The following is a 56,382-nucleotide window of genomic DNA, read 5'->3' as shown; positions in this document are numbered from 1 at the left end:
TGGATGGGGAACGGCCGGTCCACGCCGCTCGCGGCCAGTACGCGGGTCAGCGCGTCGGGCACGCCGAGGTCGGCGAAGGTGGGCGAGTCAGATGAGGTGTTCTGGTGTGGGCGGCGTGCCGCCATGAAGGCTCCGAACGTCGAAGGGACGTCCCGCCCGGCGCTGACCGTGCGGCCGCGGCGCGTGGCGTGGGACATCGAACCCGGCCGCCATGGTGGGCCGGCCGTGCTGCCAGTCTACTCGAAGCCGCCGCAGGGGCCTCCTGGCCGCCGGGAAGCGGCCAGGAGTAACCCGGTGCCGCTCAGGGGGAGACCACCTGCCAGCGGCTCTGCTCGTCCATCCAGGCGCGGGCCAGGATCTCCGCCGACTGTCGCCCGGGACACTGGTGGATCTTCGACCGGCCGGCTTCGCCGCCGGCTCGGGCCTCCACCTCCCATGACTGACCGTCAGTGCGGATGTACACATCGCGACGTCCGCGCACGGTGCGGTTGCCGTTCCACCAGTGACGCTCGGTTTTCACCCCTCGACCGTATAGCAGAACTTCCGAGGATGGAATGTTGACGATCTTGGTGAGGGGTGGGTGTGCGGTGACGGGGTGTATCGGCGGGCATCACGCGGGAATTGCCTGATCAGAGGGTGACCGGTTACGCACGGTGCGTGTCCTCGGTCACGGCATGGAGACCCGCAACTCCTGCGGTCGGTGGTCGGAGGCCCCGCCCGCCGAACCGAAGCGGTAGTCGTGCACCCGCACCTGGGGTGAGACGAAGGCCCAGTCCAACCGCCACCAGTGCGGCCATCCGGGACGCAAGCCCCAACTGGCCGGATACGGCGAGGACATGGCGTACTTGGCGTCCCGCAGGCCCTCGGGCACCTTGCGCAGGTCACCCATCGCCGGGGTGGTGTTCAGATCACCGGCGAGCAGCACCGGGTGGGGATTGGCGCGGACGTCACGGGCCAGGGCCCGCCACTGCGGCTCCCGCTGGGCGCGCTGTTCTCGCATGATCCGGTAGAAGTCGCCGTCGAACGGGCCATGCTCGGGGGAGATCTGCACCGGCAGGTGCACGTTGTACGTCGACAGCACCCGACCCGTACCGAGGTCCAGATCGGTACGCAGGGCCTTGTACCGCCACTCGTCGCCGGCCTCGGCCATCGCTGCGGGCAGGTCGGGGGCCTCCACCGGCACCTGCCGCAGCACCGGCACCCGGGAGAGGGTCACCAGTTCACCCAGGACCACCACCTGGTGTTCGGGGAACTCGGCCCGCAGCCGGGCGAGGGTCTCCTCCGTCGGGTGGCCCTGCTCGTACCAGTACTCCTGCAACAGGTAGACGTCGGCGTCGGCCTCGCGCAGCACCCGGTACAGCGCCTCGGTCTGGCCCCACTCGTCCCAGTAGCCGGTGTTCCAGGAGAAGACCCGCAGGACGTCCGGCGGGGCGGGGCCGTCACCGCCCTGCCACCACCGCAGGTTCACCCCGCTGAGTCCCGCCCCGAGCAGCAGCCCGGCGGCGGCCAGCAGCGCCACCGCCCGGCGGTGTCGGCTCACGATCGCGCCGAGGCCCAGCACCAGGGGCATCAGGAGGAAGGCCGGTGGTGGCACGGTGTCCACCGCCAGCCAGAGCCAGGACCGCCCGCTGATCATCACATGCGCGAGGGTGAACACCAGCCAGAGCGCCGCGGCGCCGACCAGGACCCGCCCCGCCCACCGCCGCCGGGGCGGGTGGAGGGACGGGGCCTGGTCGGCTACGGTCTCGGCGGGAGCCGCTGTGGTCACGCCGACTTCCACTGGCGGTTGCCGTCGATCGGGAACGAGGCGTCGTACAGTTCGCGGAAGGGCCGGGACAGCAGCCACTGCACGGCGCCGCTGGCCACCCCGGCCGTGATCGTCACGTTGACCATGAACTGCAACACGACGAAGCCGAGCAGGAACAGGGGCCCCTGCCGACGCAGGACGAAGCGGTACATCCCGGCGTCGCAGACCAGGGAGGCGCCGAACAGCAGGGCCGGCAGCAGGGCCCACCAGCCACCCAGCAGCAGGGGCGCGGCCAGGGCCGGCAGGCTGAGGAAGGCGACCAGGGAGCCCCAGGCGCGGGAGGCCGTCTCGAAGCCCTTGCCGAAGCGTCGGGCCCGCGCGTACAGCGGGATGCGCAACCGTCCCCGGTGGAACAGCTTGCGCAGCAGCCCCCGCAGCTCGTGGTCGTGATCGTGCCGGCCGCGTACCTCGGAGGTCAGCCGCATCCGGTGCCGACGGGTCAGCCGGTAGCCGTAGTCGACCTCCTCGGTCTGCCGCAGCGCGGGGTTGAACGGCCCGATCTCGTCGTACACGGAGCGCCGGATCATGCACACGGCGGGGAAGAGGAACGACACGTCACCCTCGGAACTGATCGACCAGTAGTGATACTGGAGGCCACGGTAGCGGGAGACGATGGTGTCGTGCAGCAGCGGCTCGGGGTCCTGGATGCCGCAGACCGCCCCGACGGTCGGCTCCGCCCGCAGGATGCTCACCGCGGTCGCGATCGCCTCCGGGGCCAGCGCCAGGTCGGAGTCGACGTAGCAGATCAGCTCGCCGCTGGTGTGGGCGGCGCCGACGTTGCGGGCGGTGCCGCAGCCGCCGTTGGTGCCCGTGCTGAGCACCCGGACCCCCAGGGCCTCGGCCACCGCGACGGACTGGTCGGTACTGCAGTCGTCGACCATCACCAGCTCGATGTTCGGGTAGGTCTGGTCGAGGATGGACCGCAGGCAGAGATCCAGGGACTCGGCGTAGTTGTAGTTCGGCACGATCACCGAGACCAGCGGAAACGCGTTCATCGGGTGGCGACCTCCGGACGATCGTAGAGCCGGCGGAAGCGGGGTGAGGACAACCAGGCGATCACGCCGGAGGCCGCAGCGACCGCGATGACCAGATTAAGGAAGAAGTGCATCGCTACGAAGTAGCAGAGGAACAACCAGCCCCGCTCGGCCAGGACGAACCGGTGCATCGGCAGGTCACCGGCGACGAAGGCGGCGAAGGCGGCCAGCGGCACCAGCAGGAAGGCCGGGCCCAGCAGCACCGGCAGCACCAGGGTGAGGACGGCCAGCGGGGCGGCGATGCTGACCCAGGCGCGGGGGCCGCTGCGCAGTCCGCCGGGGAACTCCGGCTTGCGGGCGTACATCGGGATGTGCAGTGCCGTGCGGGTGAAGACCTTGCGGACCAGCACCCCCAGTTCGTGGTCGTGGTCGTGCACACCGCGCACCCTGGGCGTGAGCAGGATCCCGTAGCGCTCCGCCAGCCGCAGGCCGTAGTCGGCGTTCTCGGTCTCCCGCAACCGGGGGTTGAAGGGGCCGATTTCCTCGAACACCCGGGTCGGAATGGCCAGCAGGGCGGTGTAGAGGGTGCTGATGCGACCCTCGTCGGCGATCAGCCAGTAGGACTGCTGGAGACAGCGGTACTCCTCCAGGAGGCTGTCCCGGATCAGCGGGACCGGGTCGTAGTTGCCGCAGACCGCGCCGATGGTCGGGTCCTCGGTGAGCAGCTCGACCGCGTTGGCTACCGCGTCGGGACGGGCGGCCACATCGGAGTCGATGAAGAACAGGATCTCACCGGCGGCCACCGCGGCACCGAGGTTGCGGGCCGCGGCGGGCCCGCTGTTGCTGGGCGTACGCACGACCCGGGCCCCGTGGGCCTCGGCGACCGCCACCGAGTCGTCGGTGCTGCAGTCGTCCACCACGATGATCTCAAGCTGCGGGTATGTCTGGGCCCGCAGGGAGTCGAGGCACAGGTGCAGTGCGCGGGCGTAGTTGTAGTTCGGCACGATGACCGACACCAGAGGAGGGCTCATCTTTCCGTCCAGGTCAGCAGGTGTGGATAGCGGGCGTTGAGCTGTGCTACGGCGAGAACGACACCGACCAGTACGGCGCAACCGACGATCGTCCGATCGCGCAGCAGGATCCGGATCGGATCGCCGCCGGTGCGCTGCACGAGTACCGCCTGCAGGTACCGGAAGGCGGCCAGCAGCCCCAGGGGTACGACGAGGGCCAGCACGGCCGGCGGGTAGGCGTCGATCGGTGTGTCGAGGTGCAGGTACAGCAGGAAGGAGACCCCGGCCAGGGTGGTGGTCAGGCCGAGCAGGTGGTCGGCGAGCAGCAGGTTGTAGCCGTCCAGGGCGGGCCGGTGCCCGGCGCCCAGGACCGCCAGTTCGTGTCGGCGTTTGCCGAGGATCAGCACCAGGCAGCCGCTGAACACCGCGGTCAGCAGCAGGCTGGACGGCGGCGTCTCGACCGCGGCGTAGCCCTGCAGCACCCGCAGCACGAAGCCGGTGGCGACCACACAGACGTCCAGCAGTGGCTGGTGTTTGAGCCACCTGCTGTAGGCGGCGCTCAGCAGCAGGTAGCCGACCAGGGGCCACCAGGCCATCGGGGGAGCGGTGACGGTCAGGGTGATCAGTCCGGCGGCGAGCAGGCCCGCGTACCCCCAGGCCACCGGGACCGGGACGTGCCCGGCGGCGATCGGCCGGTGCCGCTTCTCCGGGTGTGCCCCGTCCCGGTGCCGGTCGGCGATGTCGTTGAGGACATAGATGACCGAGGAGGCGAGGGTGAAGGCGGCCACCGCCCAGACGCACCGCCACAGCGCCGTGAGGGTCCAGACCGGGGTGTCGATCAGGGCTAGCGGAACGGCGAACAGGTTCTTGACGACATGACCCGGCCGGGCCAGGGCGAGCAGGTGGCGGGGCAGCGGTCGGAGGCGGGTGTCGCGGTTGGCGGCGACCGGGGCGACCGGCTCCACGACGGTGTCGGCGGCTGTCATCATGGCCCCGTCAGAAGAAGATCCTGGTGGCGGCCAGCAGACCCTGCCGCCAGGGATCACGGCTGGTCCGGCCCTCGCCCCTGGGCTGCTCACGGTGCCGCTCGGCCCGCCACCACTCGTAGGTGCGCAGGATGGCGTCCTGGTTGGACAGCTTCGGATGGAAACCCAGCCGCTGCCGGGCCTTGTCGATGCTGACGTACGAGTCGGCCATCAGCTTGTGCAGCAGCCGACCGTAGACCGGTGACAGGCGGCTGCGTTCCAGCAGGCTGAGGGTGAACAGGGCCGGCCGCGCGGGCAGGGAGACCACCCGCCGGCCGTGACCGGCGGCGTCCAGGACGGCCTGGAAGTCCTCCCGGAGGGTGCCGAACCGCTCGGCGGCGAGGTTGTAGGTGTCGTTGGCCAGGTCGTCGTCGGCGGTGAGCACGGTGAGCACCGCCTCCACCAGGTCCTCCGCGGCGAACATCTGGATCCGCACGTCGCCACGGCCCAGGACCGGGAAGTTGCGGCCCTCCTCGGCCCACTCGAAGAGCATGGCGAACAGCCCCATCCGCCCGGGGCCCAGGAAGGTCTTGGGGCGTAGCACCGCCACCGGCAGGCCCTCGGCCCGGTGCCGCTCGGCGATCTCCTCGGCGGCGGCCTTGGCCGCGGAGTAGGTGTCGACCGGCATCCGGGGATGCTCCTCCGGGGTGGGCACCTGCTTGGGCAGCCCGTAGACCGCGGTCGAGGAGATGTGCAGCACCCGCCCCACCTCGGCCCGACGGGCGGCCTCGAAGACGGTGCGGGTCCCGTCGATGATGATCGACCGGATCTGGTCGGCCGGGTAGCTGGGCAGGGCGGCGGCACAGTGGATCACCGCGGTGGCTCCGGTGAAGGCGCGGGCCAACAGCTCGGGGTCGCGGATGTCCCCGACGTGACTGACCGTGGGCTCGGACCGCAGGTCGACCCCGTGGACCTGGTGGCCGTCGGCGATCAGACGTTCGGCCAGCCGGGAGCCGAGCATGCCGGCCGCGCCGGTGATCGCGATCACCACAGCGAACCCACCTTCTGCGCGACGAACCGGGTGACCAGTCGGGTCAACCCCTGGCCGAGCACCTCGTCCAGGGCCTCCACCGCGCGTTGGGCATCGGCCGGCTCGGTGACCAGGGAGGGGCCGATGATCAGGGGGTTCAGCCCGTTGAGGGTGTAGTAGGTGAAGATGTCGTGGTCCCGGTAGAGCGCGTTGATCACGGCGCAGGTCACCAGCTTGGCCTTGAACCGGGGGTCGCGGGCCATGCCCGCGGGGGCCAGCCGGGAGACCAGGTCGAGGATCTTGGGGCCGCCGTCGATGTGTACGCCCCAGAGCGCCCCGGCGCCCGCCACCCGGCCCACCGCCTCCGGGTGTTCCTTGGCCAGCCGGTGCAGGGCGGGTTCCAGGACCCGCTCCAGTGCGCGGGCCCGGGCCGGATAGTCGTCCTCCACCGCGATGTTGATCGCCTCCAGGGCGGTCACACACTCCTCGCCCATGCCGTAGTAGGTGGTGCTGGTGCTCTGCAGCAGGGCGTCCGTCAGGTTGTCGTACGCCTTACGGAACACCGGTTTGCGGGCCACGAAGGCCGATATGGACGATTTGCCGCCGCCGAACGATTTGCTGGTGGTTAGCACGTCCGGGATCAGACCGGGATAGCGCATGAAATAGAACAAGCTGCCCGTCTTGCCCCAACCGGTGTAGATCTCATCGAAGATGAGCACGATGTCGTGTCGGTCGCACAGTTCCCGTACCCCGCGAAGGAAATCCTCGTCGCACCACTGAATGGTGGAGGCGCTGAAGGGTTCCACGATCAGGGCATAGACATCGCCGGCGTGCTGCTCGATAGCCGACCGAACAGAATCCAGATCGCCGTAGCTAAATGTGGCGATTCCCGGAATTGTCGGGAAGTTGAAGTGCGGCTGGCCGGTGAGTCCGCCGGAGCCGAGCAACTTTCCGTGGAAGGCGCAGTCTGCCCGAAGGATGGTACCCCGATGGCCCCCGTGGTATTTATAGGCTAGCTTCACGGCCCCTTCCACCGCCTCGGCACCGGAGTTCGGCAGGAACGACATGGAGAGGTCGCCGGGCAGCAGCTGCGCCAGATTGTGCCCCAGCGCAGCCAGGTAGGGGGAGAAGTACGTCTTGTGCACCTCCATCCGGCGACGCTCGGCGAACCGCTGTCGGGCCGCCAGGATCCGTGGATGGTTGTGGCCGTGGTTGAGCACCCCCACTCCGCCAGTGAGGTCAAGGATGCGCCGGCCGTCACCTAAGGTCAGGTAGGCGCCCTCGGCGCTGTCCACCAAATCCCGGCCGAACCCGAACGACGTCATCAGATTGACCTGGCTGGCGTTCACGTACTGCCGATAGAGATCGTGCACCTCACGAACGGTGAGCCGCTCGCATTCCTCGATACTGACGAGATTGGGCATGGTGCGACGCTAACTATTGCCCCGCGATCTTTCCTGGACCCTCGCTGGATGCAACCTTGACTACGCAAGGCAACCCTTGCGTGGTCGGTGGCCGCTCGATAACTTGGGTCAGGGCCTGATCCAATTACCGACGATCAATTCTCGCGCATTATCCAAACCCCATTGAGGTGTTCGTCATGCCGCCGACGGTGTCGGTCGTCGTTCCGACCCACAACAGCTCGAAGACCCTGACTGCGTGCCTTGCCGCGATCCATCGGCAGCGACACCCGGTGACCGAGGTGATCGTCGTCGACGACGCCAGCACCGACGACACCCGGGAGATCGCGCGGCGGTTCCCCTGCCGACTGCTGGTCACCGACCGCAATGTGGGACCGGCTGCCGCCCGTAACCGTGGCATCCAGGCCAGCTCCGGCGACCTGATCTTCTTCCTGGACTCCGACTGCGCACCGGAACCGGACGCCCTCGGCAACGCCCTGGCCATCCTCCGCGATCAGCCCGACGTGGCCTGCGTACACGGCATCTACTCGCTCGAACCCTTGATCGACGACGGCCCGGTCGAGGCGTACCGGCTGCTGCACGGGCACTACTGGCGACTGCGCAATGTCGGTAGGGTCCGCACCACCCTCTTCGCCATCTGTCTCATCAGGCGGGAGGTTTTCACCTCGGTCGGTCTGTTCGACGAGAAGCTGCGCGCCTCCGAGGACGTGGAGATCGGCGACCGGATGGGGGACCGGTACGGCATCGTCCTGACCGACACGATGGTCTGCCGCCACGACGACGACGATCGGCTCGGGGCACTGCTGCACAAACAGTTCCGCCGTTCGCAGATGCTGATCCCGGTCGCCCGGGCCGAACGCGGACCGGCCGGCATCCGCGCCAACACCCGGGCCGGTCTGCTGACCGCGACCCTGGTACCGGCCACCCTGCCGACCGCGCTGCTGACCGGTGGCTGGCCGGTGCTGTCCCTGCTGTTCCTCGTATTGTTCACCGTCGCCGAGCCGGCTCTGCTGCGCTTCGTACTGCGCCAGCGTGGGCCCGCCTTCACGGCCTTCTTCTTCGGGGTGCACCTGCTGGTCCAACTGGCCGTCGTCAGTGGAGCACTGGTGGGCGGGGTACGCCACCTACTTGATCGCGACTTCGGACCGACCCGGGCCAGCCTCGCGGCGAAGACCTCCCGATGAGTACCGGTCGTGGGCCCCTCACCCGGTTCTGTGCCCACCTGCACGCCCAGACGTTGCACTATCTGCTCTTCGCCTACCGCGGGCAGCAGGCGTTGCGCCGTCGTCCCACCACCGGTGGCCGCCACTGGCCGGCCTTCGGGCTGGCCGGAGAGGAGATCGCCCTAACCATCGACGACGGTCCGCATCCGCAGTGGACCCCTGCGCTGCTGGACCTGCTGCACCAGCACGGGATACGGGCCACCTTCTTCCTGATCGGGGACCGGGTACGGGAACGACCGGACCTGGCCCGCCTGGTGCATGAGGCCGGTCATCTGATCGGCAACCACTCGATGTCCCACCCGCAGCCCTTCGCCGCCCTCACCCGGCAGGAGCTGCGGGCCCAGATCGTGCACACCCAACGCGAGATCGAGGACGCCGTCGGGGTCACCCCCGCGCTGTTTCGGGCACCGGGCGGTAACTGGTCGCCGAGGGTCCTGCGGACCACCGCGGCGCTCGGCCTCACCCCGGTCGACTGGACGGTGAACCCCAGTGACTGGCGTACTCCGGGGGTCGCCCGGATCGCCCGGTCGCTGTCGCGTACCAGACCGGGGCAGATCATGCTCTGCCACGACGGCGGTGGCGACCGGTCACAGACCGTCGCGGCCCTGGCCGAGGTGCTGCCGCGCCTGGCCGACCAGGGGCTCCGCTTCGTCACCGTCCCGGACCAGCGGTAGCTGCCGTGGACCTTGCCATGGCCTGCCCGTGCATGGGGCCGGATAGTCACACGTCAATCAGTCGGCTCACTGGTCAGACCGGGCCGCCCTCAGTGTCGTGGGCGTCCGCTGCCAGGACGGAGCCGCCGAAGATCGCCGATCCGGGTCATGACGCCCCGGTCCGGCGGGGTGGGGGAGACACTGATGTCGCAAGATGAACTGTCCATACAGCTCCTGGGGCCGGTGCGGGCCTGTCGGGGCGACACCCAGCTGTATCTGGGCACGCCCCGGCAACGGGAGGTCCTGGCGGTGTTGGCGATCCGCAGCGGCACGGTGATGTCGGTCGCTCAGATCGTCGAGGCGATCTGGGTGGGCCGGCGGCCCGACTCGGTCGAGAACATGGTGCACACCTACATCGGTCGGCTGCGCCGTGCCCTGGAACCCCCCGGCAACCGGCCCGCCCTGGCCCGGGTGCTGCGCTCCACCCGACCCGGCTACACCCTGGACATCCCGGCTGACGCGGTGGACATCGTCCGCTTCGAGCAGGATGTCCGCAGCGCCCGTGCCGCCCGCTCCCAGCAGGATCTGCCCCGGACCCTCTACCTGTTCCAGCGGGCCCTCGACCGATGGTCCGGGCGGGCCCTGCACGAGGCCACCGGCCCGCTGGCCGAGGCGGAACGGATCCGGCTGGCCGAGCTTCGCCAGGATGTGCTGGAGGAGATGACCGGGGTCCGGCTGCTGGTCGGCGACATCGAGAACGTCGTCGCCGAGCTGCGCTGGATGCTGGCCGAGCATCCGATGCGGGAACGGCTGTGGGAACTGCTGCTGGTCGCACTCGGGCAGACCTCCCGAAGGGCGGAGGCTCTCACCGCCTTCCAGGACGCCCGGACCACCCTCGCCGACCGGCTGGGGGTGGAACCCGGCCACCGGCTCCAGGACCTGCATCGCCGGCTGCTGCGCAGCGAGCCGGTCACGGTCTTCCCGTGGTGGGAGCGGCGAGTGCGGGTCTGACCGCCCGGGTGGCCCGGGGCGGACCACCCGGCAACTGGTTCAGGCTTCGACCCCGGCGGTCAGAATCCGATCCCGGGTCTGGATTCGATCCCGACGGGTCAGGATTCGACCGTGGCGGGGGTCAGCACGAAGAAGGCGTCCGGGCAGTCCTCGCCGGACCCCGGGGCCTGCCAGGTGGTCACGTCGAGCCCGCAGTCCTGGATCACCTGCACGAACTGCCGGGACCGCTGCACGTCGTAGATCTGCACGAGGATCCGGCCGCGTGGGGTGAGCAGCCCCGGCAACCGACCCAGCAGTTCGGCCGCCTCGTCCACGGACAGGTAGTAGATCACCTCGCGCAGCAGGATGGCGTCGTACCGGTCCGGTGGGAGGTACCCCCGGATGTCGGCCACCGCGTACGAGGCGTCCGCGCGATTCAGCGACCGGGCCGTCCGGATCGCTCGCCGACTGATGTCCACCCCGTGGTAGTGCCGGTAGCGGCCGGGGGAGAGGGTCAGGTTGGCGCTGGTGCCGCAGCCCAGGTCGAGAATCGTCGGGTGCGGTGCCCATTCCTCGATCAGGGACAGCGGCACACTGCCACCCCCGGCCTCGTCCAGGTAGCCCCAGAAACCCAGGGCGTACTGGGCGTCCCAGAGTGCCGCGTTCAACCGTGGGCTGCGTCGTACCAGCGCCCGGACCGGTGCACCCATCCGCCCCACGATCATCCTCAGCTTCGACACCGTCGTCACCGACCCCTCTCCGCCGGGCTCATGCCGGACAGTTGCGTGTGCACCGGGCCGCCGACCGGCCCCTCGACGGAACTCTGCTGCGGCCCGGCCTCGGTGGGCTGGCTGAGCCGCAGCCGCCGCCGATGCAGGTACTGCGCCAGCGCCAGTCCGCCCCCGCCGACGGCCACCTCACTGAGCGCGCAGACCAGTCGGCTGATCAGCACCACCGGAGTGGCCACGGTCACCGGCAGTACGGTGGCCAGCCCGAGCATCAGCACCGCCTCCCGTACCCCCAGCCCGTCCGGGGCCACGACCACCGCCAGACCGGCCACCGCGGCGGCGGCGAACCCCGCCACACAGATCAGGTACGACCGCACCGGTGGGGCACCGGCGGCCACCGCCAGCAGCCACAGGTGATGCCCGGAGATGAACCAGGACAGGGTCTGCGCGGCCACGGCGCGACGCAGGCCGGAGGCGGAGGCGGCGACCTGCGGAGGCGGCCGGCGCAGCAGCCGGGCGGCCAGCCCGATCCCCCGGTTGAGCAGATCCGGGCGGACCACGAGGGCGACCAGGGGGACCGTGGCGAGCACCAGCCACCAGGTGGCGCCGGAGAGCACCGCCGGCCCGGCCGCCAGGGCGACCGTCATCCCGGTCATCGCCACCACCGCCCAGCTGAGCAGGAACACCCCGGCCAGCCGGATCGGTCCCACCTCGATCTCCTTGCCCATCCGCAGCAGGACCGGCAGGGCGACGAAGCGGCCCGGTACGAACTTGGTCAGGAAACCCACGAAGAACAGCCGGTACGCCGTCCACTGGTCCACGGGGGCCCCCAGGTCGACGAAGATCGCCCGCCAGGAGACGATCCCCAGCAGCAGACCGGCGGCGTTGATCAGCAGGGCCCCGGTCACGGCCACCGCCACCCGCCACGGGTCCAGTTGACCGGCCAGGGCGGCCACCGGGGTCCAGTCCTGGGAGCGGACGAACAGCACCAGACCGACGCTCAGGGCCACCACGAAGGCGACCGTGAACGCCCGGTTGACCAACCGCCACCAGCGGCCCTTCATCGGCGCGACTCCACCGTGGCCGGTCGGGCCCCCAGCGCCCGGATCCGCCGCAGCAGGGCACCGGACACCCCGATCCCCATGCCGAAGAACTCCGTCAGGTGGGTCAGCCACCGCAGACCGGCGGCGTAGAGCAGGAACCGGGGGCCGCGGTGCCGCAGGGCGAAGGCCAGCAGGTGCCGGTCCGCCACCACGGCGGCGCCGATCAGGGCCACCGGCAGGGCGGCCCACCAGGGTGACAGCAGGATCAGCGGGACACTGGCCACCGTCAGGCCGCTGGAGACCATGCCGACCACCGAGCCGAGGTCGACCTGGTGTGGCGCCCGGTCGGCACGGTCGTCGCCCGCAGTGGCGGCCGGGCGCTCCCACCGGGTGGCGACGACCGCCCCGGCGTAGGTCACCGCGCGGCGGAACAGCTCCGACAGGTACGGCCGCAGCCGATCCACGTCGTCGTGCCGGCCGACGATCTCGTCGCTGACCCGGATGGTGTACCGCTGCGGCAGCCGGGTGCCGAACTCCACGTCCTCGGCGTCGCGCAGCCGCTCGTCGAAGCCCCCGACCAGGTCGAAGACCTCCTTGGGTACGGCGGTGAGGGCGAACATGGTGGTGCTGGTCAGCCCGGTGGCCCGGCGTCGCCAGAAGTGCTCGAACAGGGTCTTGTACGCCTCGACCGGCCCGTCGTCGTAGAGCGGACGCAGATCGTAGATGCCCTGCACGACACCGCAGTCCGGGTACGCCGTCAGGGTGCGTACGGCCGCGGCCAGGGCCCCGGGTGCCAGGGCGATGTCCGAGTCGACGAAGAACAGCACCTCACCGCCGGCCCGTACGGCACCGGCGTTACGGGCCGCCGAGACCCCCCGGTTGGCGTCGAAGGCCAGCAGGGTGCAGGGGAACTCGGCCGCGATCTGCCGGGACCGGTCGGTGCTCGCGTCGTCGACGACGATCACCTCTGCCGGCGGTGGGGTCTGGGCGTAGACCGCCGACAGACAGTCCCGCAGGGTCCGTTCCTTGTTGTAGTTGGGTACCACCACGGACACCCTCACCGGGCCCACCTCTCGAGGTCGTCATGGTCGGCCCGTCCGCCTCGGGGGCGCAGCGCCAGCCAGCCCAGCGCCAGCAGACCGACGAACACGTACAGGTTGGTGTGCAGCAACTCCAGGCCCCGGAAGTGCAGATCCGTGCCGCGTAACCCGATCAGGGTCCAGGCCGCGCTGGCCACGAGGGCGGCCCAGAGCAGCGCGCCGGCAGCCACCGCTACCCGGTCACCCGCGCGCCGGCCGCGCACCGCCAGCAGCACCAGGGCGGGTACGCACCACACCCAGTGGTGGTGCCAGGCGATCGGCGAGACGAGCAGACCGGTCGTCGCGCAGGCCAGCACGCCGATGAACTCATCGCCGGCGCGGACACACCGCACCGCGACCACCAGCCCGGCCGCCCCGGTGAGGATCGCCAGCGGCAGCCAGACGGCGGTGACCTCGGCGGTGTCACCGAGGCGGGCCAGCGCACCGTGCAGGGACTGGTTGAGCACCGTCCGGGGGTCGGCGGTGACCCGGGCGGTGTCGAAGAGACCGCCGCCCCAGAACCGGAGCGAGTCGGCCGGCCGCCAGGCGAAACCGAGCCCGAGGGTGGCACCGAAGGCCAGGGTCGCCACCCCGGCCGCCCGCCACCGGCGCAGGCAGAGCAGGTACGCCACGAAGATCAGCGGAGTCAGCTTGAGGCCGGCGGCGACACCCACCCCCCACCCCCGCCAGCGGCTGCCCGGGTCACCGGTCAGGTCCAGCAGGACGAGCAGCATCAGAAACAGGCCCACCTGACCGACCTGGAGGTGACCGGCCACCGGGAAGACCGGCAGCAGCGCTACCGTGCCCAGCAACACGGCACCGGGGTCGGCAGCCGTACCGGCGGCCCGCAGCGCGATGCGGACCACGGCGGCCAGGGCGAGCACGGTGACCGCCGACCAGATGCCGATCCCGGTCGCGGCGCCGAGGTAGGCCAGGGGTTGCAGGACCAGTGCGGCGAACGGGGGGTACGTGAAGCCCAGCACGATGCCGTCGGCGCCCGGGTGGGTGGCGTCGTAGAGCCTGCCGTCCCCACCGGCGGCGGCGATCGCGGCCGTCCGGTAGACGGCCAGGTCCCCCCAGAACCGGCCGGTGCTCCGATGCACCACCACTGCCGCGGCGGCCACCGCACCGGCCAGCAGCAGCAGCGCGGTGACCGACAGCGCCCTGCGAATCCGGTCAGCCCGAGGGGCCGCCGGCGGCGCGAGGATCGTCACGGCAGCCCCCCTTCGAAGGTCAGTTGGCAGACGGTAACAATCGACACGTCAACGCTTCCTGTAACTGATCTGGATTACTGACGGCAGGCGGGCTGGACAGCGGGCGGGCGCACGGCCTGGCGCCGGTCGTGGCGGGAACCGCCCTCCCCGCAAGGGGGTGATCCGGCGAATGGCGATCTCCTCAACTAGCCCGGGTCGCAATTATCGGCTGTGGATCACACCAATTGCGACAAAGTCGTGACAGCTTCACGCCACTGCGCTGGTACGTGGTCGATTTCGATTGCGAATGCTGTCGCTTTCTAGTCCGCTACACGTCACTTCCTGTTCATTGCGATCAATGTCTGTCAATCAATACGCTGTGCCTGCTCCCAATAGGGAGTACGAAGGACAAGGGAGGTCCTCTTTGAAATCGACCCTGCGCTGGACCGCGATCACCGGAATGTCGATCGCGTTGGTCCTGGGGGGCGCACCGGCCGTCAGTGCAAATCCCACCACCACCGAGAGCAACGGCAACACCAGCGCCGTGGCCCGCACCCTGGACGGTCGCGCGATCACCAACGACAAGATCGCCAAGGAGGTAGCGGAGTTCTGGACGCCGGAGCGGATGGCCTCGGCGGTCGACCTGACCTTCGCCCGGCCCGGCGGCGCCGTCGAGTCACCGGCCCGCGCACCCAAGCCCACCGGGCCGGCGGGCGCGGTGGCGCCCATGGCGCCGAGGATCGCCGGCACGGACGACGTCCGGACCATGGTCAACGAGTCGCTGGCCGTCGGGAAGGTCTACTTCACCGTCCCCGGCGGTGGCACCGCCTCCTGTTCGGCCAGCACGGTCGCCAGCGGCAAGCGGCGGCTGGTGGTGACCGCGGGCCACTGCGTGCACGGAGGCGCCGGCGGGCAGTGGTACAGCAACTGGCAGTTCGTCCCGCGATATCGCGACGGGGCCCGTCCGTTCGGCACCTTCGTGGCGTCCAGCCTCAACACCCGCACCGCGTGGATCAACAGCAGCAGCTACGCCGAGGACATGGGCATCGCCGTCATGAACAACGGCGGCTCCTACGGGCTCAAGGTCGTCGACACCGTCGGTGGTCACGGCCTGCGCTGGAACTACGGCTACAGCGTCTCGGTGACCGCCCTCGGTTACCCGTCCAACCTGGGCGGCGGCGAAAGCCAGTACTTCTGCCAAGGCACCACCTGGAACGCCGGCGGTCAGCAGATCCGGATGTGGTGCAACATGACCTACGGTTCCAGCGGCGGACCCTGGCTTCAGGAATACAACGACAGCACCGGGTACGGATTCATCAACAGTGTCGTGAGCCACGGTGACAATCCCGGCAACGGCCAATTCGACGGCCCCTACTTCGACGACGACATCAAGAGCCTCTACGACTTCGCCGAAGGAATTTCTCCGGCATAGGGGTCCGTGAAATCATCGGCCCCGGCCAGCTGGCCGGGGCCGATGCGGCGTCGAATGGCGTACGGATGCCGATGCCTGACGGACGGCGGTCAGAGCCCGGCCGCGGCGTCGTACCGGCGGCGCAGGTCGGCCATCTCCGCCGGGGCCAGGGCCTCCTTCTGCGCCGGCTCGGCGTACTTCGGCGGGAACATCTGCCGCAGCCGGTCGATGAACATGACGTCCTCGGTCGCCTCGACCACCTGGATGCCCGGCGGATCGGTCGACAAGTCCATGATCACCGGACCGGCCAGTTTGACCGCCCAGTCCCAGGTGCGCTTCTGCTCGGCGACCCCGCACAGGTGGAAGCCGTAGACCGTCTGCACGTCGGTGAGTCTGCTCGCCTCGGAGGGTTCGAAGCCGTAGACGTGGACCCCGCAGATCACGGCCGGCTTCGCCTGCTCACCATCGGCCGCCTGCTGGGGGTAGTGCCCCGCGTGGTTGTGCTGTTCCGGGTCTGCCTGTTCGAGGATGGTCCGCATCCGGGTCATGATCTGTGCACGCAGATCCGTCGGCCTCGCCTCCGAGCCGGCCGTCCTGACCAGAACGACCGCGCCGGTCGACACCGTCAGCAGGATCACCGCGACCAACACGTAACGGTTGCGGTACCACCCCGCGAAACTTGCTCGGGAAACCATGACTGCTTCTCACCTCGTCGCCGGTACTGCCGAGTCGGCAGGACGTGCCCAGGGATGGATGTGCCCGGTGTCGGGGAGCGGCCCGGCGCTGTGGCGCGCAGCGTCCGCCCACCGGCGCGCTGCCCCACGCGATGCTCCCGTGCTGGCCGTTCCCAGCGTGGTTGCCCCCACGCTGCGGCGATGTGAGCCATTCCAGCACGCTTTCACCTACTCCGGCAACTGTGTCAGCGCCGGCTGATGCCCACCCAGCATTGACACACGCCCTCGTGCATCTCATGGTCAATAGATCTAGCTCTCCGTCGAAAGGGCCATACGATGGTCGGGAACGAGCACAGGTACGTCATCGTCGGGGCGGGTCCCGCCGGTGTTCAGCTGAGCTACTACCTCCAGCAGCACGGCGCCGATTACCTGACGCTCGAAAGTGAAGACTCACCGGGCGGGTTCTTCCGCCGGTTCCCCCGCCACCGCCGGCTGATCTCCCTGAACAAGGTGCACACCGACAGCACCGATCCCGAGATCCGGCTGCGCTGGGACTGGAACTCGCTGCTCAACGACTCCCCGGACCTGCTGTTCCCGAACTTCAGCAAGGAGTACCTGCCGGCCGCCGACGACCTGGTGCGCTACCTGGCCGAGTTCCAGCGGCACTACCAGCTCAACATCCGCTTCGGCACCCGGGTCGAAGGGATCACCCGGACCGAAAACGGGTTCACCCTGGACACCGACCAGGGTCAGGTGCGGGCGCGCTGCCTGATCGTGGCCACCGGCTGGGGCAGGCCGTTCGTGCCGGCCATCCCCGGCATCGAGCACGCGACCGGGTACGAGGACATGGTCATCGACCCCGAGGAGTACGAGGGCCAGCGGGTCCTGATCATCGGCAAGGGCAACTCCGCCTTCGAGACCGCCTCGGCCATCCTCGGCCGGGCCTCGATGGTGCACCTGGCCAGCCGGCACCCCCTGAAGTTGGCCTGGAACACCAAACACCCCGGCGACGTACGCGGCCAGTACGGCGCGATCCTGGACAGCTACCAGTTCAAGACCCTGCACTCCGTGCTGGACTGCACCATCGACGAGATCCGGCCGGTCGACGGCCGCTTCCAGGTGTCGATCACCTACACCCACGCCGACGGCGAGACCGCGGTGCTCGACTACCACAAGGTGCTGCGGTGCACCGGCTTCCAGATGGACACCGCCCTGTTCGACGAGACCTGCCGCCCGGACATGGTGCGCGAGGGCCGGATGCCCGACCTGCGTCCGGACTGGCAGTCCACGAACGTCGACGACCTGTACTTCGCCGGCACCATCGCCCAGGCCCGCGACGTCAAGCACGCCTCCTCACCCTTCATCGACGGATTCCGGTACAACCTGCGTACCTTCACCCGACTGCTGCGGGAGCGCTACGAGCAGGTGCCGTTGTCGTACGCGACCACCCCGGCCGACCCGGCCTCCCTGACCAAGCTGATGCTGGACCGGGTCAACTGGAGTTCGGCACTGTGGACCCAGTTCGAGTACCTGTGCGACGTGTTCGTCCGCGACGAGGCCACCGGCGACTTCCGGCACTACGAGGACCTGCCGGAGGACTACGCCGTGGAACGCTTCGCCGAGGCCACCCACTGGTACACCCTGGCGCTGCGGTGGGGTCGTGACGAGTACGGCGACGTCTTCGCCATCGAGCGTCATCCGACTCCCGACCGGGCCCGGGAGAGCGCCTTCATCCACCCGGTGATCCGGCGCTACCGGGGCGGGGAACTGATCGCCGAGCAGCATCTGCTGGAGGACCTGCTGGCCGAGTGGCGCCGACCGGACCGGCATGTCGAGCCGTTGACCGAGTTCCTCACCGGGCACCTCAACGGCGGATCATGACCTCGTCCAGCGGTTTACGGGCCAACTCCGGGACCAGGGCGTCCGGCGCGGGATAGCCGACCGGCATCACCACGTACGGGCGCTCCTCCCGGGGTCGCTCGCACACCTCGTTGAGGAACCGCATCGGGTTGGGGGTGTGGGTCAGGGTGACCAGACCGGCGTGATGCAGGGCGGTGATCAGCACCCCGACCGCGATGCCGACGGACTCCTTGACGTAGTACGGCTTGGGGCTGTGCGGCCCCTGGTGCACCTCGAACACGACGATGACGGCCGGGGCGGTCTCCAGGAAGGGTTTGCGCCAGTCCGTGCCGAGCCCGGAGATCGCATCCAGCCACTGGTCTGAGGCCCGGTGGTCGTAGAAGGCGCGTTCCTCGGCCTCGGCGGCCTCGCGCAGCCGACGCTTGCGGGTCGGGTCGGTCAACACCACGAACCGCCACGGCTGCACGTTGGCACCGCTGGGCGCGGTCGAGGCCGCCCGGATCGCGGCCTCGATCACTCCCTCGGGCACCGGATCGGCAGCGAAGTCACGCACGGATCGGCGCTGCGCCATCCGGTCCGCGAAGGCCTCCGCCTCGCGGACCATGTCCGCCGGTCGGCGACGGCTGTGCTGGATCGGAACCCTCGGTAACAGCTTCGTGTGGGTCACCTGTGGCCTCCCTGAACCAGGTGGACCGGCGTCACCGACAGGCCGGGCCGGCCGTGCGACGTTCGGTTCATCCAGCATTGCCCAGGGGGGTGCGTGTCGTCGTTACGTAAGTGTGCCCTGTTGCTCCGCCAGTACCCCGGGGGCGGTGTGAGCAGCCATCTCGTCGACCACATCGGAAAGTCGTCCGTGTCGCGCCGCGACGGCCCGCTGCCGGGTCGCCCCGTCGCCCTCCGTGCCGAGCCAGGCCAGCCACTGCTGTACCCGCTGCCGGTCGCCGGCCTCCTCCAGGGCCGGTCCGGCCAGCTCTACCAGCCGCTGCGCCAGGGTGGCCGCGGGCAGCAGCCGCCCGGTCGCCACCTCGACCCCCTGGCCGCCCATCCCGTCGCGGGCCGCCCGCCAGTAGGCCAGCCGCAACAGCTCAGCTGCCGGCTGCGGCCCCTCGTCGCCGGTGTCGACCGCCTGCCCGGCGACGACCACCAGCGCCCGCACCAGAGCGGCCAGGGCCTCGGATTCGCCGGCGGTGACCGGCATGTCGGCCACCCGCACCTCCAGGGTGGGCTGGTTCACCGACAGGCGCAGGTCCCAGAAGATCGTGCCGTGGTCGACCAGGGCGCCCGCCTCCAGCAGCATGTCGATGTGGCGGTCGTACTGCTGGGCGGAGGTCAGGTACGGCGGGGGCCCGGCCACCGGCCACCGGCCCCAGGTCAGGCTGCGCCAGCTCGCGTACCCGGTGTCCCGCTCGCACCAGTACGGCGAGTTGGCCGTCAGGGCCAGCAGCACCGGCAGGTGGGGGCGCAGGTGGTTGCCGATCAGCACGGCCCGGTCCCGGTCGGGCTCCTCCACGTGCACATGCACCGCGCAGATCGCCAGGTCGTCGTGCAGGCCCCGGAAGGTGGCGTTGCCCCGGTCCTGGCGGGGTCCCTCGGTGATCGGCGGTGGTACGACATCACCGAGCACCGGGGAACCGCTGGCGATCACCCGCAGCCCCGCCGACCGGGCGGCGCTCTGCACGGCCCACCGCCCCTCGGCAAGCTGGGCTCCCAGGTCCGCCAGGCGCAGACAGGGGTCGGTGCGGGTCTCGACGTGCAGTTTGGTGATCTCGCCGCCCACCCGGGTGCCCAGCACCGGCCGGGCGCGATCGATGACGGTGGCCGCCTCCGGGACGACCGCACCCCGGTCGGCGTCCACGACGAAGAACTCCTCTTCGACCCCGAACCGGGGAATGGCCGATCCTGGACCCTGTCCCGTAGTCATGCCACCGCCGACCTCTCACTGTCGGCCGTGCGCCGACGCTGAGCAGGTTACGGGATTCCGCCGACCAGTTGTGGGTTCGCAACCTCCATTGAGGACACTTCTTGCACCAGCCCGGCCAGCAGCGCCGTCCGCTCCGGCATCCGGTCCAGATACACGTACTCCTCGGCGGAGTGTGCCCCACCCCCGACCGCACCCAGACCGTCCAGGGTGGGTACGCCGAGCGCGGCGGTGAAGTTGCCGTCGGAGGCCCCCGCGGCGTACGCCCCGACGACCTTCGGCAGTTCCAGTGCCTCAGCGGTCGACTGGGCCAGCTCCAGCAGGGGCTGGGCGAGTTCGGCCGGCATGGGGTAGCGGTTGATGCCCCCGCGTACGACCAGGGCCGCCTCGGGCAGGTGCGGCTCCAGCTTGCGGATGGCCTGGTCGACGCGCTCCAGCTCGGCCCTGGTCCAGGCCCGCACGTCCACGGCCAGGCTGGCGATCTCCGGCACGGTGTTCGTCGTCGTTCCGGCGGAGAGCAGGGTGGGGGTGACGGAGGTGCCCGCGCTGTCCGCCGTTCCCAGGGCACCCAGGGCGAGCACCTGGTGGGCCACCTCGACGGTGGCGTTGACGCCACGCTGCGGCTCCACCCCGGCATGGGCGGCACGGCCCTGGACGGTCAGGCGGTACACCGACCCGCCCTTGCGGGCCACCTTCACCTGGCCCTCCGGGGTGGCCGCCTCGCAGACCAGCACCGCGCCGGAACGCCGGGCCTCCCGTTCGATCAACGGTCGGGAGGTTACCGATCCGCTCTCCTCGTCGCACGTGAGCAGCACCCCCACCGTGGAGGTGTCCTCGACCAGGCGCAGGGCGGTGAACATCTGCACGATGCCGGCCTTCATGTCGCACACCCCGGGGCCGGTGGCCACGTTCCCCCGTACGGTGAAGGGTCTGATCCGGGTCGTGCCGACCGGGAAGACGGTGTCGAAGTGGCCGAGGAGCAGCACCCGCTGGTCCACCGCCGGCCACAGCAGGTGCGGCAGACCATCGAGCACGACCCGCTCGGCCGGGCGGCCGAGCACCTGCTCGCCCCATTCGGCGAGCAGGTCGGCACAGGACTCCAGGTGGGGCAGCGAGCCCGGTGCCGACTCGTGCCCGACCAGGGTGGCCAACTGGTCGACCATGTCTGCCTGGAGCTTGTCAGCGGCATCGCGCAGACGACGTGCGTGGTCCATCGATCCCTCCGAACTCGGGTGAGGGGCCTGGCCAGGCGTGTTCCTCGACCCTCGCAGAGGGAACCGGGTGGGGTCACCCTTGTCCGTGCTGCATGCTCATTCAGCCGGAATCGCGGCGCCGTACCCGTGCTCGACGATCCGGCGCGCCGACTCGGCGTAGGCCTCCCGACCAGGGGGAGCGAAGGTGCCCAGCCCGTCGACGTACCGGTTGAACATGCAGAAGGCGGCGGCGATCAGCACGGTGTCGTGGATCTCCATGTCGGTGGCGCCCTGGGCGCGCGCGGCGTCCACCAGCTCACTGGTGACCTCACGGCCGCTGATCTGCACCGCACCGGCGATGCGCAGCAGGGCCCGCAGCTTGGCCGAGATCGGGGCGCTGTCCAGGTCCGCGCGCACCTGGTCCACCAGGTCGTACCCCTCGTCGAGCTGCGCGGCCGCGAACGCCGAGTGCGAGGCGCAGCAGAAGTCGCAGTCGTTGCGCCCGGACACGTACGCCGCGATCAGCTCCCGCTCACCGGCCGGGAGGGTGTTGGGGGCCCGCAGCAGCACCTCGGCCAACTCGCTGAGCGGCTTGGCCGTCTCCCGGCGGTAACGCATCAGGCCGCTGATGCCGGGGAAATTCTTCTCATCGGCTCCGAGATCGATGTGCGCCATGCTCGTCCTGCCCTTCACCACTGTGGCCCGGACGGGGTGACGCTCACCTGAGGGGCGCGGGCCCCTGTCGAGGATGGCTGCCCGTGCGGGACGGCGTGAGCGACGCCGCGCAGCCACGATCACATCCGATCTCCGGCCGCGCTTCTTCATACGTGCGCTGTCCGGGCCGGCACGGCCCGGCCACCGGAGCGGCGGTACCGGCCGGGAGCGACGGCGTGATGGCGCTTGACGGCGTTGGCGGAGGCGAACCCGACTGGATGACCGGCGCGGACGCGGCCAGCGCCTGTTCGTCCTGCCCGAGTCGGCGTTCACTGTGGCCGTAGCCGCCGGCAACTACGACGACCCGGAGCACTGGCGTACCCCGGCGATGCTGCTGGAACAGGTGATCCTTCCCGCATTGGCGTGACGGGCCGCCGGCCAGTCAGGTCAGCGCTGGACCCGGGCTCCCGCGCCGCGCATCAGCGCCTCGACCTCCTTGCGGTTGGCCATCGAGGTGTCGCCCGGGGTGGTCATGGCCAGGGCGCCGTGCGCCGCGCCGTACTCCACCGCGGTGGCCAGGTCGTGCTGCTCCAGCAGGCCGTAGATCAGCCCGGAGGCGAAGCTGTCCCCGCCGCCCACCCGGTCCATGATCTCCAGGCCAGGGCGGTGGGTGGCCTCGACGAACCGGCCGCCGGCCCAGGCGATCGCCCCCCAGTCGTTGACGGTGGCGCTGCGTACGGTGCGCAGGGTGGTGGCCACCACCCGGAAGTTGTCGAACTCCTTGGTGACCTCCTCGATCATCCGCTGGAAGTTGGTCACCTCCAGTTCGGACAGGCTGGCGTCGGTGTCGGGCACCTCGAAGCCGAGGGAGGCGGTGAAGTCCTCCTCGTTGCCGATCATGACGTCGACGTACCGGGCCAGTCGCCGGTTGACCTCCTGTGCGCGGGCCTGCCCGCCGACCGCCTTCCAGAGGCTGGGCCGGTAGTTCAGGTCGTACGAGATGATCGTGCCGTGGCGGCGGGCGGCGGCCATGGCCGCCTCGATGGTCTCCGGGGTGGTCTCCGACAGGGCGGCGTAGATGCCGCCGGTGTGCAGCCAGCGCACCCCCAGGTCGCCGAAGAGGTGGTCCCAGTCGACGTCCTCGGCGCGTAGTTGACTGGCGGCGGTGTGGCCCCGGTCCGAGGTGCCGACCGCCCCGCGTACCCCGAAGCCCCGCTCGGTGAAGTTCAGGCCGTTGCGCACGCTGCGACCGATGCCGTCGTACGGCATCCAGCGGATGAAGGAGGGGTCCACTCCGCCCTGGAGGATCAGGTCCTCCAGCAGCCGCCCCACCTCGTTGTCGGCGAAGGCGGTGACGATCGCGGTGCGCAGCCCGAAGCAGCGGCGCAGCCCTCGGGCGACGTTGTACTCACCGCCCCCCTCCCAGGCCCGGAAGGCGCGGGCGGTGCGCACCCGTCCCTCACCGGGGTCCAGGCGCAGCATCACCTCGCCGAGGGAGACCAGGTCGTAGCGGCAGTCCTCGGCGGGACGCAGGTCGAGAAGGGACATGGCGGATCAGGCCTCCCGGGCGGCGGTCACGGCGGCGGCGGTCAGGGCGGTCACGTCGTCCCACCGGCCCTCGGCGAGCAGGCTGGGGGCGACCATCCAGGTCCCGCCCACGGCGAGGACCGGGGGCAGGCTCAGGTAGTCGCGCAGGTTGGCGGTGTTCACCCCGCCGGTCGGGATGAAGCGTACGGACCGGAAGGGCGCGGCCAGCGCCTTGATCATCGTGGTGCCGCCGAGTTGCTCGGCGGGGAAGAACTTGACCGTGTCCAGCCCGGCGTCGAGGGCCATCTGGATCTCGGTCGGGGTGGCCGCGCCCGGGAAGACCGGCACGCCCACCTGCTGGCAGTGGGCCACCACCCGGGCACTGAAGCCGGGGCAGACGATGAACCGGGCGCCGGCCGCGACGGCCTCGTCCACCTGGCCGGGGGTGAGCACGGTGCCGGCGCCGACCAGCAGCTGCGGGTCCTCGGACATGGTCCGGATGGACTCGGCGGCGGCGTCGGTGCGGAAGGTCACCTCCACGCTGCGCAGGCCCCCGGCGGCCAGGGCGGCACCGAGGGGGGCGGCGGCACGGGCGTCGTCGAGCACGACGACCGGCAGGATCCGGCCCGCGGCGATGGTCTGCGAGACGTCGGCGGGCTGTTCAGAAGGATGAACGGCAGTCACATATGTGACCCTACTGCTGATCCCGGGGATGTCAATCCCGCTACAGTGAGCGCCATGACATCCGCCGAGGGCTTCTCACCGGTCAAGTCGGCCGGGCGCACGCTGGAGGTGCTGGAGACCCTGGCGGCCTCCGGCGGGCGACGCTCCCTCGGCGACCTGGCCCGGGACCTGGGCATCCCGAAGAGCAGCCTGCACGGCATCCTGCGCACGATGGTGCAGCGCGGCTGGGTGGAGACCGACGACACCGGTACCCGCTTCGGGCTGGGGGTACGCGCCCTCCAGGTAGGGGCGGCGTACCTGGACACGGACGACGCGGTCGGGCTGCTCGCCGGGGTGCTCGACGAGTTGTCCCGGCAGTTCGGTGAGACCGTGCACCTGGGCCGACTCGACGGGGCCCACGTGGTCTACACCGCCAAGCGGGAGTCCTCGCATCCGCTGCGGCTCTACAGCGCCATCGGGCGACGCCTGCCGGCGCACGCCACCGCCCTCGGCAAGGTGCTGCTCGCCGAACGCACCCCCGAGGCGGTCGAGGCGATCATCGGGTCCGCCCCGGCGGCGTTGACCCGACACACCATCACCGACCTGGCCGCCCTGCACGCCGACCTGGCGGCCAGCCGGGAACGCGGGTACGCCGTCGACCACGAGGAGAACACCGAGGGCATCGTCTGCTTCGCGGTGGCGGTGCCCCTGCACACCCCCGCGGTGGACGCGATCAGCCTCTCCATCCCGGCGGCCCGCTTGGACGAGCAGGTGCAGCAGCGGGTGGTGGCGGCGCTGGGCCACGCGGTCGACCAGGTCCGGGCCGCCCGCGGCCTGCTCACCGCCAGCTGAGCCGGGAGCGGAGGGCCGACCACCGACCGCCGGCACCGAACAGGAGGTAGGCGGCCGTCCCGGCGAGAAACAGCACCCCGACCACCAGCCAGGAGGGCGTGGCCGACGAGGGCTGTACCGGCCAGGCCCAGATCGCGGTGACCCGGTCGGTGCCCCGGGGTGCGGCGGCATAGACCGCGCAGCCGTAGCAGAAGGCCGGTAGCCAGGCCAGGCGGGCACCGAGCAGCACCGCCGCCCCTGCGACCAGACCGGTGTGCCCGAGAGTGTTGCGCACCAGGGCGTACGCGCCGAAGGTGTGCGGGTCGACCAGCCCGGCCAGGCTGAGCACGGCCGCGCTGACGATCGCGGCGAGCAGCACATGACCCGCCCGCCAGGTCCGCCAGGGCAGCGGGGTGCCGCGTTCCAACTCCTCGTCGGCACCAGCCAGGCTGGGACCGAGCAGCATGGCGGCCAGCAGGGGAGCCAGGGCGACCACCGGGATGCGGGCGACCGGTCCGCCGAAGTAGGGGCGGGAGGCCAACCAACTCCCCGCTACCCAGGCCAGCACCGCGAGCACCACCAGGCCGACCAGGAAGGCATGCCCGCCCCGTGCGGTCAGATGCAACGCGAACCGACGGCCGGCCCACGCGCCCCGAGGCCGGTCCATCTCGTTGCGGCCCGACCGAGGCCGGTCGGCGGTGCTGCCCTTCACCGAGGCTGCCCGAGCCGGATCAGCGTGGGCAGGTCACAGTCGGCCGCCGCACGCAGGTAGTCGGCGAACCAGGCCCGCTGCGCCGGCATCGGCAGCGCGTAGAGCCAGTCGATCGGGACGTCGGGACTCGCTGGCACCTCGAACAGCCAGGCGTGGGCCAGCTCGCCGGCGAGGTGCGCCCGTTCGGCCTCGCGGTCGTCATCATCGTGTGGGCAGTTCGACCCCGTCACCGCCCACAGGTCGTACTCCAGCCAGTCCTGGTTGGCCAGGCCACCCCGGACGGTGGCCTGCTGGTCCAGGTGCAGCCAGATCGTCCCGTCGCCGGGCACCTGCGGCTGGTCGACCGGTCGGGCGGCATCGTCGACCGCCCGGTCGGGGGCACCAGGAATACCGTCGAGCCGGGTCAGGACCGGCTGCACGAGTGGCGTCACGTCGTCGAGCAGGAAGGCATGGATCCGGGCCACGCACACCTGCGGTCCGGTGTCCGTGCAGACCAGGGCGACCGCCTCCGGGTCGACGGGCAGCCGGTACGGGTTGGGGCCGGTGGCGGTCGGCACCGCTACCCCCATCGCGAGCACACCGGCCAGGGCTGCGGCCATCCAGCGCCGGGCGGCGAGCGCGAGCAGGGTGACCGTCAACGCCAGCAGCCACCCCGCCTGCCCGGCCACCACCGGACCCGGCGCCACCTGGTAGGCGGACCGACCGTCCTGCACCGGGATCAGCCACGCTGCGCCCTCGGTGTCCCAGTAGGTCAGGATCCCCAGAAACAGGTACGCGGCCAACCCGGCGACCGGTGCGGCCAGGCGCCACCGCACCAGCCGCCCGACACACATGCCACCGGCGGTAGCCACGCCCAACGCCAGCACCCCGCCGAGCAGGGTCCACCACCAGCCACCCCCGGAGTACGTCGCCACCGGGGCGACCAGCGCCGCCGCCCCGGCGAAGGCCAGCAGCACCCCGAGGGTGCCGGCCAGGGTCACCGCCAGCCAGGCCACCAGGACGGGTTGCCAACCGGGACGGGAGGTGGAACCCACCATCTCGTCGATGCCGCGCCGCCGCTCCCGGCCGGCCTGCCAGGCCCCCGCCGCGATCATCAGCGCGCACAGGATCAACAGCGAGGTACGCAGGTAGTTGGCCAGCCCGGCCCACCGACCACCCCAGTCCTCCGGATGCACGACCAGCATCCACACCCCGGCACCGCACATCGCCGCCGCAGCCCACGGCGCCGTGCCCCGACGCAGCTCGGTACGCAGGATCCGCCTCACCGGGCCGCCGCCCGGGCGTCGCGCAGCACGGCGGCGTAGCCGCGTTCGATCGGGGAGTCACCACTGTCACCGGCACCCCCGGCCGCGATGAGTTCCGTGGACAGCCCGTCGAACACCAGCCGACCCGCGTCCATCAGGCTGACCCGGGCGCAGGCCGCCACCACGTCCTCGACCAGGTGGGTGCTGACCAGCACGATCGCATCCAGCCCCAACTCCCGCAGCAGGGCCCGGAACTCCACCCGCTGCTCCGGATCCAGCCCGGCGGTCGGCTCGTCCAACAGCAGCAGCCGAGGATCGTTGACGATGGCCTGGGCGATGCCGGCCCGGCGGAGCATCCCACCGGAGAGGTGCTTCATCCGGTCGTCGGCCCGGTCCAGCAGCCCGACCCGCTCGATCGCCCGGTCCACCGCCAACGGGATCTGCTCCGACGGCATCTCCTTCAGCCAGGCGAAGTACTCCACGAACTCCCGAACGGTGAACCGTGGATAGAACCCGAAGGACTGCGGCAGGTAACCCAGTTGGCGACGGGCCGACCGCAGCCCCGCCGCGTCGGACAGCGGCTGCCCGAGCAGCCGTACCTGCCCCCGGTCGGGTCGCCGCACGGTGGCCAGTACCCGCATCAGTGTCGTCTTGCCGGCCCCGTTGGGGCCGAGCAGGCCGTGCACCCCCGGACCCAGGTCGAGATCCAACTCGTCCAGGGCGGTCCGTCGGCCGTAGCTGACCCGCAACCCCCGTACGCTCACGGTCACGCTCACGCGGTTCGTCTCCCTACTCGATCCCGCCGGGTCCACACCACGAGCACGGCCGCTGCCGTGACTCCCAGCCACACCGGCCCGGCCTGCACCAGCACCGCCCACTCGCCGATCGGGGCCAGCACGATCACCGCCCACGCGCCGGCCACCACCGCCGCCGCCTGGCCGGGCTCGATCAGCGAGCCGAGCGCCAACGTCAGGGCGGCGAGCGCGAGGCCGACCAGGGGCCACAGCATCGGCGTACCGACGCCGGTCACCGCGCCGGCGAGGAGCGTGACCGGCGCGGTGACCGCGAGCACCGCGAGGGTGCGCCACAGGATGATCTCCAGTCCGCCCAGCGGGGTGGCCGCCACCATCTCGTGCAACGGATCGGACCACGACCCGTACGACAGGGCCGTACCGACCGCCGGCAGCATCGGCGCGGCCAACAACAGCAGCCACGGTGGCAGCAGCTCCGGAGTGACCGCCAACCCCAGCGTGGCCAGCCCGGTCAGGGCCACCGCCACCAGCCACGCGGCACGGGCGGCCGGGCCGGCACCCACCAGGACCCGGATCTGACGCCACCGGGTCGCCCGGCGTACCCGGCCCGGTGGTGGCAGCGGGGCGGCCAACGTCGCCGCCGCCGCCTCGACCAGCCGCCGGGTCGGATCATCCAGGGCCAGCCGGGCCCGGCAGTCGGCGCACCGGTCTAGATGGGCCTCCACCGACCAGGCGTCGATGTCGTCCAGACCACCATCGGCGTACGCCGCCAGGGTCCGGGGGTCCAGGTGAAAATCGGTCACGACAGCGCCTCCCGCAATTCCCGGCGGGCCCGCATCGCCCGGGTCTTGACCGTTCCCTCCGGTACGCCGAGCAGGGTCGCCGTCTCCCGTACGGTCAACCCGTCGAGGACGGTGGCCTGCAACACCGCCCGCAGCTCCGGCGACAGCCGGTGCAGCGCCCGTTCCAGAGCCGCGTCGTAGGACCCGGCCAACGCCTCGTCCTCGGCCGAGGGCGACCAGGTCGACACCGCCTCCGGCGACACCGACCCGACCGTGGCCGGACGGGCCGCGAGACGCCGGTGGGCGTCGATCAGCCGGCGTAACGCGACCGTCCAGAGCCAGCCGGTCACCTCGCCGTCCTCCCGATAGCCGGCCGCCGCCCGCCACACGGTCAGGAAGGTCTCCTGGAGCAACTCCTGGGCCAACTCCGGGTCGCGGCACCGGCGACGCAGCCGCAGCGCCAACCAGGGTGCGTGCCGCGCGTAGAGCACGTCGAAGGCGCCCCGGTCGCCCGCACCGACGCGGCGCAGCAACGCCGCGTCGTCTGAATCCATCACGCAAGGTTAGGACGCAGCCGCGGCCGAAACGGTTCTCTCCCGTCGCGACCCGTCGGCCGATCCAAGGTCTCTGACCTGGTGATTGTCCTCACGATCAGCACTGGTCGGGGGAGGGAAACCCGCGCTGACCTCCCTATGCTTGGCGCCGATGATCGTCCGGCCGTCCGGTGCCGGCCGCTGGGCCTGGAACAAGGCGGGGTAGGAAGGGGCGAGCGATGACCGGCGCCACGCGCATCTGGAACGGCATGTCCATCCCCGCACCCGGCAGGTACGACCTGGACGCCGGGCACAAGCGGATCGGGTTCGTCGCCAAGCACATGATGGTCAGCCCGGTGCGCGGCGAGTTCCGCGAGGCCAGCGCCCGCATCACGGTCGCCGAGGATCCCCTGGAGTCCACGATCGTGGCGAGCATCCAGGCCGCCAGCATCGACACCGCCAACGTCGACCGGGACACCCACCTGCGCAGCGCCGACTTCCTGGACGTGGAGCAGTTCCCGACCCTGGAGTACCGCAGCACCGGCATCACCGCCCTGGACAAGACCGACCCGATCTTCTTCTGGGCCAAGCTGAGGAACCACCGGCTGGGTCGCCGGGCGGTGGAGGAGGAGCCCGCCCTGCCCACCCGGCCGGTGACCGCCCGGTTCGTGCTCTCCGGTGAGTTGACCGTCAAGGGCATCACCCGCCCGGTGGACTGCCAGGTCGAGTTCGGGGGTGCCCGCCGTGACCCGTACGGGCAGGACATCTTCGGGTTCAGCGCCACGGCTGAGCTCAACCGGGAGGACTACGGCCTGGTCTGGAATGTGGCCCTGGACAGCGGCGGGGTGCTGGTCGGCCGTACCGTCCGCATCGAGATCGCCGGCGAGGCCATCCGGCAGCCATAGGCCGGTCTTCATCCGGATTTAACGGCAGGTCCAGCACTTCTGCGTATTCATAGATCACGATGTCTGCGAGAATCCCACTGTCGCCGGTCACGCCCCTCAGCGGGCCACCCTCACCCGCCGTGGCAGGCGACAGTCAGGAGTCGCCGCGTGGCTCGCGTACCCAAGGCCGCCCTCGCCATGGTGGTCGCCGTCGCCCTGTCCCTGGTGGTGGTCCCGCAGCCGGCCCACGCCACCCCGCCCAACATCCCCTCGTACGCCACGGCGTTGAGTCGCCTCAACTCGCTCACCGTGGCCGCCGAATCCCGCCAGTCCAGCTACAACCGGGACCTGTTCCCGCACTGGAGCACGGTCACCGGCACCTGCAACACCCGGGAGCAGGTGCTCAAGCGGGACGGCACCAACGTCACCGTCGACGCCAACTGCTACCCGACCTCCGGTTCCTGGTACAGCCCGTACGACGGCCTGACCCGGACCAGCCCCACCCAGATCGACATCGACCATGTGGTTCCGCTGGCCGAGGCCTGGCGCTCCGGGGCCTGGGCCTGGACCACCTCGCGGCGACAGACCTACGCCAACGACCTCGGCGGCCCCGAGCTGTGGGCGGTCACCAGCACGGTGAACCAGGCCAAGGGCGACAAGGACCCGGCTGCCTGGAAGCCGCCGCGGGCCGCCTTCCACTGCACCTACGCCCGGGCCTGGATCCAGGTGAAGTGGTACTACTCGCTCTCCGTGAACAGCGCGGAGAAATCCGCCCTGGCCTCCATGCTCAACACCTGCTGACCCGCTGATCCGGGCGGCGCCGGTCTCGGTGCCGCCCGGCCCGGCTCCAGCGCCGCCCAGCGATGGGTCAGGGCCGCCCGGCGACGGGTCAGCGCCGCCAGGCCGCCCAGAGTTCGGCGTACCGGCCACCGGCGGCTACCAGGTCCTCCGGGCGGCCGAGTTCGACGATTCGACCACCGGACATCACCGCCACCCGGTCGCAGGCGTGCGCCTGGGTGAGCCGGTGGGCCACCACGATGGCGGTACGACCCCGGACCACCGCCTGACTGGCCAGCTCCAGTTGATGGGCCCCCGCGCTGCCGGCCTCCGCGCTCGCCTCGTCCAACACGACGATCGGCGGGTCCAGCAGGGCGATCCGGGCCAGCGCCAACTGCTGGGCCTGGCCGGGGGTGAGGGGATGCTCGCCGTCGCCGACCCGGGTTTCCAACCCCTCCGGCAACGCCGTCACCCAGCCCTCGGCGCCGACCAGGTGCAGCGCGGCGTGCAACTGTTCCTCGGTGGCGTGCGGGGCGGCCAGCCGCAGATCCTCGGCCAGGGTGCCGGCGAAGACATGCACCTCCTGGGTCACCACCCCGACGGTGCGGCGCAGCTCCTCGGGGCCCAGGTCCTCGATCGGCCGGCCCCCCAGCCACACCGCCCCCTCGGTGGCCGGGAACACCCCGCCGAGGATGGCCGCCAGGGTGGTCTTGCCGGCGCCGCTGGCCCCCACCACCGCCAACGACTCACCCTCGGCGATCTCGATCGACACCTCGTGTACGACCGTGGGGCCCCCGGCGTACCGGTGGGACACCGACTTGGCGATGATCCCGGCGGGACCCCGGCCGGGGGTCTCGGCGGTCCGCTGCGTCGGCAGGTCGACCTCGGTGACCCCGACCAGCCGGGCCAGGGCCGCCCCGGCCGACTGGATGTCGTTGAACGACAGCAGCAGCAGCCCCAGCGGGCCGAAGAGACGGTGGAACAGCAGGGCGGCGGCGGTCACCTCACCGACACTGCTGTCCCCGCCGCGCACCAGCAGGAAACCGGCCACCAGGACGGCGGTCAGCCCGATCGCCTCGGCCAGGTTCATCATGTTCGCGAACCACAGGAACCCGCGTACGGCCCGCAGTCGGGCGTCGGCCGCCTCGCGGGAGGCCCGGTCGACCCGCTGGCTCTGCCGCTGCTCCATGCCGTACGCGTGCACCGTCCGGACCCCGCCGAAGGTGGTCAGCAGGCGTTGGGTGCGTACCGCGGCGGCCTGCCGTTCGGCGGCGTAGAGCCGCCGGGCCTGCGGGATGAACCGGCGCAGGCTCAGCGCGTACACCGGGAAGACGACCAGGAAGGCCGCGGCGATCCGCCAGTCCAGGGCCGCGAACCCGGCGAAGGTGACCACGAGGGTGACCAGTGCGGTGAAGACCCCGGCGGCCAACTGGATCGAGTCGGTGACCTGCTCCACGTCGTCGGTGACCCGGGAGGCGACATCCCCGGAGCCCGCGCTCTCCAGCCGGGCCGAGTCCATCCGCAGGGCGTGGTCCAGGACCTCCTCCCGCAGATCGGCGCAGGCCCGCATGCCCCATTCGGTGACCAGCCAGCGGGAGGCGCCGGTCAGCACCGCGGCGGCGAACCCGGCAGCCAGGATCCAGGCCGAGGTCAGCAGCAGCGACCGGGTGGTGCCGCCGGCCACCACCAGGTCGACCAGCCGACCCAGCAGCAGGGGTACGACGACCGCGGCGGCACTGGCCGCCAGGGCTGCCGCGATCGAGGACCAGCCGAGCAGCGGATGGCGGCGCAGCGCCCGCCAGAAGGCCGCCAGGGCGGCCCGGCCGGTGGCGACCGGCAAAATGGTCGAGGTCGGGTCGCTCATCGCAGCACCACCTCGGCGTACGCGGAGCGGGCCAGCAGCTCGCGGTGCCGTCCGACGGCCGCGACCTGGCCGCCGTGCACGAAGACGACCCGGTCGCAGCGGTCCAGCAGGGGAGCGCTCGTGGTGACCAGCACGGTGGCCCGGTCACCCTCGGCGCGGTAGGCGCGTACCCCCTCGGCGATGGCGTGCTCGGTGACCGCGTCGACCGCGGTGGTCGGATCGCGTAGCACGGTGACCGGCCGGTCGGCCAGCAGGGCCCGGGCCAGGGCGATGCGTTGTCGCTGGCCACCGGAGAGGTCCAGGCCACGGTCCAGCAGTTTCCGGTCCAGCCCGGCGTCACCCTCGGTGAGCACGTCCACACTGGCGGCGGACATGCTCTGGCGCAGCGCCAGGTCGTCGTGCTCCTGGTCGGTGTGCAGCACCTCCCGCAGGGTGGCGCCGAACAGGTCCACCGCGTGCGGCTCGACCAGCACGACCCGGCGCAGTGTGGCCACATCCAGGTCGCCCATCGGGGTACCGGCCAACCGCACCTCGCCCTGCTCGGGGGAGCGTGCCCCGGCCAGCAGGTCGGTGATGGCGTCGGCCGTGCGGGTCTGTTCGGTGACCACGCCGAGCAGCTCCCCGGGCCGTACGGTGAGGCTGACCCCCTCCAGGCCGGGGGCGTGCACCTCGTCGAGGACCAGGGGGCCGGGCCGCGCCGCGGTGTCGCCCGAGCCGGCCTGCTCGGGTGCGGCCAGCACCTCGGCCACCCGGGCCGCGCTGGCCCGGGCGGTCGCCAGCCGGAAGACACAGTCGGCCAGGTTGAGCACCGGGTCGCTGATGAAGGTCGCCAGCCCGACGATGGTGATGAGTTCACCGACGGTGATCCGCCCCTGGAGGGCGAACCAGCCGGCCAACGCGGCTACCACGGTGATCAGCAGGCCGGTGGTGAAGGTCGACACCCCGACGAAGGTGGCGCCGGCGCGCACCGCGCCGATGTTGGCCCGCAGGGAGGTACGGCTGGCCGCCCGGTAGCGGCGGGCGGCCTCGTCGACCCCGCCGAACCCGCGCAACGGCCGAAGTCCGCGCAGCAGATCCGAGGCGGTCGCGGCGGCCCGACCGATGGCCTGCTGCTGGGCCGAGGTGTGCCGCTCCACGATCGGCCCCAGGGCGTTGAGCCCGAGCACCAGCAGGGGTACCCCCACCACCAGCCCCAACCCCAGGGACCAGTCGATGCGCAGCAGCACCACGGTCGCCACCGTCAGGCCGAGGAAGGCGGAGATCATCCGACTGCCCAGCTCCAGCAGGTCGGCGGCGGCCTGGGTGTCCGAGGTGGCGATCGACAGCAGCTCACCGTTCTGCCGGTTGGTCCGGATGCCCCGCCCGGTGAGCACCCGCCGCACCACCTGCATCCGCAGGTCGTGGGACTCCTGCACCACCGCCCGGGACAGGAACCAGAACCCGAATCGCCAGCCCATGGTCAGCGCCAGGAACAGCGCGAAGATGCCCAGCACCGACCAGAGCATCGCCGAGGTCGAGCCGGTCCCCACCGCCTGGTCGATGACCAGGCCGATGGCCACCGGTACGAGCGCCTCACAGACCTGGTGCAGGGACCAGAAACCGGCACACAGGGCGGTGTCGCGGCGTTGCCGTCGGAACATCCCGCCGATCAACCGGCCGGTCGGCGGCGCCGCCGCAGGGGTCTTCGTCATCCAGCCCTCACTCTTCAAGTTAGGCCAGGCTAACCTGCCACCAGAAACCCCGATCGACCGGCTCGAACCCCGCCATCGGCGGATCCAGCCGGCCCGGAGAGATCTTGGACAGTTGCCGTCATGTGCTGACGACAACTGTCCAAGATCTCCAACTCGGCTGACCGGATCGTTCCGCAGCGGTGCGGGATCGTGGCTGGTGCGCCCCGGACGGGGAGGGCCAGGATTGACCCATGACCGCAGCACTCGTCGTGATCGACGTACAGGAGTCCTTCCGCCGGCGCGCGAACTGGACGGCCTGCTCACAACCGGACATCGTGGGTCAGGTGAACCGGCTGGTCGAGGCCGCCCGCAGCCGGGGTGACCTGGTCGTGTGGGTGTTGCACGCCGAGCCGGACAGCGGTGACGTGTTCGACCCGGCGCGCGGCTTCGTCCGACTGATCGACGGGTTGCGGCCGGTCGAGGGCGAGCCGGTGCTGACCAAGTACGTGCACAACGCCTTCACCACGACCCGGCTCCAGCAGTTGCTCACCGCCAGCGGCATCCAGGAGATCACCGTCTGCGGGATCCGTACCGAGCAGTGCTGTGAGACCACCGCCCGGCTCGCCGCCGATCTCGGCTACGAGGTCACCTTCGTCGTCGACGCGACCGCCACCATGCCCATCGAGCACCCGGAGGCCCCGCCCGGCCGGACGATGACGGAGATCCTCGCCGATCCCCGCACCCTGGGCACCGAGGAGATCATCGAGCGCACGGTGTACGCCCTGTCCGGTCGGTTCGCCACCATCCGTACGGTCGACGAGGTGACCGGCCCTGGTGCCGGTCGGCGCCGACCGCTGAGGCCCGCGTGAGTCGGGTCGTCTTTCTGCTGCTGCCCCAGCTGCATCTGCTGGATCTGGCCGGTCCGGCGCAGGTCTTCTCCACGGCGCAGGACGAAGGGCTCGACTACCGGCAGTCCTTCGTCGCGGAGAGCAGCGAGGTGGTCACCGCACAGGGGTTGCCGGTGCGCGCCGATGTCGACTGGCCCGACCTGGACCCGGCCGACCTGGTCGTCGTCCCCGGCTGGCGGTCACCCGCCTCCCACGCCGAGCCGGTGCAGCCCGCCACGCTGCGCCGGCTCGGCGCGCACCACGCCGCGGGCGGGATGGTGGTCAGCGTCTGCGGGGGCGCCTACCTGCTGGGTCGCGCCGGGCTGCTGGCCGGACGCCGGTGCACCACCCACCACGACCTCCAGGAGGACCTGGCCCACCGGTATCCGACCGCGACCGTGCTACGCGACCGGCTGTACGTCGTGGACGACCGGGTGGCCACCTCCGCCGGCATCGCCAGCGGCATCGACCTGGCCCTGCACCTGGTGGCCACCCGGCACGGACCGGCGCCGGCGGCCCGGATCGCCCGGGAGATGGTCGTGTACGCCCGGCGCAACGGACACGAGCGGCAGGACAGCGCGATGCTGCGCTACCGCTCGCACCTCAGCGAGGTGGTGCACCGGGTCCAGGATCTGATCGACGAACGGTTCACCGAGACCTTGCCGCTGGGGGAGTTGGCCGGTGTGGCCCGGGTCAGCGAGCGCACCCTGACCCGGCTGTTCGGCGCCTCCACCGGCCTGACCCCGCTGCGCTACCAGCAGGTGCTGCGGGTCGAGCGGGCCGAGCACCTCATCGGCCACGGGGTGGCCGTGGAGGCGGCGGCCCGGGCGGTCGGCTTCACCGACGCCCGGATGCTCCGCCGACTGCGCGCCCGCACCCGCTCGACCCGCTCTCTGACCTGAACTATCGGGACATCAGGAACACGACCATCGCGATCACCGCCAGGGCGGCCAGCACCGCCGCGGCGATCTTGGCCTTGCTGTACGGCCGCTCCCCGATGACCTCACCGGTACGGGCGTTGACCAGCACCTGGTACGACCGCCCGCCGTGCAGGTACGCGGCGATCCACACCGGCAGCAGCAGCAGCTTGTAGGTCACATCGGAGTAGTTGGTGTCCACCGCGTCGACCTGCTGCTCGTCGCCGCCGATGTCCGAGCGGCAGTCCCCCTCGATGACCGGCGCCATCCGGGCCTTGGCCTCCACCAGACCGGCCTCCGGCTCGGTGTCGTAGCGCAGCGCGTGGTACCCGGCCAGGTAGTCCTGCTCGTACGGCACCGCCTCGTTGAGCGGCCACGGGGCCAACTCGTCGAGCTTCTCCGTCGGCAGGTGTGTGGTGGCCGGCACCAGCACGTCGTCGAAGTCCCGGCGCACCGTGCCGCTGGCCGAGTGCCACCGGGTGTGCCGGACCTGCCGGGTGCGGGTCTCCGTCTTGCCGTCCACCGTCACCGTGTACGTCTCGGTGGTGTAGTAGTACTCGCCGCGCTTGCCCTGGTAGTCCGAGACGGTCCGCGCGTCGAAGGTCCAGTGCGGCAGGTAGGTGCCCTTGAGGGTCTCCGCCTCGCTGACCTTCTTCAGGCTGCTCGGGGCGAACCATCGGCTGCGGCACCAGGTGCTCAGCGCGGTGCGTACCCCGTTGCGGTCCACCGCGAACGGCAGCACCGCCTCCGGGGCGATCAGCTCGTCGGCGGCCTGCTGCGGCACCAGGGGGGTGGCGCAGAACTGGCACCGCTCGGCCAGGGCCGCGCTCTCGGTCGAGGCACCACAGCCCGGACACCGGTAGACGTACGCCCCCACGGCGGCGGCCGGCTTGCGGGCCAGGGTGGCCAGCCCGTCGAAGGAGTGCTCGCGTACCTCCCGGGTGGCGGCGGCGATCTGCTGCTGGTGCCCGCAGTAGGGGCACTGCAGGGCGGTGGTGCCGGGTGCGTGCTCCACCCGGGCACCGCAACCCCCGCAGCCGTACGACGGGGGCGAGACAGCGGTTTCACTCATCGGTGTACCCTCCCGATCCCGATGGTCACTGCGGCGGCAGCGGCGGCGGGACGCTGGCCAGCACGGACGCCAGCTCCGGCACCTGCCCGGCCGGCTGCCACTGCGCCATGCCGGCCCGCCAGACCAGGGTCTCCGGGCCGAAGGCGCCGGCACCGGCCTGCGCGGCCAACCCACCGAGGTCGTACGGGCCCTGACGCTGCCCGGCGACCCCGAGGAACCACTGGGCCTGACCCGGCAGCGGCGGCGGCTCGGCGGCGGCCGGCGGTGCGGCGGCCTGCGGTGCGGGGGCGTACTGTGCGGGAGCCTGCGGTGCGGTGCTCTCGCCGGACATGGCCCGGGCCATCTGCTGCCCCAGGGCCATCCCCATGCCCATGCCGACCCCGGCGCCGGCCTCGCCGCCCGGGTTGTTCGCCGCCGCCTCCAGGGCGGTGGCCGCCTGGTACCGGGTGAACCGGTCCAGGTCGCCGACCGCACCCATCTCGGTGCGCTTGTCCAGCGCCCGCTCCACCTCCGGCGGCACGGAGACGTTCTCGATGACGAACTTCGGGATCGCGATGCCGACCTCGGCGAGTTCCTCGGTCAGCGCCCCGGCCAACTGGCGGCCGATGGTGTCCTGGTGGGCGGCCAGGTCCAGCAACGGCACCCCGGCCCGGGCCAGGGCCCCGCCGAGGCGGCCCACGATGAGCTGGCGCAGGTACTCCTGCACCTCCTCGGTGCGGAACTGCGGGTCGGTGCCGACCAGCTCCTTCAGCAGCCGCTGGGCGTCCACCACCCGGGCCGCGTACGCGCCGAAGGCCCGCACCCGGACCACCCCGAACTCGGGGTCGCGCAGGATCACCGGGTTCTGGGTGCCCCACTTCATCTCGGTGAACTGGCGGGTGTTGACGAAGTACACCTCGGCCTTGAAGGGCGAGTTGAAGCCGTACTTCCAGCCCTTGAGGGTGGACAGGATCGGCATGTTGCGGGTTTCGAGGGTGTGGGTGCCCGGCAGGTAGACGTCGGCTACCTGACCCTCGTTGACGAAGACCGCCGTCTGGGACTCCCGGACGACGAGCTTGGCGCCCATCTTGATCTCGTTCTGGAACCGAGGGAATCGCCAGACGATCGTGTCGCGGCTGTCGTCCAGCCATTCGATGATGTCTACGAACTCGCCCCTAAGGCGGTCCATGAGCCCCATCGTGTCCCCTCCACATACCGAGATCAACTGTGTGGCGGCGACGATAGCAACCGCGCGCTAGCTGCGGTTCCACCTGCCGTCTCGGTACGGGGGCCCGCTCGATGGAACCGGGGTCGCTGATCGGAGGCGAAGATCATCGGGTACCCTCGCCCCTCCTCGGGACCCCTTAGGCGAACCGCTCCGGGTCGCCCGCCCCGACCCGCACGATCTCCGGTTCCCCCTCGGAGAAGTCGACCACCGTGGTCGGTTCCGTGCCGCAGTCACCCGCGTCGATCACCGCGTCCACGGCGTGGTCCAGGCGTTCCTTGATCTCCCAGCCCTGGGTCAGCGGCTCCTCGTCACCGGGCAGCAGCAGGGTGCTGGACAGCAGGGGCTCACCCAACCCGTCGAGCAGGGCCTGGGTGACGGGATGGTCGGGGATGCGGACCCCGACGGTGCGCTTGCGGGGGTGCAGCAGCCGACGCGGCACCTCCTTGGTGGCCGGCAGGATGAAGGTGTACCGACCCGGGGTGGCCGCCTTCACCGCCCGGAAGATCGCGTTGTCCAGTTGCACGAACTGGCCGAGCTGGGCGAAGTCCCGGCAGACCAGGGTGAAGTGGTGGCCGCTGTCCAGGTGACGGATCTCCCGGATGCGGTCCATGCCCTCCTTGTTGCCGAGTTGGCTGCCGAGGGCGAAGCAGGAGTCCGTCGGGTAGGCGATCAACCCGTCGCGGCGCAGGAGGTCGACGACCTGCCCGATGAGCCGGGGCTGCGGGTTGTCCGGGTGCACGTCGAAATACCTGGCCATGACCGGAAGCTTAGAGCGCGGGCGGCGGGGCGGGACGGCCCTCCGGTGCTCAGCGCTGTTCCGCCGAAACGGCGGTGTCCCACCGCCGGGCACCCCGCCGTTTCGGCGATCCGGCGCACCCAACTGTCGCCTTGCCGACAGTGTCCCCCGGCGGTGCAGGTCGACACCCATCGTTGTCTTATGAGCGCGCGTGGCTATCCGGAGGTGCTCCGGTACCCCGTCATGCCCACCCCGGTACGGATCACCGTGCTCGTCTTCGGGCTGCTGTCGCTGCTGTTCGCCCTGGCCACCGTCCATCGTCTGCTGACCGAGGGCGGCTCGCTGGGCGCGGCGGTCTTCTTCGCCGTGATGACGGTCGCCTGCCTGCTGGTGACCACCGCCCTGGCCACCCGCCGGGCCTGGGCACCCTTCCCGGCGTACGCCCTGGCGGGTCTGCTGGCGGCGGCCTCGCTGGGGCTGTTCGGCGCCATCACCTGCGTCGGGGCGGGCCTGCTGGCCTGGGTGCTCTGGGCCCTGAACACCCGGGCCTCCCGCGACTGGTTCGGCGGCCGGCGTCGGCTGCGCTGACGCCTGCCGCCGTGACATCTGTTAAGAGGGGGCCCCTGTACCACGCCAGGCGTTAACAAGGGGCCCTTCCTTACCGGGTGGTTACGCGGCGGCTGCCGGCTCCTCGGCCTCGTCCTCCGCGTCCTCCTCGACCGGCTTGTCCTCGGCCTTGGCCGGCTTGTCCTCGGCCTTCTCGGCGGTCGCCTCCGGGGTCGCCTTGGGGTTGGTCCAGGAGAACTCGATCTCGACCGAGTACTCGTCCTTGCCCTCCTGCTCGATCTCCAACTCGCAGTTCACCTGGTCGGCCACCGCCAGGGTGCCGGCCGCACCGTAGAAGATCTGCCCGGTCTCCAGCTGGTTGGCCACCTGCCGCAGCCAGGCCGCCAGATCCGTCCGCGACACGGTGCGCTCGTCCTCGTAGATATCCATGCCGACATGCTGGCATTGCCCGCTCGGGCTCCGTCGTCAGGGTGCCGGAACATGCCGAGCGCCTCAGCGGTGCCGGCGACGGGTGGCGATCGCCCGACGGGTGGGGCGGCGGACCACGGCGATCCGGTCGCCCCGGGTGCGTACGGAGGTGCGGCCGCCCCGTCGACGGCGGACGATCAGATCGACCGTGTACCCGCCGAGGCGTACCCCCTCCAGGACCAGGTCGGGCAGCCAGGGCGGCAGGTGGGGGTCTACGAAGATGGTCCGCAGGGGTGCGGCGGGTCGCAGCGCCAACAGGGCCTGGATCAACGCGATGACCGCGCTGGCCGACCAGGCCTGCGGGGAGCAGGCGCTCGGATAGACCCCGGGGTGGGGATGGGCCTCGTCGCGGGGCAGCCCGCTGAGCACCTCCGGCAGACGGTGCTCGGCGAAGAGGGCGGAGGCCGCGAACATCCCCTCGGCCAGCCGGTGCAGGTGCTCCCAGCAGCCGTACCGAGCCAGCCCGATGCCGATGGTGCCGGCCTCGACCGGCCAGACACTGCCCCGGTGATAGCTGAACGGGTTGTACGCCGGATGCCCGGCCGACAGGGTCCGGACCCCCCAGCCGCTGAACATGTCCGGCGCCAGCAGCCGGTCGGCGACCAGGGGGGCGATCCGCGGCGGCACGATCCCGGTGGCCAGCAGGTGCCCGTCGTTGGAGTTGACCGACCGTACCGGCTGCCGGTCCGGGCCCAGGGCCATCGCGTAGCAGCCCTGCTCGGGCAGCCAGAAGGCCCGGTGGAACCGGCGACGCAGGGCGACGGCCCGAGCGGCCAGCCGGGCGGCCACGGCAGGATGACCGGTCACCGCGTAGATGCCGGCCGCGTGCCGCAGCGCGGAGTACCAGTAGGCCTGCACCTCGCTGGTCGCGATCGGATTCGGCACCACCCGGCCCCGCTCGTCGACCACGGCGGTGTCCGAGTCCTTCCACCCCTGGTTCTTCAGACCGCCCCGGGACCGGCGGTGGTACTCCAGGAAACCGTCATGGTCCAGGTCGCCGTACCGGTCGATCCAGGACAGGGCCCGGCCGGCGGTCGGCAGCAACTCCCGCACGGTGTCAAGGTCCGCCGTCCAGGCGTGGTACTGGCCCAGGAAGATCAGGAAGTCCGGGGCGGTCGACCAGTCGCCGTGGTAGTGGGCGAAGGGATCGAGATTCAGCTCGGACAGCGGGCCCCGGCGCGCCTCGTGCAGCGGTTTACCGGGCTCCTCGTCACGCCAGTCGTCGATCCGCCGACCGAAGTGCCCGGCATTGAGCCGGAGGCTGTCCGCGAGCATCGTCGGCCCGGCGAGCATGGCCTGCCAGGAGGCGGTCATCGTGTCCCGACCGAAGATCTCCTGGTAGATGGGCAGCCCGGCGATCGGCGCGGTGGGCCCGGCCGCTTCGCCGAGGGGGAGCCCGGCCAGATCCTCGCGGGCGCACCGCCACGCCGCGGTGACGTCGAAGTTGCTGCTGGTCAGCCGGGCCAGTTCGGCGGTCAGCCGGCGGCGTGCCGATCCGGCGGCGTCATCCGGGTCCTTGAAGTCCGCCGGTGGAGCCGGCAGCCGCTGGCCGTCGAAGATCGGCTCCACGGCCAGGTCGACCCGGCTGAGGCTGCCGGGTGCCAGGGCCACCTCGACGGTGAGGGTGCCGTCGGCGTACCGGATCGGGGCCTGCGCCTGGACCCGGATCGCCACCGCCCGGTCGAGCCCGTCGCACCGGTAGGTCAACAGCAGTTCCTGCCCGAGGCGATCCCACCGGGCCTCGACCGCACCGGACTGGAGGCGGCGGCCACTCTCCGCCTCGCTGGTGTCGGCGAAGTCGGCGTCGAGTCCGATCCGCAGGCACAGATCCAGGTGCCGGTCGGCGTAGCTGAACAGGGTCAGCCGGGTACGCAGTCCCGCCGCCACGAACCGCTCGACCGACAGGTACGCCGCCCGGGACGGCAGCACCTCACCGTCACCCAGTTCGGCGTACGACAACTGGGCGTGCCCCTGCACGGTGGCCGTGCTGAACGGCACCGGCTCACCACCGTCGACGGTGATCCGCTCCGTACTGAGCACCCGGGTGTTGCGGGCGAAGAAGCCCTGCGGACCGACACCGGTGATGCGTCCGCGTACGTCCGTGACCAGGGTGCTCCAGCCGCTGGCCACATAGAGCAGGTCCGGGCGTACCCGCAGGTTCCGCACCCGGCTCATCCCGACCCCCTGACCTCCCGTGCGGCGCCGCGAGCGACGGTGGGTGCGGTTGTTACCCCCCTGCGCCCCCGATACACCCGCCCGCCTGCCTGCCTCGACCCCGCTGGCGCGAGCGGGGGATGCTGTCGGCAGGCGACGCCAGTGCGAGCGGGCGGCGGGACAGGGGGAGTGGTCGTGGCAGGGGTGTCCCATCCGATCTTCGCCCGGCTCTACGAGCGGTTCAGCGCCCAACTGGATCGGGCCGGGATCGCCGAGCACCGCCGGGCCCTGACGGTCGGCCTGTCCGGCCGGGTGATCGAGGTGGGTGCCGGCAACGGGCGGATGTTCGGGCACTATCCGCCCGAGGTGACCGAGGTCGTCGCCGTCGAGCCGGAACCCCGGCTGCGGGCCGCGGCGGTCACCGCGGCGCGCAGCGCCCCGGTCCCGGTCACCGTCGTCGACGGCCTGGCCGAGGCCCTGCCGGGCGCGGACGGCGAGTTCGACGCGGGGGTCCTGGCCCTGGTCCTCTGTACGGTGCCCGACCAGGCCGCCGCCCTCGGCGAACTGCGCCGGGTGCTGCGTCCCGGCGCGCAGGTGCGCTTCCTCGAACATGTCGCCGCGCCACCGGGCACCGGGCTGCGTCGCCTCCAGCGGCTGGTGGACGCGACCGTCTGGCCGCTGCTGCTGGGCGGATGCCACACCGGCCGCGACACCGCCACGGCGATCACCGCCGCCGGTCTCACCGTGGAGGAACTGCACCGGTTCCGCTTCCCCGAGACCGGCCCGGTGGGCCCGGCGGCCCCGCACATCCGGGGCCGCGCGCGGAAACCGGCTTGAGCGGCCCCCATCGGCAGCGGCCGTTCGCCTGATTGCGCCGGCTGGCTAGGCTGCTCATGCTCGGGCCAGGACTGCCGGGGGGTGGGGATGGGCAGGGGCGTGATGCTCAGCGTCGTCGGCGGGCTGTTCTGCCTGCTGGTGGTGCTCGTGCTCGGTTGGGGGCTGGTCGCGTACAACCGGTTGGTCCGGCAGCGCAACCAGGTGCAGGCCTCCTGGGCCCAGATCGACGTGCAGCTCAAACGCCGCTACGACCTGATCCCCAACCTGGTGGAGACCGTCCGGGGCTACGCGACACACGAGAACGCCGCCCTGACCGGGGTGATCGCCGCCCGCAGCGGGGCGATCGCCGCGGCCGGTGCCCCCGCGGTGGGCCACCGGGCGGAGGCGGAGAACACCCTCACCCAGGCCCTGGGGCGACTGTTCGCGGTCGCCGAGGCGTACCCGGAGCTGAAGGCCAACCAGAACTTCGCGGCCCTGCAGGGCGAACTGGCCCGTACCGAAGACAAGATCGCCTACGCCCGGCAGTTCTACAACAGCGCGGTGTTGACCTTCAACACGACTGTCCAGTCCATTCCCACCAACCTGGTAGCGAACCTCGGCGGGTTCCGACCGACGGAATACTTCCAGGCCGACGGGGCGGAACGCGCCGCCGTCCAGGTCCGGTACTGACGGCGAGAGCACCACAAGGGAGGCCGGGTTGTTCGTCGAGATCGCGGTGATCGCGGTGGCGGTGGCCGGCTGGTTCGCGGTGTACGGTGCCATCCGGTTCGCCACCCGACCGGCCAACCCGACACCGGCGCCGGCCACCATGGAACTCGGCGACGAACCACCGGCCCTGGTCAACCTGCTGGCCAACCGGTGGACGGTCACCGAGGACGCGGCCGAGGCTACCCTGCTCGATCTCGCGGCCCGTGGCTTCGTCGAGCTGCGCCAGCCGGGCGACGACCCGATGCGGACCACCCTGCATATGCCCGCCTCGCCGCCGGACGAGACCGGGCTGCGTCCGTACGAACGCCGGGTGCTGAACCGGGTGCGAGGGCTGGCCGCCGGCGGGGCGCTGCCGTTGACCGCCCTGACCTTCCGCGACCAGGGCCAGGCAAAGGCGTGGAACAGGCGGTTCCGCGCGGAGGTGGTCGACCACGCGCGGCAGGCCGGGTTGTCCCGGCGGCGCTTCGGCCCGAGGGTTACCGCGTTGCTGTCGGCCGCCGCCCTGGTCGCCGGGGTGTTCGTCTGGCTCGCCGTCACCAGCTACGGAGTGTCGCACTCGGCCGGGGGCATCCGGGGTATGGCCGCCGGGTTCTTCACTTTCGCGGTGCTGTCCAGCCTCGGCGCGGCCGCGCAGGGCGAGCGGGACACCCCCCGGGGCGCCGAGGTGGCGGCGCGGTGGCTGGGGGTGCGGGACTGGCTGCGGGGGCACGAGCAGTTCGATGATCTGCCCCCGGCCTCGGTGGCGATCTGGGACCGGTACCTAGGCTACGGCGCGGCCCTGGGCACCACCCACCTGACCAGCGCGGTACTGGACCTGGGCATGGGCGATCGGAAGCTGGTCTGGTCCTCGTACGGGGGCACCTGGCACCGGGTCCGGGTCCGCTACCCCCAGCGGACCCACCAGGGTCGCACCCTGCCGGGACTGCTGCTCAGAGCGGTGATCCCCGGCGGGCTGGCGTTCTTCGTGCTGAGACTCTTCGGCCCGGTGGCCGATCCCACCCCGACCAGCGACTATCCCGGCTCCCGAGCCTTCTCCATGGTCATCTTCGGCCTGGTCGTGGTGGCGGGGCTGATGCTGGCCCGGGCCGTCTACACGGTGGTGCGCGGGGTGGTGGACCTGTTCACCGAACGCACCATCACCGGCGAGGTGCTCTGGGTGCAGGTGTGGAAGTCGACCTCCCAGGGGGAGAACATGCCGTCCCGGCCCTGGCTGTACCACCTGGCGGTGGACGACGGCCGCGGCGACCGGACCACCGCCTGGGGGCTGCCGAGTCAGTGGGCCGGGGACTGCCACGACGGGGACACCGTGACCATCCGGGTGCGGCCCTGGTCCCGACGGGTGGTCGGGTTCGCGGTGGTGGGCCACGGTCGGTCCCGGAACCTGACCGAACCGGTCACCCACCCCAGCGAGATGTCGGCCGCGACCGGTGCCGAATCGCCCGCGTACCTGATCACCCCGGAGGAGATCGGCGAGGCGCTGGGCCTGGCGGTGCACGCCCCCGAGGCGGTCGACCTGCCCGGCCCGGTCAGCGGGGTGCAGTTCCGGGCGGCCGGGGACGGCCAGCCGGTGCTGACCATCCAGGCGGTCTCCGGCACGGCGGCGGAGTGGATCTGGCGGATCAACACCCGAGGTCAGGAAGTGCCCGGGGTGGGCGACGGGGCGTACCTGCGCGGCGAGCGGGCCGTGCTGCGCCTGGGTGACCGTACGCTGCTGGTGACCCTGCACGGTGCCGCCCGGTCCCGGACGGCCAGCCTGCCCTGGCTGCTGACCCAGGCCGCCACCCGGGCCTCGGCGGGCCGCCCGGAGACCACCGGCTGACCGGGATCATTCGGCAGTCGCCGGTCCACAGAGGGTCACCCCCCGCGAGGTCTGCCAGTAGAGCACCTCCCGACCGGACCGGCGCTTGGTCACCAGACCGGAGTCGAGCAGCACCCGCAGGTGGTCACCGACCGAGCCCAGGGACAGCCCGGTGACCGAGGCCAGCTGCGAGGTGCTCAGCGGGCTGGTCAGCCGGACCAGGATGGCCGCCCGGTTCGCCCCGATCAGCCGGTCCAGCCCTTCCGGCACCGGTGGGGTGGTCTCGGCGAGGATGCCGGTGGCCGGGTAGACCATGCCGAACCGGGTAGGTTGGTCCCACAGCACCCAGCCCCGAACGCAGTGGGCCGGGACGAACACCAACTCCTCGGCCCGGTCGAGGGGCAGTGGTGCCGCCGGGTAGTCGTTGACCCGCAGGCAGCCGTCACCCAACCACCGCATCCCGGGATTGAAGCCGGCCAGCACCCCGGCCCACCCCTCGGCGCTCAGCCGGGCGGTGCGGGCCACGATGTCGGCCTGGAGCCGACGTCGGCGGTCCGGCCACTCCGGCCGTACGGTGTGCCCCCAGACCCAGTCCAGCAGGAACACCACCTCGGCGGTCAGCCCGTCGCCGGACAGGATCTCCGGTAGCGGGCCGGGCCGGGTAGCCCGCAGGTCCGCGCGGATCTGGTCGTCACCGCGTTCAGCGACGACGGCCAGTTCCTCGGCGAAGTCCGGTGCGGCCGTCGCGGGGGCCAGGGTGAGGAAGTCGGCCGTCCACCGTGGTTGGAAGGCCGCCGCCAGCACCGCCCGCAGGGTCGCCCGCCGCGCCAACATCTGTCGGTACGCCCCGAGGTGCGGCTGTCGCCAGGCGTGCTGCCAGGGACGGGCGGGGTGGTGCAGGGCCCGCAGCGCGGCGACCGTGTCCGTCATCGGCGAGACGACGAACCGGCTGCGCGCCAGCAGGTCCACCGGTACCCGCCAAATCGACATGTTTCGCCTCCAGCCGTAACTCTACGGGTACGCCCCGGACGCCACGAGGATCGTGCCGGTGAGGACCTACTCGGACCTGTTCGCCGTAGCCGAATTCCGCAACCTGTTCGTGGCCAACTGCGCCGGCATCGCCGCCCACACCACCTCGGCGCTGGCCCTGGGCTCGCTGACCTATGCCGCGACCGGCTCCGCCCTGCTCACCGCCCTGAGCATGTTCGGTGCACCCCTGGCGGGCGTGCTCGGCAGCCTGACCCTGCTCTCGGCGGCGGACAGCCTGCCGCCACGTCGGGCCCTGGGCCTGGCCGCGCTGGTCGCCCTCCTGGGGGCCGGACTGCAAACCCTGCCCGGGCTGCCGTTGTGGGCCCGGTTCGCGGTCATCCTGATCGTCGCGTACGTCGGATCGGTCACCGGGGGTGCCCGCTGGGCCCTGATCAACGACATCCTGCCCGCCGGTGGGTACGTGCTGGGCCGCTCGGCGATGAACGTCAGCGTCGGGGTCATGCAGATCGCCGGGTTCTCCGCCGGCGGGCTGCTGCTGGTGTGGCTGAGTCCGGACCAGGTGTTCGGAGTGGCCGTCCTGCTGCGGGCGGTGGCGCTCGCGGTCACCCGCCTCGGGCTCAGGGAACGTCCCGCGCGGGCCACCGGAACCGCCTCCACCCGCCGTACCCTGCGGGTCAACCGGCAACTGTGGCGGGACCCGGGCTGCCGGTCGCTCTACCTCAACCTGTGGCTGCCCAACGGTCTGGTGGTCGGCTGCGAGGCGCTGTTCCTGCCGTACGCGGGCCAACGGGCCGGTTTCCTCTTCGCCGCCGGGGCCCTCGGGATGCTCGCCGGTGACGTCCTGGTCGGACGCTTCCTCTCCCCGTCCGCGCGGGACCGGTGGGTGCTGCCCCTGCGGCTGCTGCTCCCGCTGCCGTACCTGGTCTTCCTGGTGCAGCCGGCGCTGCCGCTGGCGATGCTGGTCGCCCTGGTCGCCTCGGTGGGTTTCGCGGTCTCGCTGCCGTTGCAGGAGCGGCTGATCGCCCGGGCCCCGGCCGAGGCGCGGGGCCAGGTGCTGGGTCTGAATCACAACGGCACGATGACCGGGCAGGCGGTGTTCGCCGCCCTGGCCGGGGTGCTGGCCGACCTGGTGCCGACCCACCTGGCGGTGGCCGCCCTGGCCGGCTCCTCCCTGGTCATGACGGCCCTGCTCACCCCGGGCCTGCGCGGCACCCATCCGGTGTCGGCAGAGACTCCGGAGTCGACCGGACCCAGCCGGGTCGGGGGCGGGCCCGGATGAGGGCGGCCGATGTATTGACTTTCGTCATGCATGCAAAAAGATGTATGGGTCTTGGCTGAAGCTGTGCCGTCGTGAGGATGAACTGATGCGTCGTCTCCCCAGGACCCCCATCCGGGTCACCTCCGGGCTGCTAGCGCTCCTCCTGGCCACGGCGGTCGGAATCCTGGTCGGTGCGGCCCCGGCGGCGGCGCACGGCAGCCTGGCGATGTCCACCCCGAAGGCCGACGCCACCGTGACCGAGCCGCTGACCAGGGTGCAGCTCTACTTCACCGAACAGGTGGTACCGAACGCCCACTTCGCGGTCACCGCACCGGGTGGCATCCGGATCGACAACGGCTGGACCCAGGGGGAGCCCCGCCCACTGGACCAACCGGTGCGCGAGTACTTCCTGGTCGACGGCACCTTCCAACCCCGGGAGTACACCACCGGCTACCCGGCGGTGGTCAACCTGGCCCACCTGCCGGCGACCGGGCGGTACACGGTCAGCTACCTCTCCGTGGCCTCCGACGGGGAACCGGTACGCGGCACCCTGAGCTTCCGCTACACCGGGCCGGTGACCCCGGCCCCGGCCGGATGGCGCCCCCCGACCGATCAGCCGGACCCGGCCCTGGTGGCCGCCGTCGACCAGCACGGGCACGACGCCGAGCCCGCACCCGCCTCCGCCGTCCCACCGGCCTCGGCACCCCCGGCCGCCGCCCCGACGCCACCCGCCGAGGGCGGCCTGAGGGCCGGGGCCTGGACGGGGGTGGCGGTGGCGGTCGCCGTCGCCCTGATCGGCCTGCTCCTCTGGCGCCGCCCCACCCTGGCCGCCGGGTTGCTCCACCGCCCGAGCCGTACCGCTCCGGGTCGCCGCCCCGCCACCGGCTCCCGCCCCAAGGGAAAGAAGAAGACCACCGCTCGCTCCGGTGCGACCGCTCGCTCCGCTGCGGTGACCCCTCGTTCTGGCGCGACCGCTCGCTCCGGTCCGGCGACCGCAAAACCCGGGCGAGGCGGTACCGGGTCGGATCGGGGCATTACCGGGTCGGACCGGAGCGCTACCCGGTCGGATCGGGGCAGCACGGGCGAGGCCGGGGCGGCCGACCGAAGGGGTGCGTCTGTCGTCGCGGCGACCCGGCCCCGGCCGTCCGGCGACCCGGTCACCGTCGGCCTTCCGGCGGCTGCCGAGTCGGCGGCACCGGCGGAATCGTCGGCGTTGGCCGACGAACCCGTGCCCACCGACCGGTCCAGCAACCTCCGCCTGGCCCTGCTCGTGGGTGGGTTGGTGATCGCCCTGTTGGCCGGTTTCGGGCTGGGCCGGATCGGCGGCGGCGAGCAGCCCGGCAACACCGAGGCCCGGCCGGGGGACCCAGGGGTACCGGCCGGATCGGCCGTCGGCGGCGGGCACCAGCACCCCCCGGGCACCGGGGCACACACCCACCCCGGGGAGGACCAGGTGGCCGGGGCGGGGGTCAGCGCGGCCGGCTACACCCTGCAACCGGTGCAGCGGTCCCAACCCCCCGGCGTACGGGTGGACTACCAGTTCCGCATCGTCGACGGCAACCGGCAGCCGGTGACCGACTTCGCGGTCGTACACGACAAGCCTCTGCACCTCATCGTGATCGGCCGGGACCTCAGCGGCTACCAGCACCTGCACCCCAGCATGGGCGAGGACGGAGTCTGGCGGGTGCCCCTGGAGTTGCCCCGGGCCGGTGACTACCGCCTGTACGCCGACTTCTCCGTCACCACGGCTGACGGCCGGCAACTGCCGCTGGTGCTCGGGGTCGACCACCAGGTGCCGGGGGTCTACTCACCGGCACAGTTGCCCGCCCCGGCGCCCCAGGCCACCGCCGGGCCCTACACGGTGTCGATGGAGGGTGCGCCGACCATCGGGCTGAGCGCACCGATCGTGCTCCGGGTGGCCGGTGCCGCCGGGCCCGCCGAGTTGCAGCCCTACCTCGGGGCGTACGGGCATCTGGTCGTGCTGCGGGAAGGGGACCTGGGCTATGTGCACGTGCATCCGGAACCGGAGGTGGTCGACGGGGCGGTCACCTTCTGGCTGACCGTGCCGAGCCTCGGGCGGTACCGGGCCTTCTTCGACTTCCAGGTGGACGGCAAGGTGCACACCGCGGAGTTCACTCTGGACCTGAGCTGAGCAGATCCACTGTGGCAGCGAGCGGGCTGAGCACTGGGAGCGCTCACACCGGACCTTCCGGGAGATGTTGCTCGTAGATTTCGCCGAAGTGTCGATCAGGGTCTTGACGATCGTTGTTAGCGCTAACACCATAGGGGTCCCGTCACGCTCGCGTCTGGAGCCCGCCATGCACGTGCCCGTCGCCGCTGCCGCCGACCCCTGCCCCGACTCGTCTCGCCCCACCCCGCTGCTGACGATCGTCCGCACCATGACTCGCCTGCTGCGCCGGATGCGGCCCGGTCGGCAGGGTCTGGGGGTGGCCACGGTCGGCACCCTGGTCGGCGCCGCCGCCCTGGTGCCCGGTGCCGCCGCCCACGCCGACCAGCCCTGGTCGCCCCGCTCGTCGTACACCTCGACGGATCGGGGCGACGGCACCTACACGGTGCCCCTGCTGCGCTCCGACGTGCCGGACATCAGTGTGGAACGGGTGCCGGCCGCTGAGAACGACGAGGGCCGGGACATCTACTACATGATCAGCACCACCATGCACCTGAGCCCGGGCGCGCCGATCATGAAGTCCTACGACCTGGTCAACTGGGAGATCGTCAACTACGTCTTCGACCGGGCCAGCATCGGCGACTCGTTCTCCCTGCGCAACGGCCAGAACTCGTACGGGCAGGGCCAGTGGGCCTCCTCGCTGCGCTACCACGAGGGCATGTTCTATGTCGCCTTCAACACCAACAACCTGGGTGGGGCGTACATCTACCGCACGGACGACATCGAGAACGGGGCCTGGCAGCGTACGGCGTTGGGCCGGGGCCTGCACGACCCCTCCCTCTTCTTCGACCACGACGGTACGCCGTACATCTTCTACGGCAACGGCACCATCAGCGCGGTACGCCTCAACGCCGGGCTGACCGCCATCGTGGCCGACTACCCGAACGTGTTCAGCGCCAACGACTACGCCGGTCAGCCCTTCATCGGCGGCCTGTTCGAGGGCGCCCAGTTCTACTACATCGACGGCCAGTACTACGCCGTCATCATCACCTGGCCCTCCGGTCAGGGCCGCCAGGTGGTTATGCTCCGCTCACCGGAACTGCTCGGCCGGCACACCGCCCCGGGTGGGACGAACACCTGGCAGGCGCGCGGGGTGCTCAACTCCAACGGCTTCGCCCAGGGCAGCCTGGTGCCGATCGCCCGCCCCGGCGGCGCCACCGACTGGTACGGCATGTTCTTCCGGGACACCTTCCCGATCGGGCGGATCCCGGCCCTGATCCCCGCCACCTGGTCCGACGGCTGGCCGACCTTCGGCGACAACGGTGTGGTGCCGGTCGAGGGCGGGTTCGACAAGCCGATCCGGCTGAGCCCGGCGGAGGAGCTGTTCGAGCGGCAGAAGAGCATCGTGGTCTCGGACGACTTCGCCAACGACGCGCCGCACAAGGCGTACATGGACGAGCAGTGGACCATTCCCACGCCGCCGGCCATCGACGAGTCCCTGCTCGGTGTCGAACTGCTGACCAACCCCGGCTTCGAGGCCGGGGAGCTGTCGCCGTGGGCCCCGCAGTTCGGGGCGACCCTGACCCGGGACACCACGGACCCGGCGGCCGGCGCGGCGGCCCTGCGGGTCGGCAGCCGTACCCTGAACGGCTCCGGCCCCCACCAGTACCTCGCCGGCAAGCTGCAGCACGGGGTCACGTACACCGTCTCCGCGAAGATCAAGTACACCTCGGGTCCGAGCAGCGTCCGGTTCAACCTGGTCGCCGACTGGGGCTCCGGGGTGCAGGTGATGACCTTCGGCACCGTGCCGGCCGGGCAGTGGACCACCGTCACCGGCCAGTACACCCTGCCGGCCTCGGCGAATCTCAGCAATGTCAAGTTCGCCGTGGAGACCCCCTGGGCCAACCCGCAGCCGGCCTCCTCCAGCGTGGAGTACCTCCTCGATGACGTGTCGATCGTCGGGCAGCGCTCCAGCATCGAACACCCGACCGAGGCGGAGATCCGGCCCAACGGGTCGCGGCTGGACATGGCCTGGGAGTGGAACCACGCCCCGGACAACCGGTACTGGTCGCTGACCGACCGGGAGGGCTGGCTGCGGCTGACCACCGGCAAGGTGGTGACCGGCGACTACGTCTACACCAAGCTGTCCAACCGGGCCGAGCTGGCCTGGTTCGAGGAGGCCCGCAACACCCTGTCCCAGCGGACCTTCGGCCCCCGACAGTCCGTCGAGACCAGGATGGACATCTCCCGGATGCGCGACGGGGATGTCGCCGGGCTGGCCGCCTACAACCGGGGCTTCTCGTACGTGGCCGTCAAGCGGGCCGGTGGGGTGAACACCCTGGGGGTGGTCAACCGGGGTCAGCCCTTCGCGGTCGACCTGGACCAGGCGACCCTGGAGAACTTCCTGCCCGGCACGACCGTCGCGCTCGGTGAGGCCACCGAGGTGCACCTCAAGGCCGACCTGGACTTCGCCGCGCCGACCGGGCAGCTCTGGACCACCTTCCACTACAGCCTGGACGGGCTGACCTGGACCCAGTTGGGCACCCGGGTCGGTCCGCAGGTCCTGGACGGCAGCCTCGCCCACTTCATGGGTCACCGGGTCGGCCTGTTCAACTACGCCACCCAGCAGACCGGCGGGCAGGTCGACTTCGACCACTTCCTGCTCAGTGACACCCTCACCGCCCAGAACCGGCCCCTGGACACCACCGCCCTGGACGCGGCCATCGCCCACGCCGGCACCCTGGACCAGGCGCAGTACCCGGCCGAGGCCTGGGCCGCGATGCGGGCCGCCCTGGCCGCCGCGACCACGGCCCGGGCCGGTGAGTTCGGCACCCAGAACCAGATCGACGCGCCGGAACGGGCCCTGAGCTACCAGCTCGCCCGGCTGGGGGTGCTGCGGGACGCCGCCGAGGTGCCGGTCACCGTCAGCGCGCAGACCCGGTGCGTCGCCGGCAAGGCGTACCTGGCGGTGCAGGCCCGCAACGACCACGACGGTCCGGTCGAGGTGGTCGTGGAGACCGCGTACGGCCAGCGCAGCTTCCCGGCCGTCGCCCCGGGCGCCAACGCCTTCCAGCAGTTCACCACCCGGGCCACCGCCATACCGGCCGGTACGGCGACCTTCCGGGTCACCGGCACGGTCGAGGGTCGGACGGTGACCACCGTCCGCACCGCGGAGCACGCCGCCACCACCTGCGGCGGCTGACCCCCTGAGCTGCCCCGGGGCCGGACCCACGCCGGCCCCGGGGCCCCCGTCCCATGTGAAGGAGGGCATTTGTGACACCCCATCTGCGAAGGGTGGCCCGTCGCCGGGTCGCCGCGGTCGCGGCGGCCGGCCTGCTGCTGGCCGGTTTCGTGTCCGCGGCACCGGTCCAGGCCGCCGAGGCCGACCTCATCGTCAACGGCGGCTTCGAGCAGGGGCTGACCGGCTGGTTCGTCAACAACGGCAACGCCACCGACGCCGCGACCCTGACCCCCACCAGCGACGCCTACTCCGGATCGAGCGCGGTGCACGTCACCGACCGGGCCACCACCGGCTCCGGCCCGATGCAGGACCTCTCCGGCAAGGTGCAGGCCGGGCAGACCTACGCGCTGAGCGCCCGGATCAGGTACGACAACCCACAGTCCCCGGCGACGAAGCAGTTCTTCGCCACCATGCACTACGGCGGCGGCACCTACACCAACCTGGTCAGCGTGACCGCCACCCGGGGTCAGTGGGCCCACTTCAACGGGCAGTTCACCATCCCGGCCGGGCAGGGGGTGTCCACCGCGCGGCTGTTCTTCGAGACCCCCTGGACCAGCGACCCGTCCAGCGACCCGGACCTGCACCTGATGGACTTCACCCTCGACGAGGTCTCCGTGGTCGGCGCCCCGCCGCCCCCGCCCGCCTCGAAGACCATCGAGGTGGTGGGCAAGCTGCCCGGTGAACACAACCCCTTGATCGGGCACAAGTTCGGTGCCGACGGGTACGGCTTCGTCCACGACGGCCGGGTGTACATGTACATGACCAACGACACCCAGGGGTACGCCCCGAACCCCACCACCGGGGTCTCGCCGGGCATCAACTACGGCGACATCAACCAGATCACCGTGATCTCCACGACGGACATGGTCAACTGGACCGACCACGGTGAGGTCCCGGTCGCCGGCCCCAACGGTGTCGCGCCGTTCACCAACAACTCGTGGGCGCCCGGCATGGCCAAGAAGGTCGTCGACGGCCAGGAGAAGTTCTTCCTCTACTACGCCAACGGCGGCGGCTCCAGCAACGTGATCACGGGTGCCTCGCCGGTCGGCCCGTGGACCAGTGAGCGCACCAGCACCCTGATCGACGGTCGTACCCCCGGTGCCGAGGCGGTCGCCTGGAAGTTCGACCCGGCGCCCTTCGTCGACACCGACGGCGAGCCGTACCTCTACTTCGGTGGGGGTCCCGCCTCGACCAGCATGCCGGCGGCCGAGCGGTTCAACAATCCGAAGAACCTGCGCGCGATCAAGCTGGGCGACGACATGGTGTCGACCGAGGGCACCGCGGCTGTGGTGGACGCCCCGGTGGCCTTCGAGGCCGCCCAGGTGTTCAAGCGCGACGGCAAGTACTACCTGTCGTACTCCTCGCACTTCGGCGGTAGTGACTTCGGGGGCAACCAGACCCCGCTGCCCGGCTACCCCGGTGGCGGCCAGATCGGCTACATGATCTCCGACGACCCGATGTCCTGGCCCAAGGAGACCTACGCCGGGGTGCTGTTCCCCAACCAGTCGCAGTTCTTCGGCACCGGCACCGGCGGCAACAACCACCAGTCGGTCTTCGAGTACGAGGGCAAGTACTACTTCACCTACCACGCCCCGACCCTCAACAAGCGGATCAACGGCAACACCACCCAGGGCTACCGCAGCCCGCACATCCAGGAACTGGCCTTCAACCCCGACGGCACCATCCAGCAGGTGGTCGGCACCTACGCCGGGGTCGAGCAGGTCCGGGACTTCGACCCGTACCGGGTGTTCGAGGCGGAGACCTTCGGCTGGAGCAAGGGCATCGCCACCGCCAAGGTCGACGGCGGCTCCGCCGAGTTCGGTGGCTCCGCCCCGAACCTGGTGGTCCACGACATCGACAACGGGGACTGGACGGCCCTGTCCTCGGTGAACTTCGGCTCCGGCGCCGACCGGGTGACCGCCAGGGTGCGCCCGCTGGCAGCCGGTGGCCAGATCCAGGTGCGCCTCGACGAGGTAGCCGGGCCGGTCGTGGCGACCATCCCGGTGGAGGGGACCCTCGGCGAGTGGACGGAGCTGACCGCCTCCCTGGAGGGGGTCTCCGGGGTGCACGACCTCTACTTCACCTTCAGCGGTGCCGCCGGGGCCGACCTGTTCGAACTGGACACCTGGCAGTTCACCGCCGCCACCGACCAGCTGCCGGTGACCGCCACCGCGCAGACCCGGTGCATCGGCGCGAACGTGTACCTGGCGGTGCAGGCCCGCAACGACCACGACGGGCCGGTCGACATCGAGTTGGAGACCGCCCACGGCAAGCGCACGGTCTCCGGGGTGGCCGCCGGGGCCAACGCGTACCAGCAGTTCAACACCCGCACCGCTACCCTCACGGCCGGATCGGTGACGGTCCGGGTCACCGGCTCGATCGAGGGCCGGACCGTGACCACCACCCACACCGTCCCGCACTCGGGCGCCACCTGCGGCGCCTGACCGACCCTCGGGCAGAAACGGAGCATTGAATGGACACAGGCAAACGCGGGCGGCTGCTGGCCGCCGGTGCCGCCGGCACCCTGCTGGTCGGCGCGGTGGCGCTGGCCGGGCCGGCCCACGCCGAGCCGGGTGACGAGACCGGGGTGGAGGTGACCGTCGAGATCGAGGAGATCCGGCAGCCGGGTGTCCTCGCCATGTCGGTCTCCGCCGACTCGGTGGCGTTGTCCGAGGACGGGTCGACGCTGCTGGTCCGCCAGTTCACCGGCAACCTGCCGACGGTGACGGTCACGGACACCCGTACGGCCGACGAGGTGCCGGCCGGTGCCGCGTGGGCGGTGCTGGGCAGCGCTACCGATTTCGTCGGTGACGCCGACCAGGCCCCGATCGGTGCCGGGCACCTGGGTTGGAAGCCGAAGCTGATCGACGGTGGGGACACCGGCCTGGTCAGCGCCGGTGAGGAGGTCGTCACCGTCGTGGACGAGCCGACTCAGCCGGGTAACAACGTGGGTCTGGTGGACCAGGAGCTGCTGGTGTCGACCTTCGAGTCGGGTGCGGTGACCCCTGGCGAGTACACCGTCGACGCGGACCTGTTCCTGCGTACCCCGGCGGATGTCGCCGCGGGTGCGTACACCTCGACCCTGACCCTGTCCCTGTTCGAGTAGCAAACCGGCCGTGGGGGCCGCGCGGTGCGGGCGGCCTCCACATCCGGTGCGGGATCGACGAAACCAACCCGTGCGCGGCTACGTCAGATCGGCATGACAACCACACGCTACGGGAGACTGGCCGTCGTTCCCCTGCTGTTGCTGGCGTGGGGGGGCGGGGGGGCGCCGCCCCCCCCCCGGGGGGGGGGCGGCCCCCCCCCCCCCCCCACCCCCCCCCCCCCCCCCCCGGCCCCCCCGCCCCCG

The 56,382-nt window shown here is 71.3% G+C and carries 51 protein-coding genes (1 of these 51 cut by a window edge); 19 read left to right on the top strand and 32 right to left on the bottom strand.

Translation table 11 applies throughout. The features are described 5' to 3' along the window. The 8 genes from ACGFIK_RS06120 to ACGFIK_RS06085 all read right to left on the bottom strand — a co-directional run. Positions 1-125, bottom strand: partial view of a DEAD/DEAH box helicase gene (locus tag ACGFIK_RS06120; protein WP_327025245.1) — the start only. The gene continues 1,270 nt to the left of window position 1, outside the view; only the first 125 of its 1,395 coding nucleotides appear in the window; the start codon lies at positions 123-125; its stop codon lies off the left edge, out of view. A gap of 176 nt (positions 126-301) precedes the next feature. Then, entirely contained in the window at positions 302-520 is a 219-nt protein-coding gene (locus ACGFIK_RS06115) for a hypothetical protein (RefSeq protein ID WP_327025246.1), read from the bottom strand. 147 nt (positions 521-667) lie between these two features. After that, a complete protein-coding gene (locus ACGFIK_RS06110) occupies positions 668-1,768 on the bottom strand; it encodes an endonuclease/exonuclease/phosphatase family protein (protein ID WP_327025247.1) in 1,101 nt (366 codons plus the stop codon). Next, on the bottom strand, positions 1,765-2,802 hold the full coding sequence (locus ACGFIK_RS06105; protein ID WP_327025248.1) for a glycosyltransferase family A protein: 1,038 nt from the start codon (positions 2,800-2,802) through the stop codon (positions 1,765-1,767). The genes ACGFIK_RS06110 and ACGFIK_RS06105 overlap by 4 nt, the downstream gene beginning before the upstream one ends. Further along, positions 2,799-3,812 carry a glycosyltransferase gene (locus tag ACGFIK_RS06100; RefSeq protein WP_327025249.1) on the bottom strand — a complete coding sequence of 338 codons (1,014 nt, stop codon included), beginning with the start codon at positions 3,810-3,812 and terminating at the stop codon, positions 2,799-2,801. The genes ACGFIK_RS06105 and ACGFIK_RS06100 overlap by 4 nt, the downstream gene beginning before the upstream one ends. After that, positions 3,809-4,777, bottom strand: coding sequence for a UbiA prenyltransferase family protein (locus ACGFIK_RS06095; RefSeq protein ID WP_327025250.1), 969 nt, complete (start codon positions 4,775-4,777; stop codon positions 3,809-3,811). The genes ACGFIK_RS06100 and ACGFIK_RS06095 overlap by 4 nt, the downstream gene beginning before the upstream one ends. Positions 4,778-4,787: 10 nt before the next feature. After that, the gene (locus tag ACGFIK_RS06090) at positions 4,788-5,807 is read right to left on the bottom strand and encodes an NAD-dependent epimerase/dehydratase family protein (protein WP_327025251.1); all 1,020 of its coding nucleotides are present in this window, start codon (positions 5,805-5,807) and stop codon (positions 4,788-4,790) included. Beyond that, positions 5,801-7,111: an aminotransferase class III-fold pyridoxal phosphate-dependent enzyme gene (locus tag ACGFIK_RS06085; protein WP_327027078.1), complete on the bottom strand. Its 1,311-nt coding sequence runs from the start codon at positions 7,109-7,111 to the stop codon at positions 5,801-5,803. Before ACGFIK_RS06085 ends, ACGFIK_RS06090 begins: the two co-directional genes overlap by 7 nt. A 275-nt stretch (positions 7,112-7,386) precedes the next feature. On the opposite strand from ACGFIK_RS06085, the gene ACGFIK_RS06080 reads away from it, so the two are divergent. The 3 genes from ACGFIK_RS06080 to ACGFIK_RS06070 all read left to right on the top strand — a co-directional run bounded on the left by ACGFIK_RS06080 (position 7,387) and on the right by ACGFIK_RS06070 (position 10,094). Next, a complete protein-coding gene (locus ACGFIK_RS06080) occupies positions 7,387-8,391 on the top strand; it encodes a glycosyltransferase family 2 protein (protein ID WP_327025252.1) in 1,005 nt (334 codons plus the stop codon). Continuing rightward, entirely contained in the window at positions 8,388-9,104 is a 717-nt protein-coding gene (locus ACGFIK_RS06075) for a polysaccharide deacetylase family protein (protein WP_327025253.1), read from the top strand. The genes ACGFIK_RS06080 and ACGFIK_RS06075 overlap by 4 nt, the downstream gene beginning before the upstream one ends. 183 nt (positions 9,105-9,287) lie before the next feature. Next, positions 9,288-10,094 carry an AfsR/SARP family transcriptional regulator gene (locus ACGFIK_RS06070; RefSeq protein ID WP_327025254.1) on the top strand — a complete coding sequence of 269 codons (807 nt, stop codon included), beginning with the start codon at positions 9,288-9,290 and terminating at the stop codon, positions 10,092-10,094. 98 nt (positions 10,095-10,192) lie between these two features. On the opposite strand, the gene ACGFIK_RS06065 is transcribed toward ACGFIK_RS06070, so the two are convergent. The 4 genes from ACGFIK_RS06065 to ACGFIK_RS06050 are packed head-to-tail and all read right to left on the bottom strand — an operon-like array spanning position 10,193 to position 14,137. After that, on the bottom strand, positions 10,193-10,822 hold the full coding sequence (locus ACGFIK_RS06065; RefSeq protein WP_393337974.1) for a class I SAM-dependent methyltransferase: 630 nt from the start codon (positions 10,820-10,822) through the stop codon (positions 10,193-10,195). Beyond that, positions 10,819-11,865: a lysylphosphatidylglycerol synthase domain-containing protein gene (locus ACGFIK_RS06060; RefSeq protein WP_327025256.1), complete on the bottom strand. Its 1,047-nt coding sequence runs from the start codon at positions 11,863-11,865 to the stop codon at positions 10,819-10,821. Before ACGFIK_RS06060 ends, ACGFIK_RS06065 begins: the two co-directional genes overlap by 4 nt. Further along, positions 11,862-12,905 (bottom strand): glycosyltransferase, encoded by a 1,044-nt coding sequence (locus tag ACGFIK_RS06055; protein WP_327025257.1) that lies wholly within the window; start codon positions 12,903-12,905, stop codon positions 11,862-11,864. Before ACGFIK_RS06055 ends, ACGFIK_RS06060 begins: the two co-directional genes overlap by 4 nt. Beyond that, positions 12,902-14,137, bottom strand: coding sequence for a glycosyltransferase 87 family protein (locus ACGFIK_RS06050; protein ID WP_393337970.1), 1,236 nt, complete (start codon positions 14,135-14,137; stop codon positions 12,902-12,904). Before ACGFIK_RS06050 ends, ACGFIK_RS06055 begins: the two co-directional genes overlap by 4 nt. Before the next feature lie 439 nt (positions 14,138-14,576). Here ACGFIK_RS06050 and ACGFIK_RS06045 point away from each other — a divergent pair, with 439 nt between their 5' ends. After that, positions 14,577-15,548 (top strand): trypsin-like serine peptidase, encoded by a 972-nt coding sequence (locus ACGFIK_RS06045; protein WP_393338521.1) that lies wholly within the window; start codon positions 14,577-14,579, stop codon positions 15,546-15,548. A gap of 89 nt (positions 15,549-15,637) precedes the next feature. On the opposite strand, the gene ACGFIK_RS06040 is transcribed toward ACGFIK_RS06045, so the two are convergent. After that, positions 15,638-16,222: a hypothetical protein gene (locus ACGFIK_RS06040; protein WP_327025259.1), complete on the bottom strand. Its 585-nt coding sequence runs from the start codon at positions 16,220-16,222 to the stop codon at positions 15,638-15,640. Positions 16,223-16,537: 315 nt separating this feature from the next. Here ACGFIK_RS06040 and ACGFIK_RS06035 point away from each other — a divergent pair, with 315 nt between their 5' ends. Then, positions 16,538-18,082, top strand: coding sequence for an NAD(P)-binding domain-containing protein (locus ACGFIK_RS06035; protein ID WP_393337967.1), 1,545 nt, complete (start codon positions 16,538-16,540; stop codon positions 18,080-18,082). Here ACGFIK_RS06035 and ACGFIK_RS06030 read toward each other — a convergent pair. From ACGFIK_RS06030 to eda, 6 genes are all read right to left on the bottom strand, one after another. After that, a complete protein-coding gene (locus ACGFIK_RS06030) occupies positions 18,066-18,665 on the bottom strand; it encodes a nitroreductase family protein (protein ID WP_393338518.1) in 600 nt (199 codons plus the stop codon). The genes ACGFIK_RS06035 and ACGFIK_RS06030 overlap by 17 nt on opposite strands. Before the next feature lie 165 nt (positions 18,666-18,830). Beyond that, positions 18,831-19,982, bottom strand: coding sequence for a glutamate--cysteine ligase (locus ACGFIK_RS06025; RefSeq protein ID WP_327025261.1), 1,152 nt, complete (start codon positions 19,980-19,982; stop codon positions 18,831-18,833). A 47-nt stretch (positions 19,983-20,029) separates the two neighbouring features. After that, positions 20,030-21,193: a M20 family metallopeptidase gene (locus tag ACGFIK_RS06020; protein ID WP_327025262.1), complete on the bottom strand. Its 1,164-nt coding sequence runs from the start codon at positions 21,191-21,193 to the stop codon at positions 20,030-20,032. Between the two features lie 96 nt (positions 21,194-21,289). Continuing rightward, positions 21,290-21,847 (bottom strand): carboxymuconolactone decarboxylase family protein, encoded by a 558-nt coding sequence (locus ACGFIK_RS06015; RefSeq protein ID WP_327025263.1) that lies wholly within the window; start codon positions 21,845-21,847, stop codon positions 21,290-21,292. A gap of 426 nt (positions 21,848-22,273) precedes the next feature. Continuing rightward, positions 22,274-23,374: a sugar kinase gene (locus ACGFIK_RS06010; RefSeq protein WP_393337962.1), complete on the bottom strand. Its 1,101-nt coding sequence runs from the start codon at positions 23,372-23,374 to the stop codon at positions 22,274-22,276. A gap of 6 nt (positions 23,375-23,380) precedes the next feature. Continuing rightward, positions 23,381-24,037, bottom strand: coding sequence for a bifunctional 4-hydroxy-2-oxoglutarate aldolase/2-dehydro-3-deoxy-phosphogluconate aldolase (gene eda / locus ACGFIK_RS06005; protein ID WP_327025265.1), 657 nt, complete (start codon positions 24,035-24,037; stop codon positions 23,381-23,383). Positions 24,038-24,091: 54 nt separating this feature from the next. On the opposite strand from eda, the gene ACGFIK_RS06000 reads away from it, so the two are divergent. After that, positions 24,092-24,868 (top strand): IclR family transcriptional regulator, encoded by a 777-nt coding sequence (locus tag ACGFIK_RS06000; RefSeq protein WP_327025266.1) that lies wholly within the window; start codon positions 24,092-24,094, stop codon positions 24,866-24,868. Here the strand turns inward: ACGFIK_RS06000 and ACGFIK_RS05995 are convergent. From ACGFIK_RS05995 to ACGFIK_RS05975, 5 genes are read right to left on the bottom strand one after another with little or no spacing between them, the layout of a single operon-like run. Continuing rightward, positions 24,855-25,514, bottom strand: a complete 660-nt coding sequence (locus tag ACGFIK_RS05995) for a hypothetical protein (protein WP_327027081.1) — start codon at positions 25,512-25,514, stop codon at positions 24,855-24,857. The two genes, ACGFIK_RS06000 and ACGFIK_RS05995, sit on opposite strands and share 14 nt — an antisense overlap. Positions 25,515-25,555: 41 nt before the next feature. Further along, positions 25,556-26,824 carry a hypothetical protein gene (locus ACGFIK_RS05990; protein WP_327025267.1) on the bottom strand — a complete coding sequence of 423 codons (1,269 nt, stop codon included), beginning with the start codon at positions 26,822-26,824 and terminating at the stop codon, positions 25,556-25,558. Beyond that, the gene (locus tag ACGFIK_RS05985) at positions 26,821-27,579 is read right to left on the bottom strand and encodes an ABC transporter ATP-binding protein (protein WP_327025268.1); all 759 of its coding nucleotides are present in this window, start codon (positions 27,577-27,579) and stop codon (positions 26,821-26,823) included. The genes ACGFIK_RS05990 and ACGFIK_RS05985 overlap by 4 nt, the downstream gene beginning before the upstream one ends. Beyond that, positions 27,576-28,358, bottom strand: coding sequence for a zf-HC2 domain-containing protein (locus ACGFIK_RS05980; protein ID WP_393337958.1), 783 nt, complete (start codon positions 28,356-28,358; stop codon positions 27,576-27,578). Before ACGFIK_RS05980 ends, ACGFIK_RS05985 begins: the two co-directional genes overlap by 4 nt. Continuing rightward, positions 28,355-28,894, bottom strand: a complete 540-nt coding sequence (locus ACGFIK_RS05975; RefSeq protein ID WP_393337956.1) for an RNA polymerase sigma factor — start codon at positions 28,892-28,894, stop codon at positions 28,355-28,357. The genes ACGFIK_RS05980 and ACGFIK_RS05975 overlap by 4 nt, the downstream gene beginning before the upstream one ends. A gap of 215 nt (positions 28,895-29,109) precedes the next feature. On the opposite strand from ACGFIK_RS05975, the gene ACGFIK_RS05970 reads away from it, so the two are divergent. Beyond that, entirely contained in the window at positions 29,110-29,775 is a 666-nt protein-coding gene (locus ACGFIK_RS05970) for a YceI family protein (RefSeq protein WP_393337954.1), read from the top strand. Between the two features lie 147 nt (positions 29,776-29,922). Beyond that, positions 29,923-30,555, top strand: coding sequence for an HNH endonuclease family protein (locus ACGFIK_RS05965; RefSeq protein WP_393337951.1), 633 nt, complete (start codon positions 29,923-29,925; stop codon positions 30,553-30,555). Positions 30,556-30,643: 88 nt separating this feature from the next. Here ACGFIK_RS05965 and ACGFIK_RS05960 read toward each other — a convergent pair whose 3' ends face one another. Continuing rightward, a complete protein-coding gene (locus ACGFIK_RS05960; RefSeq protein ID WP_393337949.1) occupies positions 30,644-32,395 on the bottom strand; it encodes an ABC transporter ATP-binding protein in 1,752 nt (583 codons plus the stop codon). Beyond that, the gene (locus tag ACGFIK_RS05955; protein ID WP_393337947.1) at positions 32,392-34,086 is read right to left on the bottom strand and encodes an ABC transporter ATP-binding protein; all 1,695 of its coding nucleotides are present in this window, start codon (positions 34,084-34,086) and stop codon (positions 32,392-32,394) included. Before ACGFIK_RS05955 ends, ACGFIK_RS05960 begins: the two co-directional genes overlap by 4 nt. 230 nt (positions 34,087-34,316) lie before the next feature. On the opposite strand from ACGFIK_RS05955, the gene ACGFIK_RS05950 reads away from it, so the two are divergent. Beyond that, a complete protein-coding gene (locus ACGFIK_RS05950) occupies positions 34,317-34,934 on the top strand; it encodes a cysteine hydrolase family protein (protein WP_393337945.1) in 618 nt (205 codons plus the stop codon). Further along, positions 34,931-35,854 carry a GlxA family transcriptional regulator gene (locus tag ACGFIK_RS05945; RefSeq protein ID WP_393337943.1) on the top strand — a complete coding sequence of 308 codons (924 nt, stop codon included), beginning with the start codon at positions 34,931-34,933 and terminating at the stop codon, positions 35,852-35,854. The genes ACGFIK_RS05950 and ACGFIK_RS05945 overlap by 4 nt, the downstream gene beginning before the upstream one ends. Before the next feature lies 1 nt (position 35,855). On the opposite strand, the gene ACGFIK_RS05940 is transcribed toward ACGFIK_RS05945, so the two are convergent. The 3 genes from ACGFIK_RS05940 to ACGFIK_RS05930 form a co-directional block, all read right to left on the bottom strand. Beyond that, on the bottom strand, positions 35,856-36,941 hold the full coding sequence (locus ACGFIK_RS05940; protein WP_357530893.1) for a hypothetical protein: 1,086 nt from the start codon (positions 36,939-36,941) through the stop codon (positions 35,856-35,858). A 25-nt stretch (positions 36,942-36,966) separates the two neighbouring features. Beyond that, positions 36,967-38,109 carry an SPFH domain-containing protein gene (locus ACGFIK_RS05935; RefSeq protein WP_327025278.1) on the bottom strand — a complete coding sequence of 381 codons (1,143 nt, stop codon included), beginning with the start codon at positions 38,107-38,109 and terminating at the stop codon, positions 36,967-36,969. 175 nt (positions 38,110-38,284) lie between these two features. Then, entirely contained in the window at positions 38,285-38,905 is a 621-nt protein-coding gene (locus ACGFIK_RS05930) for an L-threonylcarbamoyladenylate synthase (protein WP_327025279.1), read from the bottom strand. Positions 38,906-39,085: 180 nt separating this feature from the next. Between ACGFIK_RS05930 and ACGFIK_RS05925 the strand changes: the two genes are divergently transcribed. Then, on the top strand, positions 39,086-39,472 hold the full coding sequence (locus ACGFIK_RS05925) for a hypothetical protein (RefSeq protein ID WP_327025280.1): 387 nt from the start codon (positions 39,086-39,088) through the stop codon (positions 39,470-39,472). Between the two features lie 81 nt (positions 39,473-39,553). On the opposite strand, the gene ACGFIK_RS05920 is transcribed toward ACGFIK_RS05925, so the two are convergent. Both ACGFIK_RS05920 and ACGFIK_RS05915 read right to left on the bottom strand, forming a co-directional pair. Further along, a complete protein-coding gene (locus ACGFIK_RS05920) occupies positions 39,554-39,880 on the bottom strand; it encodes an amphi-Trp domain-containing protein (RefSeq protein WP_327025281.1) in 327 nt (108 codons plus the stop codon). A gap of 63 nt (positions 39,881-39,943) precedes the next feature. Further along, positions 39,944-42,094, bottom strand: a complete 2,151-nt coding sequence (locus ACGFIK_RS05915) for a glycogen debranching N-terminal domain-containing protein (protein ID WP_393337939.1) — start codon at positions 42,092-42,094, stop codon at positions 39,944-39,946. A 174-nt stretch (positions 42,095-42,268) separates the two neighbouring features. On the opposite strand from ACGFIK_RS05915, the gene ACGFIK_RS05910 reads away from it, so the two are divergent. The 3 genes from ACGFIK_RS05910 to ACGFIK_RS05900 all read left to right on the top strand — a co-directional run bounded on the left by ACGFIK_RS05910 (position 42,269) and on the right by ACGFIK_RS05900 (position 45,437). After that, positions 42,269-42,910 carry a class I SAM-dependent methyltransferase gene (locus ACGFIK_RS05910; RefSeq protein WP_327025283.1) on the top strand — a complete coding sequence of 214 codons (642 nt, stop codon included), beginning with the start codon at positions 42,269-42,271 and terminating at the stop codon, positions 42,908-42,910. Between the two features lie 87 nt (positions 42,911-42,997). Then, positions 42,998-43,579, top strand: a complete 582-nt coding sequence (locus tag ACGFIK_RS05905; RefSeq protein WP_393337936.1) for a LemA family protein — start codon at positions 42,998-43,000, stop codon at positions 43,577-43,579. A 28-nt stretch (positions 43,580-43,607) separates the two neighbouring features. Then, positions 43,608-45,437 carry a DUF2207 family protein gene (locus ACGFIK_RS05900; protein ID WP_393337933.1) on the top strand — a complete coding sequence of 610 codons (1,830 nt, stop codon included), beginning with the start codon at positions 43,608-43,610 and terminating at the stop codon, positions 45,435-45,437. A 6-nt stretch (positions 45,438-45,443) separates the two neighbouring features. Here ACGFIK_RS05900 and ACGFIK_RS05895 read toward each other — a convergent pair whose 3' ends face one another. Next, positions 45,444-46,406: an ArsR/SmtB family transcription factor gene (locus ACGFIK_RS05895; RefSeq protein WP_393337931.1), complete on the bottom strand. Its 963-nt coding sequence runs from the start codon at positions 46,404-46,406 to the stop codon at positions 45,444-45,446. A gap of 58 nt (positions 46,407-46,464) precedes the next feature. Between ACGFIK_RS05895 and ACGFIK_RS05890 the strand changes: the two genes are divergently transcribed. The 5 genes from ACGFIK_RS05890 to ACGFIK_RS05870 all read left to right on the top strand — a co-directional run bounded on the left by ACGFIK_RS05890 (position 46,465) and on the right by ACGFIK_RS05870 (position 56,139). Further along, positions 46,465-47,685, top strand: coding sequence for an MFS transporter (locus tag ACGFIK_RS05890; RefSeq protein WP_327025287.1), 1,221 nt, complete (start codon positions 46,465-46,467; stop codon positions 47,683-47,685). An 85-nt stretch (positions 47,686-47,770) separates the two neighbouring features. Beyond that, positions 47,771-49,816: a copper resistance protein CopC gene (locus ACGFIK_RS05885; RefSeq protein ID WP_393337928.1), complete on the top strand. Its 2,046-nt coding sequence runs from the start codon at positions 47,771-47,773 to the stop codon at positions 49,814-49,816. A gap of 166 nt (positions 49,817-49,982) precedes the next feature. Next, entirely contained in the window at positions 49,983-52,994 is a 3,012-nt protein-coding gene (locus ACGFIK_RS05880) for a family 43 glycosylhydrolase (RefSeq protein WP_393337925.1), read from the top strand. A 71-nt stretch (positions 52,995-53,065) separates the two neighbouring features. Beyond that, positions 53,066-55,477 carry a family 43 glycosylhydrolase gene (locus ACGFIK_RS05875; protein WP_327025290.1) on the top strand — a complete coding sequence of 804 codons (2,412 nt, stop codon included), beginning with the start codon at positions 53,066-53,068 and terminating at the stop codon, positions 55,475-55,477. A 29-nt stretch (positions 55,478-55,506) separates the two neighbouring features. Further along, positions 55,507-56,139: a hypothetical protein gene (locus ACGFIK_RS05870; protein ID WP_393337921.1), complete on the top strand. Its 633-nt coding sequence runs from the start codon at positions 55,507-55,509 to the stop codon at positions 56,137-56,139. Positions 56,140-56,382 lie beyond the last annotated feature (243 nt).

Source organism: Micromonospora sp. NPDC048871 (assembly GCF_043198155.1).
In the GTDB taxonomy this organism is placed as follows: Bacteria; Actinomycetota; Actinomycetes; order Mycobacteriales; family Micromonosporaceae; genus Micromonospora.
The sequence above is the reverse complement of the archived record's forward strand: the minus strand, read 5'-3'. Positions and strand labels throughout refer to the sequence as shown.

Bases quoted from the DNA above. Each gene is read 5' to 3' on its own strand.
- ACGFIK_RS06105 (WP_327025248.1), bottom strand. From the start codon at position 2,802: ATGAACGCGTTTCCGCTGGTCTCGGTGATCGTGCCGAACTACAACTAC.
- ACGFIK_RS06100 (WP_327025249.1), bottom strand. From the start codon at position 3,812: ATGAGCCCTCCTCTGGTGTCGGTCATCGTGCCGAACTACAACTACGCC.
- ACGFIK_RS06095 (WP_327025250.1), bottom strand. From the start codon at position 4,777: ATGACAGCCGCCGACACCGTCGTGGAGCCGGTCGCCCCGGTCGCCGCC.
- ACGFIK_RS06085 (WP_327027078.1), bottom strand. From the start codon at position 7,111: ATGACGTCGTTCGGGTTCGGCCGGGATTTGGTGGACAGCGCCGAGGGC.
- ACGFIK_RS06080 (WP_327025252.1), top strand. From the start codon at position 7,387: ATGCCGCCGACGGTGTCGGTCGTCGTTCCGACCCACAACAGCTCGAAG.
- ACGFIK_RS06075 (WP_327025253.1), top strand. From the start codon at position 8,388: ATGAGTACCGGTCGTGGGCCCCTCACCCGGTTCTGTGCCCACCTGCAC.
- ACGFIK_RS06070 (WP_327025254.1), top strand. From the start codon at position 9,288: ATGTCGCAAGATGAACTGTCCATACAGCTCCTGGGGCCGGTGCGGGCC.
- ACGFIK_RS06060 (WP_327025256.1), bottom strand. From the start codon at position 11,865: ATGAAGGGCCGCTGGTGGCGGTTGGTCAACCGGGCGTTCACGGTCGCC.
- ACGFIK_RS06045 (WP_393338521.1), top strand. From the start codon at position 14,577: ATGTCGATCGCGTTGGTCCTGGGGGGCGCACCGGCCGTCAGTGCAAAT.
- ACGFIK_RS06040 (WP_327025259.1), bottom strand. From the start codon at position 16,222: ATGGTTTCCCGAGCAAGTTTCGCGGGGTGGTACCGCAACCGTTACGTG.
- ACGFIK_RS06035 (WP_393337967.1), top strand. From the start codon at position 16,538: ATGGTCGGGAACGAGCACAGGTACGTCATCGTCGGGGCGGGTCCCGCC.
- ACGFIK_RS06030 (WP_393338518.1), bottom strand. From the start codon at position 18,665: ATGGTCCGCGAGGCGGAGGCCTTCGCGGACCGGATGGCGCAGCGCCGA.
- ACGFIK_RS06025 (WP_327025261.1), bottom strand. From the start codon at position 19,982: ATGACTACGGGACAGGGTCCAGGATCGGCCATTCCCCGGTTCGGGGTC.
- ACGFIK_RS06020 (WP_327025262.1), bottom strand. From the start codon at position 21,193: ATGGACCACGCACGTCGTCTGCGCGATGCCGCTGACAAGCTCCAGGCA.
- ACGFIK_RS06015 (WP_327025263.1), bottom strand. From the start codon at position 21,847: ATGGCGCACATCGATCTCGGAGCCGATGAGAAGAATTTCCCCGGCATC.
- ACGFIK_RS06010 (WP_393337962.1), bottom strand. From the start codon at position 23,374: ATGTCCCTTCTCGACCTGCGTCCCGCCGAGGACTGCCGCTACGACCTG.
- ACGFIK_RS06000 (WP_327025266.1), top strand. From the start codon at position 24,092: ATGACATCCGCCGAGGGCTTCTCACCGGTCAAGTCGGCCGGGCGCACG.
- ACGFIK_RS05995 (WP_327027081.1), bottom strand. From the start codon at position 25,514: ATGGACCGGCCTCGGGGCGCGTGGGCCGGCCGTCGGTTCGCGTTGCAT.
- ACGFIK_RS05970 (WP_393337954.1), top strand. From the start codon at position 29,110: ATGACCGGCGCCACGCGCATCTGGAACGGCATGTCCATCCCCGCACCC.
- ACGFIK_RS05960 (WP_393337949.1), bottom strand. From the start codon at position 32,395: ATGAGCGACCCGACCTCGACCATTTTGCCGGTCGCCACCGGCCGGGCC.
- ACGFIK_RS05955 (WP_393337947.1), bottom strand. From the start codon at position 34,086: ATGACGAAGACCCCTGCGGCGGCGCCGCCGACCGGCCGGTTGATCGGC.
- ACGFIK_RS05950 (WP_393337945.1), top strand. From the start codon at position 34,317: ATGACCGCAGCACTCGTCGTGATCGACGTACAGGAGTCCTTCCGCCGG.
- ACGFIK_RS05940 (WP_357530893.1), bottom strand. From the start codon at position 36,941: ATGAGTGAAACCGCTGTCTCGCCCCCGTCGTACGGCTGCGGGGGTTGC.
- ACGFIK_RS05935 (WP_327025278.1), bottom strand. From the start codon at position 38,109: ATGGACCGCCTTAGGGGCGAGTTCGTAGACATCATCGAATGGCTGGAC.
- ACGFIK_RS05930 (WP_327025279.1), bottom strand. From the start codon at position 38,905: ATGGCCAGGTATTTCGACGTGCACCCGGACAACCCGCAGCCCCGGCTC.
- ACGFIK_RS05925 (WP_327025280.1), top strand. From the start codon at position 39,086: ATGAGCGCGCGTGGCTATCCGGAGGTGCTCCGGTACCCCGTCATGCCC.
- ACGFIK_RS05920 (WP_327025281.1), bottom strand. From the start codon at position 39,880: ATGGATATCTACGAGGACGAGCGCACCGTGTCGCGGACGGATCTGGCG.
- ACGFIK_RS05915 (WP_393337939.1), bottom strand. From the start codon at position 42,094: ATGAGCCGGGTGCGGAACCTGCGGGTACGCCCGGACCTGCTCTATGTG.
- ACGFIK_RS05905 (WP_393337936.1), top strand. From the start codon at position 42,998: ATGGGCAGGGGCGTGATGCTCAGCGTCGTCGGCGGGCTGTTCTGCCTG.
- ACGFIK_RS05895 (WP_393337931.1), bottom strand. From the start codon at position 46,406: ATGTCGATTTGGCGGGTACCGGTGGACCTGCTGGCGCGCAGCCGGTTC.
- ACGFIK_RS05885 (WP_393337928.1), top strand. From the start codon at position 47,771: ATGCGTCGTCTCCCCAGGACCCCCATCCGGGTCACCTCCGGGCTGCTA.
- ACGFIK_RS05880 (WP_393337925.1), top strand. From the start codon at position 49,983: ATGCACGTGCCCGTCGCCGCTGCCGCCGACCCCTGCCCCGACTCGTCT.
- ACGFIK_RS05870 (WP_393337921.1), top strand. From the start codon at position 55,507: ATGGACACAGGCAAACGCGGGCGGCTGCTGGCCGCCGGTGCCGCCGGC.